The 56,533-nt window shown below is 66.8% G+C and carries 53 protein-coding genes (2 of these 53 only partly in view); 26 read left to right on the forward strand and 27 right to left on the reverse strand.

Annotated features, from left to right (window positions below; translation table 11 throughout):
• Positions 1–1,419, forward strand: the 3' portion of a protein-coding gene (cydD, locus tag EKL94_RS00270) for a thiol reductant ABC exporter subunit CydD (protein WP_126927515.1). Its footprint begins 327 nt before the window's first position; the window shows 1,419 of its 1,746 coding nt (coding positions 328–1,746); its start codon lies beyond the left edge, outside the window; its stop codon occupies positions 1,417–1,419.
• Positions 1,416–3,089 (forward strand): thiol reductant ABC exporter subunit CydC, encoded by a 1,674-nt coding sequence (cydC, locus tag EKL94_RS00275; protein WP_126927516.1) that lies wholly within the window; start codon positions 1,416–1,418, stop codon positions 3,087–3,089. The genes cydD and cydC overlap by 4 nt, the downstream gene beginning before the upstream one ends.
• Positions 3,090–3,180: 91 nt before the next feature.
• On the opposite strand, the gene EKL94_RS00280 is transcribed toward cydC, so the two are convergent.
• The 11 genes from EKL94_RS00280 to ccmA form a co-directional block, all read right to left on the reverse strand.
• Positions 3,181–3,525, reverse strand: coding sequence for a DUF1294 domain-containing protein (locus EKL94_RS00280; protein WP_126927517.1), 345 nt, complete (start codon positions 3,523–3,525; stop codon positions 3,181–3,183).
• Positions 3,526–4,638 (reverse strand): homoserine O-acetyltransferase MetX, encoded by a 1,113-nt coding sequence (metX, locus tag EKL94_RS00285; RefSeq protein ID WP_126927518.1) that lies wholly within the window; start codon positions 4,636–4,638, stop codon positions 3,526–3,528.
• Positions 4,639–4,788: 150 nt separating this feature from the next.
• Entirely contained in the window at positions 4,789–5,778 is a 990-nt protein-coding gene (locus EKL94_RS00290) for a tetratricopeptide repeat protein (protein ID WP_126927519.1), read from the reverse strand.
• A complete protein-coding gene (locus EKL94_RS00295; protein WP_126927520.1) occupies positions 5,772–6,221 on the reverse strand; it encodes a cytochrome c-type biogenesis protein in 450 nt (149 codons plus the stop codon). The genes EKL94_RS00290 and EKL94_RS00295 overlap by 7 nt, the downstream gene beginning before the upstream one ends.
• A 4-nt stretch (positions 6,222–6,225) precedes the next feature.
• Positions 6,226–6,843, reverse strand: a complete 618-nt coding sequence (locus EKL94_RS00300; RefSeq protein ID WP_126927521.1) for a DsbE family thiol:disulfide interchange protein — start codon at positions 6,841–6,843, stop codon at positions 6,226–6,228.
• A gap of 8 nt (positions 6,844–6,851) precedes the next feature.
• A complete protein-coding gene (locus tag EKL94_RS00305; protein WP_126927522.1) occupies positions 6,852–8,771 on the reverse strand; it encodes a heme lyase CcmF/NrfE family subunit in 1,920 nt (639 codons plus the stop codon).
• Positions 8,772–9,233 carry a cytochrome c maturation protein CcmE gene (ccmE, locus tag EKL94_RS00310; protein WP_126927523.1) on the reverse strand — a complete coding sequence of 154 codons (462 nt, stop codon included), beginning with the start codon at positions 9,231–9,233 and terminating at the stop codon, positions 8,772–8,774.
• Positions 9,230–9,418 (reverse strand): heme exporter protein CcmD, encoded by a 189-nt coding sequence (locus EKL94_RS00315; RefSeq protein ID WP_032129786.1) that lies wholly within the window; start codon positions 9,416–9,418, stop codon positions 9,230–9,232. The genes ccmE and EKL94_RS00315 overlap by 4 nt, the downstream gene beginning before the upstream one ends.
• On the reverse strand, positions 9,415–10,185 hold the full coding sequence (gene ccmC, locus EKL94_RS00320; RefSeq protein WP_126927524.1) for a heme ABC transporter permease CcmC: 771 nt from the start codon (positions 10,183–10,185) through the stop codon (positions 9,415–9,417). The genes EKL94_RS00315 and ccmC overlap by 4 nt, the downstream gene beginning before the upstream one ends.
• Before the next feature lie 43 nt (positions 10,186–10,228).
• Positions 10,229–10,924, reverse strand: a complete 696-nt coding sequence (ccmB, locus tag EKL94_RS00325; RefSeq protein WP_006456616.1) for a heme exporter protein CcmB — start codon at positions 10,922–10,924, stop codon at positions 10,229–10,231.
• Positions 10,921–11,550, reverse strand: coding sequence for a heme ABC exporter ATP-binding protein CcmA (gene ccmA, locus EKL94_RS00330; RefSeq protein WP_019336398.1), 630 nt, complete (start codon positions 11,548–11,550; stop codon positions 10,921–10,923). The genes ccmB and ccmA overlap by 4 nt, the downstream gene beginning before the upstream one ends.
• A 188-nt stretch (positions 11,551–11,738) precedes the next feature.
• On the opposite strand from ccmA, the gene EKL94_RS00335 reads away from it, so the two are divergent.
• The 3 genes from EKL94_RS00335 (at position 11,739) to EKL94_RS00345 (ending at position 14,246) form a co-directional block, all read left to right on the forward strand.
• Positions 11,739–12,887 carry a pyridoxal phosphate-dependent aminotransferase gene (locus EKL94_RS00335; protein ID WP_126927525.1) on the forward strand — a complete coding sequence of 383 codons (1,149 nt, stop codon included), beginning with the start codon at positions 11,739–11,741 and terminating at the stop codon, positions 12,885–12,887.
• A 14-nt stretch (positions 12,888–12,901) separates the two neighbouring features.
• Positions 12,902–13,708, forward strand: a complete 807-nt coding sequence (locus EKL94_RS00340; RefSeq protein WP_126927526.1) for an amidohydrolase — start codon at positions 12,902–12,904, stop codon at positions 13,706–13,708.
• A 103-nt stretch (positions 13,709–13,811) separates the two neighbouring features.
• Complete coding sequence (locus EKL94_RS00345; protein WP_071229733.1) at positions 13,812–14,246, forward strand: hypothetical protein; 435 nt, start codon at positions 13,812–13,814, stop codon at positions 14,244–14,246.
• Here EKL94_RS00345 and EKL94_RS00350 read toward each other — a convergent pair.
• Together EKL94_RS00350 and EKL94_RS00355 are read right to left on the reverse strand one after the other, a co-directional pair.
• Positions 14,233–14,526, reverse strand: coding sequence for a hypothetical protein (locus tag EKL94_RS00350; protein WP_126927527.1), 294 nt, complete (start codon positions 14,524–14,526; stop codon positions 14,233–14,235). The genes EKL94_RS00345 and EKL94_RS00350 overlap by 14 nt on opposite strands.
• 95 nt (positions 14,527–14,621) lie before the next feature.
• Positions 14,622–15,749, reverse strand: a complete 1,128-nt coding sequence (locus EKL94_RS00355; RefSeq protein ID WP_126927528.1) for an MFS transporter — start codon at positions 15,747–15,749, stop codon at positions 14,622–14,624.
• A gap of 90 nt (positions 15,750–15,839) precedes the next feature.
• Between EKL94_RS00355 and EKL94_RS00360 the strand changes: the two genes are divergently transcribed.
• Complete coding sequence (locus EKL94_RS00360) at positions 15,840–16,628, forward strand: AraC family transcriptional regulator (RefSeq protein ID WP_126927529.1); 789 nt, start codon at positions 15,840–15,842, stop codon at positions 16,626–16,628.
• Between the two features lie 115 nt (positions 16,629–16,743).
• Here EKL94_RS00360 and EKL94_RS00365 read toward each other — a convergent pair whose 3' ends face one another.
• Genes EKL94_RS00365 through EKL94_RS00375 form a run of 3 tightly spaced genes read right to left on the reverse strand, consistent with a single transcriptional unit; the run spans position 16,744 to position 20,177 of the window.
• Positions 16,744–18,390 carry a pseudouridine synthase gene (locus EKL94_RS00365; RefSeq protein WP_110712888.1) on the reverse strand — a complete coding sequence of 549 codons (1,647 nt, stop codon included), beginning with the start codon at positions 18,388–18,390 and terminating at the stop codon, positions 16,744–16,746.
• The gene (scpB, locus tag EKL94_RS00370) at positions 18,383–19,258 is read right to left on the reverse strand and encodes an SMC-Scp complex subunit ScpB (protein ID WP_126927530.1); all 876 of its coding nucleotides are present in this window, start codon (positions 19,256–19,258) and stop codon (positions 18,383–18,385) included. Before scpB ends, EKL94_RS00365 begins: the two co-directional genes overlap by 8 nt.
• A 13-nt stretch (positions 19,259–19,271) precedes the next feature.
• Entirely contained in the window at positions 19,272–20,177 is a 906-nt protein-coding gene (locus EKL94_RS00375) for a segregation and condensation protein A (RefSeq protein ID WP_006456456.1), read from the reverse strand.
• A gap of 375 nt (positions 20,178–20,552) precedes the next feature.
• Here EKL94_RS00375 and EKL94_RS00380 point away from each other — a divergent pair, with 375 nt between their 5' ends.
• The 10 genes from EKL94_RS00380 to EKL94_RS00425 all read left to right on the forward strand — a co-directional run bounded on the left by EKL94_RS00380 (position 20,553) and on the right by EKL94_RS00425 (position 34,407).
• Complete coding sequence (locus tag EKL94_RS00380; protein WP_014037825.1) at positions 20,553–20,852, forward strand: YciI family protein; 300 nt, start codon at positions 20,553–20,555, stop codon at positions 20,850–20,852.
• Positions 20,849–21,124 (forward strand): BolA family protein, encoded by a 276-nt coding sequence (locus EKL94_RS00385; RefSeq protein WP_440086316.1) that lies wholly within the window; start codon positions 20,849–20,851, stop codon positions 21,122–21,124. The genes EKL94_RS00380 and EKL94_RS00385 overlap by 4 nt, the downstream gene beginning before the upstream one ends.
• A gap of 149 nt (positions 21,125–21,273) precedes the next feature.
• A complete protein-coding gene (locus EKL94_RS00390; RefSeq protein ID WP_032129774.1) occupies positions 21,274–22,311 on the forward strand; it encodes a LacI family DNA-binding transcriptional regulator in 1,038 nt (345 codons plus the stop codon).
• Between the two features lie 76 nt (positions 22,312–22,387).
• On the forward strand, positions 22,388–25,444 hold the full coding sequence (locus tag EKL94_RS00395; protein WP_126927532.1) for a TonB-dependent receptor: 3,057 nt from the start codon (positions 22,388–22,390) through the stop codon (positions 25,442–25,444).
• Between the two features lie 248 nt (positions 25,445–25,692).
• Positions 25,693–27,297: a glucoamylase family protein gene (locus tag EKL94_RS00400; protein WP_010486724.1), complete on the forward strand. Its 1,605-nt coding sequence runs from the start codon at positions 25,693–25,695 to the stop codon at positions 27,295–27,297.
• A gap of 4 nt (positions 27,298–27,301) precedes the next feature.
• Entirely contained in the window at positions 27,302–28,642 is a 1,341-nt protein-coding gene (locus EKL94_RS00405) for a sugar ABC transporter substrate-binding protein (RefSeq protein ID WP_126927533.1), read from the forward strand.
• Positions 28,639–29,520: a carbohydrate ABC transporter permease gene (locus EKL94_RS00410; protein WP_006378065.1), complete on the forward strand. Its 882-nt coding sequence runs from the start codon at positions 28,639–28,641 to the stop codon at positions 29,518–29,520. Before EKL94_RS00405 ends, EKL94_RS00410 begins: the two co-directional genes overlap by 4 nt.
• Positions 29,517–30,353 (forward strand): carbohydrate ABC transporter permease, encoded by an 837-nt coding sequence (locus tag EKL94_RS00415; protein ID WP_006378064.1) that lies wholly within the window; start codon positions 29,517–29,519, stop codon positions 30,351–30,353. Before EKL94_RS00410 ends, EKL94_RS00415 begins: the two co-directional genes overlap by 4 nt.
• A complete protein-coding gene (locus EKL94_RS00420) occupies positions 30,350–33,517 on the forward strand; it encodes a discoidin domain-containing protein (RefSeq protein ID WP_126927534.1) in 3,168 nt (1,055 codons plus the stop codon). Before EKL94_RS00415 ends, EKL94_RS00420 begins: the two co-directional genes overlap by 4 nt.
• Before the next feature lie 2 nt (positions 33,518–33,519).
• A complete protein-coding gene (locus EKL94_RS00425; protein ID WP_126927535.1) occupies positions 33,520–34,407 on the forward strand; it encodes an endonuclease/exonuclease/phosphatase family protein in 888 nt (295 codons plus the stop codon).
• A gap of 286 nt (positions 34,408–34,693) precedes the next feature.
• Here EKL94_RS00425 and EKL94_RS00430 read toward each other — a convergent pair whose 3' ends face one another.
• Complete coding sequence (locus tag EKL94_RS00430; RefSeq protein ID WP_126927536.1) at positions 34,694–37,981, reverse strand: Rne/Rng family ribonuclease; 3,288 nt, start codon at positions 37,979–37,981, stop codon at positions 34,694–34,696.
• Between the two features lie 407 nt (positions 37,982–38,388).
• Between EKL94_RS00430 and EKL94_RS00435 the strand changes: the two genes are divergently transcribed.
• Positions 38,389–39,363 carry an RluA family pseudouridine synthase gene (locus tag EKL94_RS00435; protein ID WP_126927537.1) on the forward strand — a complete coding sequence of 325 codons (975 nt, stop codon included), beginning with the start codon at positions 38,389–38,391 and terminating at the stop codon, positions 39,361–39,363.
• Between the two features lie 87 nt (positions 39,364–39,450).
• Here EKL94_RS00435 and zupT read toward each other — a convergent pair whose 3' ends face one another.
• The 3 genes from zupT to EKL94_RS00450 all read right to left on the reverse strand — a co-directional run bounded on the left by zupT (position 39,451) and on the right by EKL94_RS00450 (position 41,122).
• Positions 39,451–40,260 carry a zinc transporter ZupT gene (zupT, locus tag EKL94_RS00440; RefSeq protein WP_126927538.1) on the reverse strand — a complete coding sequence of 270 codons (810 nt, stop codon included), beginning with the start codon at positions 40,258–40,260 and terminating at the stop codon, positions 39,451–39,453.
• Positions 40,261–40,358: 98 nt separating this feature from the next.
• A complete protein-coding gene (locus tag EKL94_RS00445) occupies positions 40,359–40,775 on the reverse strand; it encodes an energy transducer TonB (RefSeq protein ID WP_126927539.1) in 417 nt (138 codons plus the stop codon).
• Positions 40,772–41,122: a 4a-hydroxytetrahydrobiopterin dehydratase gene (locus tag EKL94_RS00450; protein ID WP_006377739.1), complete on the reverse strand. Its 351-nt coding sequence runs from the start codon at positions 41,120–41,122 to the stop codon at positions 40,772–40,774. The genes EKL94_RS00445 and EKL94_RS00450 overlap by 4 nt, the downstream gene beginning before the upstream one ends.
• A gap of 90 nt (positions 41,123–41,212) precedes the next feature.
• On the opposite strand from EKL94_RS00450, the gene EKL94_RS00455 reads away from it, so the two are divergent.
• Complete coding sequence (locus tag EKL94_RS00455; protein WP_010486746.1) at positions 41,213–41,812, forward strand: NfuA family Fe-S biogenesis protein; 600 nt, start codon at positions 41,213–41,215, stop codon at positions 41,810–41,812.
• Positions 41,813–41,822: 10 nt separating this feature from the next.
• The gene (locus EKL94_RS00460; RefSeq protein WP_126927540.1) at positions 41,823–43,589 is read left to right on the forward strand and encodes a hypothetical protein; all 1,767 of its coding nucleotides are present in this window, start codon (positions 41,823–41,825) and stop codon (positions 43,587–43,589) included.
• 141 nt (positions 43,590–43,730) lie between these two features.
• Here EKL94_RS00460 and EKL94_RS00465 read toward each other — a convergent pair whose 3' ends face one another.
• Positions 43,731–44,144 carry a barstar family protein gene (locus tag EKL94_RS00465; protein WP_126927541.1) on the reverse strand — a complete coding sequence of 138 codons (414 nt, stop codon included), beginning with the start codon at positions 44,142–44,144 and terminating at the stop codon, positions 43,731–43,733.
• Positions 44,144–44,596 carry a guanyl-specific ribonuclease gene (locus tag EKL94_RS00470; protein WP_126927542.1) on the reverse strand — a complete coding sequence of 151 codons (453 nt, stop codon included), beginning with the start codon at positions 44,594–44,596 and terminating at the stop codon, positions 44,144–44,146. Before EKL94_RS00470 ends, EKL94_RS00465 begins: the two co-directional genes overlap by 1 nt.
• A 220-nt stretch (positions 44,597–44,816) precedes the next feature.
• Here EKL94_RS00470 and EKL94_RS00475 point away from each other — a divergent pair, with 220 nt between their 5' ends.
• A complete protein-coding gene (locus EKL94_RS00475) occupies positions 44,817–45,428 on the forward strand; it encodes a superoxide dismutase (protein WP_005410310.1) in 612 nt (203 codons plus the stop codon).
• Between the two features lie 101 nt (positions 45,429–45,529).
• On the opposite strand, the gene EKL94_RS00480 is transcribed toward EKL94_RS00475, so the two are convergent.
• Entirely contained in the window at positions 45,530–46,375 is an 846-nt protein-coding gene (locus EKL94_RS00480; RefSeq protein ID WP_126927543.1) for an endonuclease/exonuclease/phosphatase family protein, read from the reverse strand.
• Positions 46,376–46,538: 163 nt separating this feature from the next.
• Here EKL94_RS00480 and EKL94_RS00485 point away from each other — a divergent pair, with 163 nt between their 5' ends.
• The gene (locus EKL94_RS00485) at positions 46,539–48,104 is read left to right on the forward strand and encodes a POT-type proton-dependent oligopeptide transporter (RefSeq protein ID WP_005413967.1); all 1,566 of its coding nucleotides are present in this window, start codon (positions 46,539–46,541) and stop codon (positions 48,102–48,104) included.
• Between the two features lie 7 nt (positions 48,105–48,111).
• A complete protein-coding gene (locus EKL94_RS00490; RefSeq protein WP_057500143.1) occupies positions 48,112–48,738 on the forward strand; it encodes a rhomboid family intramembrane serine protease in 627 nt (208 codons plus the stop codon).
• A gap of 43 nt (positions 48,739–48,781) precedes the next feature.
• On the opposite strand, the gene EKL94_RS22310 is transcribed toward EKL94_RS00490, so the two are convergent.
• Entirely contained in the window at positions 48,782–48,967 is a 186-nt protein-coding gene (locus EKL94_RS22310; protein ID WP_049421514.1) for a hypothetical protein, read from the reverse strand.
• Positions 48,968–49,152: 185 nt separating this feature from the next.
• On the opposite strand from EKL94_RS22310, the gene EKL94_RS00495 reads away from it, so the two are divergent.
• The 3 genes from EKL94_RS00495 to cfa are packed head-to-tail and all read left to right on the forward strand — an operon-like array spanning position 49,153 to position 51,509.
• The gene (locus EKL94_RS00495) at positions 49,153–49,455 is read left to right on the forward strand and encodes a GNAT family N-acetyltransferase (RefSeq protein ID WP_126927544.1); all 303 of its coding nucleotides are present in this window, start codon (positions 49,153–49,155) and stop codon (positions 49,453–49,455) included.
• Positions 49,456–49,492: 37 nt separating this feature from the next.
• Positions 49,493–50,374 carry a DUF3298 and DUF4163 domain-containing protein gene (locus EKL94_RS00500; protein ID WP_126927545.1) on the forward strand — a complete coding sequence of 294 codons (882 nt, stop codon included), beginning with the start codon at positions 49,493–49,495 and terminating at the stop codon, positions 50,372–50,374.
• Between the two features lie 19 nt (positions 50,375–50,393).
• Complete coding sequence (cfa, locus tag EKL94_RS00505) at positions 50,394–51,509, forward strand: cyclopropane fatty acyl phospholipid synthase (protein ID WP_126927546.1); 1,116 nt, start codon at positions 50,394–50,396, stop codon at positions 51,507–51,509.
• Positions 51,510–51,685: 176 nt separating this feature from the next.
• Here cfa and EKL94_RS00510 read toward each other — a convergent pair whose 3' ends face one another.
• On the reverse strand, positions 51,686–53,854 hold the full coding sequence (locus tag EKL94_RS00510; protein WP_126927547.1) for a M3 family metallopeptidase: 2,169 nt from the start codon (positions 53,852–53,854) through the stop codon (positions 51,686–51,688).
• 130 nt (positions 53,855–53,984) lie between these two features.
• On the opposite strand from EKL94_RS00510, the gene EKL94_RS00515 reads away from it, so the two are divergent.
• The gene (locus EKL94_RS00515) at positions 53,985–54,464 is read left to right on the forward strand and encodes a glutathione peroxidase (RefSeq protein WP_126927548.1); all 480 of its coding nucleotides are present in this window, start codon (positions 53,985–53,987) and stop codon (positions 54,462–54,464) included.
• Between the two features lie 79 nt (positions 54,465–54,543).
• Here the strand turns inward: EKL94_RS00515 and EKL94_RS00520 are convergent, their stop codons facing one another.
• Together EKL94_RS00520 and EKL94_RS00525 are read right to left on the reverse strand one after the other, a co-directional pair.
• Positions 54,544–55,323, reverse strand: coding sequence for a ferredoxin--NADP reductase (locus tag EKL94_RS00520; RefSeq protein WP_046984352.1), 780 nt, complete (start codon positions 55,321–55,323; stop codon positions 54,544–54,546).
• A gap of 80 nt (positions 55,324–55,403) precedes the next feature.
• A protein-coding gene (locus EKL94_RS00525; protein WP_126927549.1) for an ABC transporter ATP-binding protein crosses the window boundary here: on the reverse strand, positions 55,404–56,533 show its 3' portion. It continues 742 nt past the right edge of the window; only the last 1,130 of its 1,872 coding nucleotides appear in the window; the start codon falls outside the window, past its right edge; the stop codon is at positions 55,404–55,406.

Here is a 56,533-nt window from a genome sequence, read left to right on the forward strand (position 1 = left end):
CGGTTGGCCCTGCGTGAACGCGTGTTCGCGTGCCTGCTTGGGCATGGGCCGCTGTGGCTGCGCCAGCGCCGCACCGGAGAGCTGGGCGAACTGATGCTGCATCACGGCGATGCGATCGAGAGCTATTACAGCGGCTTCCTGCCGGTGCGCACTGAAGTGGTGGTGGTGCCGCTGCTGATCCTGGCCGCGGTGGCCTGGGTGGACTGGGTGGTGGCGCTGATCCTGTTGTTCACCGCACCGCTGGTGCCGTTCTTCATGATGCTGGTGGGCTGGGGCGCCGAAGCCGCCGGCCGTGCGCAGCTGGGCGAACTGGCGCGGATGAGCGGCCACTTCGCCGATCGCATCAAGGGCCTGGGCCTGCTGCGCCTGTATGGCCGCGGCGAGGCCGAACTGGAAGGCATCGAGGCGGCCGCTGAAGGCGTGCGCGTGCGTACGATGAAGGTGCTGCGCATCGCCTTCCTGTCGTCCACGGTGCTGGAATTCTTCGCCTCGGTGAGCGTGGCGATGGTCGCGCTGTACCTGGGCCTGAGTTATCTGGGCCTGATGACGCTGCATGCAGCAGTGCCGACGCTGGGCGCTGGCCTGTTCTGCCTGCTGCTGGCGCCGGAGTTCTACGCGCCGCTGCGGCGGTTGGCTGCGCACTACCACGACCGCGCCAATGCACTGGCAGCGGCGGCCGAGGTTGAGCGTCTGTTGCAGTCGTTGCCGGAAGAGCAGGGCCTGATCGAAAACGAGAGTGCGCCACTGGCGGTGGAGCCGGCTGAGGCCGCGTTGCCGCCGCTGCAGGCGCAGGGCCTGGTGCTGCGTCCGTTGGGCGCGCCGCACGATGTGCTGCAGGATCTGGATGTGCTGCTGGAACCGGGCCAGCGTCTGGCCCTGGTCGGCCCCAGCGGGTCCGGCAAGAGTACGCTGCTGGAAGCACTGGCCGGATGGTTGCCGCCGCGTGCCGGCAAGCTGCAGCTGCGGCCCGGCGTGCAGGTGGCCTATGCCAGCCAGCGGCCGTACCTGTTCCATGGCAGCATCGCCGACAACCTGCGCCTGGCCGATCCCGGTGCCAGCGATGCGCGATTGCGCGCAGTGGCCGAGGCCTCGCAGGTGCTGCAGTTCGCGCAGCGCCTGCCACAGGGACTGGATACCGTGATCGGTGAGCGCGGCTTCGGTCTGTCCGGTGGTGAAGCACGCCGCATCGGCCTGGCCCGCCTGCTGCTGCGCGACCCGCAGGTGCTGCTGCTGGACGAGCCCACTGCGTTCCTCGATGCCGATACCGAAGCCGCGCTGCTGCGCAGCCTGGCCGCCTATGCACGCGGCCGCAGCGTGGTGGTCGCCACCCACAGCCCGGCGGTGATCGCCTGGGCCGACCGTTGCCTGTTGTTGCCGGAAGGCCGCCTGGTGGAACCGGCACAGGCGGTGCGCGCATGAGCCGTTCGCCCGATTCGCTGCGCGCGGTATTCCTGCGCCATCGGCCGCGCCTGCTGCTGACCGTGCTGCTGCTGTGGATCACGATGCTGGCCGGCACCGCCCTGCTCGGCCTGTCCGGCGGCTTCCTGACCGCCGCTGCGCTGGCCGGTGCGGCCGGGCTGGCGCAGGGCTTCAACTTCTTTTCGCCGTCGGCCGGCATCCGTGGCCTGACCATGGCGCGCATCGTGTCGCGCTACTTCGAGAAGCTGGTCGGCCACGATGCCACGCTGCGCATCGCCCGCGATCTGCGCGTGTGGTTCTTCCGCCGCGCGCTGCCACTTGCCCCGGCACGGTTGGGGGCTACGCGCACCGGCGAGCTGCTGGCGCGGCTGCTGGGGGACATCGGCGAAGTGGATGGCCTGCTGGTGCGTGCGATCGGGCCGCTGGTGGCGCTGGGTGCGCTGACGCTGGTGGCGATCGCCTCGGCCGCTGTGATCCTGCCGTCGGCGGCGGTACTGCTGGCGGCGCTGGCGCTGCTGATCGCCTTCGGTGTGCCGTGGCTGGGCGTGCGTGGTCGCGACGATGAGGAGGCCGACCGTGCCGCGCATCGCGCTGCCCTGCGTACCGCGGCCTTCGAAGGACTGGAAGGCGCGGGTGACCTGGCCGCGTTGCACGCCGATGCGGCGTGGCAGTTGAAGGTGCGCGTGGCCGCCAAGCAGCTGGCTTCGCGGGATCGCCGTCGGCGCTGGCGCCTGATCGCGGCCTCGACCCTGCATGGCCTGGTTGCCGGGTTGGGGCTGGTGGCGATGCTGGCACTGGCCCTGCATGCGGCCGAACAGCAGCGCATCCCGCCGGAAATGGCGGCGGGCCTGGTGTTCCTCACCGTGGCACTGATCGAACTGTGGGCCGGCATGGGCCTGGCCTGGCAGTCGCTGCAGTCCGGGCGCATCGCCGCCGATCGCCTGCAGGCCATCGTCGAGCAACCGCCGACGGTGGAGGATCCACAGGCGCCGCAGGCGGTGCCGCCGGCCGCGCGCGTGCATTGGGATGACGTGCATTTCCAGTGGCCGGGTGCAGCGCGGCCGGTGTTGTCCGGCCTGCAGCTGACCCTGGCGCCGGGCGAGCGCATCGCGATTCGCGGCGACAGCGGCAGTGGCAAGACCACGCTGTCGAGCCTGCTGCTGCGGCTATGGGATCCGCAGCAGGGACGGCTGACCTACGGTGACCGCGACCTGCGTGATTTCGCCCAGGCCGACTGGCACCGGCAACTGGCGTGGCTGCCGCAGAACGCGCCGGTGTTTGCCGGCAGTGTGGCCGAGAACCTGCGATTGGGTGATCCCGATGCAAGCGACGCAGCGTTGTGGGCGGTGCTGCGTCGCGTGCGTCTGGGCGAATGGGCCGAGCGCAACGGCGGCCTGCAGACCTGGGTGGGCGAGAACGGCGCGACGATGTCGGCCGGCCAGGCACGACGTCTGGCGCTGGCGCGTGCGCTGCTGCGCAATGCGCCGATCCTGCTGCTGGACGAACCCACCGAAGGCCTGGACGTGGATACCGCACGCGCGCTGTTGCAGGACCTTTCCGGGTTGCTGGACGGGCGCAGCCTGCTGATGATCACCCACGACGACCTGCCCGAAGGCGTGGTCGATGCGCAGTACCGGTTGCGCGATGGGGTTCTGGTGCGCGAAGCGTGAACGGTAGTGCCGGCCGCTGGCCGGCAACCACGCATCCGCGTCGAACATCGCGAGCATGCCGGCCAGCGGCCGGCACTACCCATCCGGCTGGTTACTGCGAAAACTCGCGCAGCATCACCGCGATCGAGGCCACGTTGGCCAGCACGCACAGCCAGAACACCCACTGGAATGCGGCCTTGCGGTGCTTGTGGCGGAACGTCGCCTGGCCCAGCAGCGCGCCGGGCCAACCGCCGGCAAAGGCCAGCAACTGTAATGTGCGCTCGGGAATGCGCCACTGCTTTCGCTGCGCGGCGCGCTTGTCGTGGCCGTACAGGCCGAACGACACCGCGCTGGCGAGCAGGCACCAGCCACCCAGCCACAGCGGCAGCACGCCGCTGATCATCAGTGCGATCAACGCGCCGAACGCGGCCAGCGCGAGATTACGCCGCCATGCCACTTACAGCGCGTCGAGGAAGCCGCGCACGGCCGGGCCGAAACGCTCGAAATCGACGAGGAAGGCGTCATGGCCCTGCGGCGACTCCAGGCCGATGAAGCGCGCATCGGCGCCGCCGGCACGCAGGCCGTCGGCGACCTGTTGCTGCTGCTGCACCGGGAACAGGATGTCGGTGTTGGCGCCGATCGCCAGCGCCTTCTCCACCCGGATCTTCGCCAGCCCGGCCAGCACGTCGCCGTCGGCATACTCAGCCAGGTCGAACCAGTCCATCGAGCGGCTGAGGTACAGATAGCAGTTGGGATCGAAGAAACGCACGAAGCGCCGTGCGTGGCCTTCCAGATAGCTTTCCACCTGGAATTCCAGGCCGAACGGATCGTCATCGGCCTGGTCCGAATCCAGCCGCACACGGCCGAAGCGGCCATCCCATTCCAGTGCCGAACGGTAGGTGATCACGCCCAGCTTGCGCGCCATGCGCATGCCGGACTCGGGGTATTCGGCATCGTCGTAGTGGCCACCATTCCAGCGCGGATCAAGACGGATCGCCTCGCGCTGCAGCGAACGGATCGCGATCGAGAAGGGGAGCGCCTGCGCACTGCCGGAAATGTTGACGTGGCTGCGCGCGATGCCCGGCTGCAGCATCAGCACGGCCAACGCGGTCATGCCGCCCATCGAATTGCCGACCACGCAGGCCAGCTGTTCGATGCCCAGGGAACGCACGACGTCGATCGCGGCGCGCGCGCCGTCTTCGATCGACAGCTCGGGGAAATCGAGACGATACGGTTGGCCCGTGGCCGGGTTGAGCGAGGCCGGACCGGTCGAGCCTTTGCAGCTGCCCAGCGAGTTCACGCAGACCACGAACCAGCGGTCGGTATCGATCGCCTTGCCGGGGCCGACCATGCCTTCCCACCAGCCCGGGGCCGGGTTGGCGTCGTTGGCTGCCGCATGTGCATCCGGCGAGAGGCCGGTCACGATCAGGATCGCGTTGCTGGCGTCGGCCGCCAGTGTTCCCCAGGTTTCATAGGCCACGCGCGCGCCGTGCAGGGCGCCGCCGCGCTTGAACGGGAAGGGCGAGGGCAGGGCGTGGAAGCGGGTGCCAGGCGGGATGAATTCGGTCATGCAGGCATTCTAGCGGGGCCGCATGTGGAGCTGGCGACACGCTGGTTTCCATCGGCGATGCAGGTAGTGCCGACCGCTGGCCGGCAACCACGCAGGCGCATCACGATTCATGAGGTTGCCGGCCAGCGGCCGGCACTACCGGGCGGCGCGTTACGGAAAGCGCAGCTCCACAACACCGTCGTGGGGCAGGCTCACCTTCACCGGTACGCTCTGCAGGTCGTCCTCACTGCGGTTGGCGCTGCCGGTGCGCGAGATGCGTGCCAGCACTTCCACTTCGCGATGTGCGGACAATGGCGCGGTCGGCATCGGGCTGTCAGCGTCGCCCAGACCGACCGTGGCCGGGAAACCGGCCAGGGGCAGCTTGCGTGCGGCCACCGGCATCGGCGGTCCACCCACGGCGCGGGCCAGCACGAATACCTGGGTGCTGGCCGGCCACGCGGCGTTCTTCAGCGCAGGCAGCTGCACGCGCACCTGCAGCAACGCCTCTGGTGCCGCAGGTGCGGCATCGGGCGCCAGGCCGGCCGCTTCGCGGGCGATGGCGATCTGCGCCTGCAGCGCCTGCGCGGCGCCGGGCTCAAGCCGTGGCAGCAGGCCGCTCCACACATCCGCGGCCTCGGCATTCTTTCCGCGCTGGCGCAGGGCGATACCCAGCAGCCAGCTGGCACGCTCGGCATCGGGTGCCTGTGCACGCGCCTGCTGCAACCAGGCCATTGCGGTGTCATCGAACTGCTTGCCGGCATCGGCCTGCGCACGTGCCTGCGCCGCTTCCACCAGCACGCCGGGGTCTTCCGGGGCGAGAGCGGCGGCACGTGCGAAGGCGTCCGCCGCGGCTGCGGCGTTGCCCAGTTCGGCCTGCGACCGGCCCAGCAGCGCCCAGCCATCGGCCCGCTGTGGGTCACGCTTCAGTGCATCCTGCAGGGCCTGCACGCCATCGCGCAGGGTGGCTACCGAAGGCGTCGGTTGTACCTGTGCTGCACGCGGATCACCGACCAGCAGGTACAGGCAGGCACCGGCCACGCCCAGTGCGAACACGCCGACCACGAAACCGCGGCGGCCAGAGTGGCGCAGCGGCCACAGCACCAGCGCTGCCATCAACGCAGCAACCAGACCGGCCAGCATCGGCAGCCAATGGCTCACCATCCGTCTCCTTCTTCGGCCTTGCCGGCCGGTGCTGCGCCAACGGTACGGCCACGGCGGCGGACAATGCCCAGTACCACCAGTGCACCAGCGCCGAGCATCAGCAGGGGACCGCCCCACAGCAGCCAGGTGCCCGGCTGCAACGGTGGCTGATAGAGCACAAATTCACCGTAGCGCGCGACCAGGAACTGCTTGATCTGCGCGTCGTCGTGGCCCTGCTGCATCAGCTGCAGCACCTCGCGGCGCAGGTCCTGCGCGATCTGCGCGTTGGAATCAGCCAGTGACTGGTTCTGGCACTGCACGCAGCGCAGCTGCGCGGCCAGGTCGTGGAAGCGGCGTTCTTCGGCGCCATCGCGGAACTGCAGCGGCTGCGGATCATGCAGCGGCTGCTGTGCCAGCACGGCCAGCGGCAGCATCAGAAGCAGCAGCGCCAGCAGCCAGCGCATGGGCTCAGGGCGCCGTGTGCAGCGTGCTGCCAGCATTGCCCTGGGCCTTCTCGATCTTCTCCAGCGCCGGGATCAGCTTCTCGTCGACCACGCGCTGGGTCATCGCACCGCTGTACTTCCAACGCACGATGCCGCTGCCGTCGACCAGGAAGGTCTCCGGTGCGGCGGTCACACCCCAGTCGATGGCGGTGCGGCCTTCCATGTCGCTGAGCACGACCATGAACGGGTTGCCCAGCTGTTCCAGCCAATGCAGGGCATCGGTCGGTTCGTCCTTCCAGTTGTAGCCGATCACGCGCACGCGCTTGCTCTCGGCGAAACGGGTCAGCACCGGGTGTTCCTCGCGGCAGGCCGCGCACCAGCTGCCCCACACGTTCAACAGGTAGGGCGCGCCACGCAGTTCGTCGCTGTGCACGATCATTTCCGGGTCGTGCAGCACCGGCAGCGCGAACGCTGGCGCCGGCTTGTCGATCAGCGCCGATGGCAGCACGTCGCGCTGCGGATCACCCGATTTCATCACCCCGTAGATCATCAGCCCGAGCAGGCCGAAGAAGAACAGCACGCCGATCACGATGGCTACCGGCGGCAGCGGGCGGGAGGGGCGCGGGGCGGGGGACTCGGACATGGAAACTCCTACGGACGACGGAAACGGCGGTCGGCGGCGGCGATGAATCCGCCCAGGGCCATCAACAGCGCGCCCAGCCAGATCCAGCGCACGAACGGCTTGATGTGCACCCGGACCGCCCATGCATTGTTGCCCAGCGGCTCGCCCAATGCCACGTAGACATCGCCGTCGAAGCGTGCATCGATGCCGGCCTCGGTCATCACCTGGCCGCCGCTGGCGTACTGGCGCTTCTCCGGGTGCAGCAGCGCCAGTTCGCGGCCGTTGCGGAACACCCGCAGGTGACCGCGGTCGGCGATGAAATTGGGACCTTCGCGATGGTCCACGCCCTCGAAGCGCACCTCGTGACGGCCGACCACCACCTGCTGGCCCGGTGCCAGCGCCACTTCACGCTGTACGTTCAGGGCTTCCACCAGCAGCGCACCGGCCAGGAATACGGCGATGCCGGCGTGGGCAACGATCATGCCGAGCATTTCGGCGGTGAAGCGGCCGTTGCCGCGCAGTCGCTGCCAGACGAAGCGTGCGGTACCGAACCCGACCCAGACCGCGGCGGCGACACCGAGACCAGCCTTCCAGCCGTTCTGCGGCGCCTTCCACCAGGCCAGCGCGCCCAGCAGCACCGCCAGCCCCAGCCAGGGTGCCAGCAGCGCGAACGAGCGCGAGGGCTGGTCGCGCTGCCACTTCACCAGCGGGCCGAACGGCAGCAGCAGGATCATCGGCGCCATCAACAGCAGGAACAGGCTGCCGAAGTAGGGCGGGCCGACCGAGATCTTGCCCAGCGACAGTGCATCGGCCAGCAACGGATACAGCGTGCCGAGCAGCACCATCGCGCAGGCGGTGGCCAGCAGCAGGTTGTTGGCCAGCAGCAGGGTCTCGCGCGAGGTGGCGGTGAAGCCGCGGCGCGGATCGTCGGCGTCCACGCTCAGCTGGCTGGCGCGCAGCGCGTACAGCAGCAGGCTGCCGCCGACCAGCACCGATAGGAACACCAGGATGAACAGGCCGCGCGACGGATCTGCAGCGAACGAATGCACGCTGGTCAGCACACCGGAGCGCACCAGGAAGGTGCCGAGCAGCGACAGCGCGAAGGCCGCGATCGCCAGCAGCAGGGTCCAGCTGCCGAAGGTGCCGCGTTTTTCAGTGACGGCCTGCGAATGGATCAATGCCGCACCGACCAGCCACGGCATGAAGCTGGCATTCTCGACCGGGTCCCAGAACCACCAGCCGCCCCAGCCCAGCTCGTAATAGGCCCACCAGCTGCCCAGCGCGATGCCCAGGGTCAGGAAGCCCCAGGCGACGTTGGTCCACGGCCGCGTCCAGCGCAGCCAGCGCGCATCGATACGGCCCTCCAGCAGGGCCGCCACCGCGAATGCGAACGGAACGGCGAAGCCCACGTATCCGATGTACAGCATCGGCGGATGGATGATCAGCCCCGGGTCCTGCAGCAGCGGGTTGAGGTCGCGGCCTTCCAGCGGCGCCGGGTTCAGGCGCAGGAACGGATTGGAGGTGAAGATCAGGAAGGCGAGGAAGCCGACGCTGATCACGCCCATCACCGCCAGCACGCGCGCCTGCACCGGTACCGGCAGGTGTCGCGAGAACAGCGCCACCGCGCCGGTCCACAGTGCCAGCACCAGCGCCCACATCAGCAGCGAGCCTTCGTGCGCGCCCCAGACCGCGGAGTAGCGGTAGATCATCGGCAGCAGCGAATTGGAGTTCTCGGCCACGTAGCGCACCGAGAAGTCCTGCTGCACGAACGCGGCGGTGAGCACCGCGAAGGCGCCGGCGAGCAGCAGCAGCTGTGCGAAGGCGGCTGGCCGTGCCACCGCCATCCAAGCCGTGTTGCTGCGATGCGCGCCGACCAGCGGCAGGCCGGCCTGCAGCAGCGAGGCCAGCAACGCGCACAACAACAGGATCTGACCCAGTTCGGGCAGCACTCAGCGCACCTCGGGTGCCGTAACCGGCACGTCATGCTTGCGATGGGCGTCGCCCATCTTGTCGGCCACTTCCTTCGGCACGTACCTCTCATCGTGCTTGGCCAGCACCTCGTCGGCGACGAACACGTCGTCCTGCAGGCGGCCACTGGCGACCACTGCGGTGCCTTCTGCGAACATGTCCGGCAGGATCCGCGACGTGGTCACCGCCAGCTGGGCATCGCCGTCGGTCACTTCGAAACGTGCTTCCAGCGAACCGACCGGGCGGTTGAAGGAGCCTTTCACCACCATGCCGCCCAGGCGGAACCGCGACTGCGCATCGACATCCCCGCGCAGCACTTCCGAGGGCGTGTAGAGGTAGGCGATGTTGCGCTCCAGCGCCATCGCCACCAGTGCGGTGGCCAGCCCGGAGGCGAGCAGGGCCAGCAGTACCCAGGCCAGGCGGCGGCGTTGTACCGGCGTCATCGTTCCAGCTCCGTCGAAAGCGGCGCCGCAGCATCCTGTTTGACGGCGCGGGTCTGCTGCCGCTGCTGGCGCGCCAGTGCCAGCCGGCGTGCCACGCGCAGGCGCAGCCACGAACCGATGGCATCGGCGCCGAGCACCAGCACGAACACGGCGTAGGCGCCGATCACATAGGGCAGGTGGGTCATGATCGGGCCTCCCCGGCCGCGCGTGTGGCATCGACCCGGCCACCGACCCAGGCCTTGCCGGCCTCGCGGTCGAGATTGTCGGCGCGGGCCTTGGCCAGCACCGAGCCGGCGAACCAGAACTTGGTGCCGATCACCATCCACCACAGTGGCGCGATCATCGCGCTGCTGATCGCCGATTCACCAAACACGTTGATCGACTGGCGCTGGTGCAGGCCGCCCCACCAGTCCACCGAATAGCGGATCACCGGCAGCAGGCTGACACCGACGATGGCCAGCAGGCCGGCCGCGCGTGCAGCGCTGCGGCGGTCCTCGATGGCGTGGTACAGGCCGATCACGCCCAGGTACAGGAACAGCAGCACCAGTTCACTGGTCATGCGCGGGTCCCAGTCCCACCAGGTGCCCCAGGTGCCCTTGCCCCAGATGCTGCCGGTCAGCAGGGTGATCAGGGTGAAGCCGGCGCCCATCGGCGCGCAGGCCATGGCCAGGATCTCGCAGACCTTGATCCGCCAGATCAGGGCGATGGCGGCATACAGCGCCATCAGCGCGAACACGAACAGGCTCATCCAGGCACTGGGCACGTGGATGTAGAGGATGCGGAAGCTGTCCAGCTGCTTGGCTTCCGGCGGCACCACCAGCAGCGCCTGCCACATGCCGACCAGCAGCACCGGCACCGCCGCAAGGTAGAACACCCGCGACCAGCGGGCAGCGAATCGGTCGAACGTGGGAGGCGAACCGAGTTGGTGGAACCAGCGGACAATCGGATTCATGCGTGGCGGCTATCCAGCAGGGGTGGATTGGCTCTCAGCTCGGTCAACTCAGAGAAATACGTATTGCAGCGGCGGTGGCCAACGGCGCCAGCACCAGCGCGACCAGCAGGCCGGCGCCCAGCATCAGCAGCGCACCGACCGGATCCTGTCCGCGTCCGGCTGCCGCCAGACTACCTGCGCCGAACACCAGCACCGGCACGTACAGCGGCAGCGACAGCAACGCCACGAGAATACCAGAGCGTCGGATGCCTACGGTCAGCGCGGCGACCACGCCACCGATCAGGCTCAGCAGCGGCGTTCCCAGCAGCAACGATGCCAGCAACATCGGCAGCTGGTCATGCGGCAGATGCAGCATTTCGGCCAGCAGCGGGCTGACCACGATCAACGGCAGGGCAGTGGTGGCCCAGTGCAGCAGCACGCGCACCAGCACCAGCCAGGCCAGCGGCACCGGCGCCAGCAGCCATTGTTCCAGCGAGCCGTCTTCGGCATCGGAGCGGAACAGCGAATCCAGCGACAGCTGGCCTGCCAGCAGCACCGCAAGCCACAGCACCGCGCCTGCGGTGGCGGCCAGAAGTTGCGGCTCGCGGCCCTGGGCCAGCGCGAACAGCACCACCACCAGCACCGCGAACAGCAGCGGCTGCAGCGCATCGCCGCGGCGGCGCCAGAGCAGGCGCAGGTCACGCTTGAGCAGGGCGCCAGCGGTCTGCCACAGGCCCGGTTCGGTGCCTGGCGCGATCATGCGGCACCGCCGAGGTCGAGCTGGCGGGTGCGCACCGGCGGCGCGGCATAGGCGCCATGGGTGGTGACCAGCGCCGCGCCACCGGCGCGCAGGTGCGCGGAAATCATCCGGTTGACCAGGGTGATGCCCTCCAGGTCGAGGTTGGCGTAGGGTTCGTCGAGCAGCCACAGCGGCGCCGGCGACAGCCAGATGCGTGCCAGTGCCAGCCGCCGCTTCTGCCCGGCGGACAGATGCCGAACGAGGGTGTCCTCATAACCGGCCAGGCCCACGATGGCCAGCGCGTTGCCGGGCATCTGCCGCGCACGCCGCCCATGCAGGCCGCACAGGAAGTGCAGGTTCTCCAGCGTGTCCAGATCGGGCTTCAATGCGGGCAGATGGCTGAGATAGGCGACGTAGCGCGCGCGCTCGGCATTGCCGGCCGGCCGGCCATCGATCTGCACCTGCCCGGCACCAGGCCGGGCCAGGCCCGCCAGCACACGCAGCAGGGTGGTTTTGCCGGCGCCGTTGCCGCCCTGCACTAGCAGGGCTTCGCCGGCGTCCACATGGAAGTCCAGCGGGCCGAACACCGGCTCGTCATTGCGGGAGAAACTCAGGCCGCTGGCGGCCAGCAATGCAGGGGTGTTCAAGGGGCAGGGGTCTTCATGCCGGAGTGCGATGGCAATTGTAGCGGTGAATGCCGATGGTAGTGCCGGCCGCTGGCCGGCAGATGCGACCCGGCGTCGCAGATCGTTCCAGGGTTGCCGGCCAGCGGCCGGCACTACCGCAGCAGGGATTGCGTAAACTCAGGGGCCTGTCTCCCCATATCCCCAGGCCGATGCAACCGAACACCAAGCTGCCCAAGGTCGGTACCACGATCTTCACCGTGATGTCCCAGCTCGCTGCCGAACACGGCGCAGTCAACCTGGGCCAGGGTTTCCCGGACTTTTCGGCGCCGCAGCGCCTGATCGACGAGACCGCCAGGGCGATGGCCGCCGGGCTGAACCAGTACCCGCCGATGACCGGTGTGGCGCCGCTGCGCCAGGCCATCGCGCAGAAGGCACTGGACTGCTACGGCGCGCAGGTCGATGCGGACAGCGAGATCACCGTCACAAGTGGCGGTACCGAGGCCATCTTCAACGCCATCCACGCCGTGGTGCGTGCCGGCGAAGAAGTGATCGTGCTCGACCCGGCGTATGACTGCTATGAACCGGCGATCGACCTGGCCGGCGCCAAGGCCGTGCATGTGTCGCTGGATCCGCAGACCTTCGCCGTCGACTGGGACCGCGTGCGTGCTGCGATCACCCCGCGCACCCGCATGCTGATCGTCAACACCCCGCACAACCCGTCCGGCGCGATGCTGTCGGCGCAGGACATGCAGGCACTGGCCGAGCTGCTGCGTGGCACGCAGATCTACCTGATTTCCGATGAGGTGTACGAACACATCATCTACGACGGCCGTCGCCACGAATCGGCGCTGCGCTACCCGGAACTGCGCGAACGCGCGTTCGTGATCTCCAGCTTCGGCAAGACCTACCACTGCACCGGCTGGAAGATCGGCTATGCGATCGCACCGCCTGCGCTGACCGCCGAGTTCCGCAAGGTGCACCAGTACAACACCTTCACCAGTTTCGGCCCGGCGCAATACGGCTTCGCTGCGATGATCCGCGATGAGCCCGAGCATCACCTGGAGCTGGGTGCGTTCTACCAGGCCAAGCGTGATCGCTTCCGCGAGCAGCTGGCCAGCACGCGCCTGAAGGCGCTGCCGGTCCCGGGTGGCTACTTCCAGCTGGTCGACTACTCGGCCATCAGCGACCTGCCGGACCACGAATTCGTGAAGTGGCTGACCATCGAGAAGGGCGTCACCGCCATTCCGCTGTCGCCGTTCTACGAGAACCCGCCGGCCGGCCAGCGCCTGGTGCGCCTGTGCTTCGCCAAGAATGAAGCAACGATGGACGCGGCGATCGAACGCCTGCGCCTGCTCTGAGCGGAGGCGTGGACATGCAGGACCTGCGCATTTCCCTCGTCCAGGGCGACACCCGCTGGCATGACCCGGCGGGCAACCGTGAGTACTACGGCGCGCTGCTGGCGCCGCTGGCTGGCACCACCGATCTGGTGATCCTGCCGGAGACCTTCACCAGTGGCTTCTCCAACGAAGCCATTGCCCAGGCCGAAGGCATGGACGGCCCAACCGTGGCCTGGGTGCGCGAGCAGGCCAGGGCCTTGAACGCGGCGGTGATCGGCAGCGTGCAGTTGCGTGATGGCGAAGGCGTCTACAACCGCCTGCTGTTCGCCAAGCCCGATGGCAACCTGGAGTACTACGACAAGCGCCACCTGTTCCGTTACGGCGGCGAGCACGAGCGCTATGCTGCCGGTCGCGACCGCCTGAGCGTGGAATGGAAGGGCTGGCGGATCAATCCGCAGGTCTGCTACGACCTGCGTTTCCCGGTGTTCTGCCGCAACCGCTACAACGTGGAGCGTCCGCAGCAGCTGGATTTCGACCTGCAGATCTTCGTTGCCAACTGGCCGTCGGCACGCGCCTATGCGTGGAAGACACTGCTGCGTGCGCGTGCGATCGAGAATCTGTGCTTCGTGGCCGCAGTGAATCGCGTGGGCGTCGATGGCAACCAGCTGCACTATGCCGGCGACAGCGCGGTGCTGGATTTCCTCGGCCAGCCGCAGGTGGAGATCCGCGAACGTGAACAGGTGGTCACCACCACCATTTCGGCCGAGGCGCTGGCCGCGCACCGCGCGCGTTTCCCGGCCATGCTTGATGCCGATGCCTTCCACCTGGACGAGCAGGCCTGAGCGACGGCCTGAACGCCGCCGCACCAGCACGCGCGCCTGCATTCAACGTGCACGCGCGCGCTGCTAGATTCGCCGCCAGTCCGACCGAGCTGGAAGTCCCGCCATGAACACGTCCTTCGCCCTGCTGCTGGCCCTGTCCGCCGCATCGTTGGCCCCGGCCGCGCACGCCGCTGGCAACCTCGATTGCCAGCTGCGCTACAACCTCTCCGGCTGGTCGCTGATCTACAAGACCGCATCCGGCAATGGCACGGTCACCTGCAGCAACGGCGCCAGCATGCCGGTGCGCATCCAGATGAAGGGCGGCGGCCTGACCGTCGGCAAGTCGAAGATCACCAACGGGCGTGGCAGTTTCACCGGCGCTGTCAGCGTCAATGAACTGCTGGGTACGTACGCCTCGGTCGGCGCGCATGCCGGTGCGGTGAAGTCCAGCAACGCGCAGGTGATGACCAAGGGCGACATCTCGCTGGCCCTGTCCGGTACCGGCAAGGGCTGGGACCTGGGCGTGGACGGCACCGCGTTCACCCTCAGTCGGCGCTGAGGCGCGACGGCGCGGCAGTTCCCCAGTTGATGCGGATGTAGTGCTGTTCGGAATCGCTCAACAACCGTTCGACACCGAAACCATTCTTCAGCAGCTGTGCGACCACGTCTTCGACGAGCTGCTCGCTGGCCATCACCTGGCTGAAGCCGAACACGATGTAGCGGCGTCCATTTTCCGAGCCGATCTGGATGGCGTTGTCGAGGTCGCGGTAGAACAGTTCGATCGGACGCTTGGCGGCATCGGCGTTGGCGCGGGCCTGTTCGGCGGTGATGGTGATCATGGGCATCTGCCTAGTGTGGGAGAGCGCGCACGATAGCCAGGGAATCAAAGCCGTTCCCGGAAGGCGCGCACAGTGCGCTGCTTTTGCAGCAATTCCTAGTCTGCAGCGGGACGCCGCCGTTGCAGCCACAAGGCCAGCAGACCACACACGATGAGTGTCGGTGCCAGCAGCTGCACTGCACCGACCAACGCCATTGCCGCGCCGATCAACAGGTAGTAAAGCAGGCCGAACAGCGCGCCTGCGCTGCCGAGACAGTGTGGATAGCCGCGCAGGGCCTGGCCGAGCACATTGGGAATGGCAAGGCCGAAGCCCGTCACCACCGGCACCATCGCCGCGACCAGGGCAGGGTGATCATGCAGCAGCGCGGCCAGCAGGCCTCCCGTCAGGACCAGTCCTGCGGCGACGCGGATGCGCGTGGTTGCGGCAATGCCTGCATGCAGCAGGCGGCCATTGCCCCACGCGCCCAGGGCCGAGCCCAGTGCCAGCACCGCGCCGCTGGCGCCGAACCAGGTGGCTGGCCAGTGCAGGCGCGCAAACACGAAGGGGCCGAGTGCATACCAGCTGTACATCGCCACGTTGAAGGCCATCACCAGCAACGCGTGTGACCAGATCCAGCGATCGCGCAGCAGTTCCCGCAGCAGCGGCAGCATGGGCGTATGCGGAATCTGTGCAGGGCGGCTTTCGCGCAGGCCAGCCAGGCATGCGACTGCCAGCAGGGCAGCTATCAGCAGCAGGCCGGACTGTACGCCGGCATAGCCATTGGCAGCGACCAGCAGCGTGCCCAGTGCAAGACCGATGGCCGGGCTCAGGGCCAGGGCCATGCCGATCCAGGAGAATGCCTGGGCCAACGCCGGCCCCTGCAGATGGTCGCGCAGCACGGTCTGGGTCACCACCGAAGCGGCGGCGGCGCCGACTGCGGCCAACGCCTGGGCCAGCAGCACCTGGCCGAAGCTGCCAGCCACCAGCCCGCCCAGTGCAGCCACTGCGAAGACGCCGAGGCCACAGAGAAGGGCGGGGCGGCGACCGATACGATCGGCCAGACGCCCCCACAGCAGCACGCCTGCAGCGAAGCCGAACAGGTACAGGCTCATGGCCTGGCTGGCGGCACTCGGCGGCAGGGCGAAGCGTTCGGCCAGATCGGCCAGGGCCGGGCTGTACAGGGTCTGTGCCAACTGCGGAAACATCAGCAGTGCAATGGTGAGCAACAACAGGCGGCGCGACATGCGGGCGCTCCAGGAACAGGGCCGCGCATTGTGGTCGCGTCCACAATGGCGCACCCTGTCTATCCTGTCATCAGATATATGAAATCAGACATGGCCTGGTTGCAGCCGCACGCGCACTTCGACGCCGATGCCTGGAGCGCTCCGGTGCTGGGGATCGCGGCCTCACTGGCGGATCACGACTCGGGTTGGCACCAGCATGCACGCGCGCAGCTGCTGTACACCCGGCAGGGCTGTACGCGCCTGACCTACGGTGATCGCATCAGCCTGCTGCCGCCCGCGCGCGCAGCGTGGATTCCGGGTGGGCTGCGCCATCGCGCGCAGATGCGCCAGGCGGTCGACTACCGTTCGTTGTACTTCGACGCCACCCTGTCGGCCCAGCTGCCCCGGCAGCCGGCGATCATTGGCGTGGGTCCTCTACTGCAGGCCTTGCTGGAGCCGATCGCGCAGGCACCGTTCGACCATGACTGGCAGTCGCCGCGCGCACACCATCAACTGGCGTTGTGCGTGCTGGAAATTGCCGCTGCACCGGTGGCGCCGATGGACCTGCCTCTGCCGCGTGATCCGCGGATCGCACGTTGCCTGCCGCTGGCCGAACAGCTGCCGCCTGAACTGGGGGAGCTGGCCGCGCGCACGGGCTTGAGCGCGCGCACCGTCGGCCGGTTGATGCAGCGTGATACCGGCATGAGCTATCAGGCCTGGCGCCAGCAATGGCGCCTGATGCGGGCCATGGAGTTGCTGCTGCTGGGCCACCGCGTCGCCCATGTGGCCCAAGACACCGGCTTCTCCGCCGAGAGCCCGTTCATCGCCTTCTTCCGCAGCATGACCGGCACCACACCCGCCGCTTTCCAGCGCCACGCAAAAGGGGACGGAGGGGATTAAGTCGTTTTCGCCGCTTCGACACACGCCGTGGCAAAAGCGACTTAATCCCCTCCGTCCCCTTTTAAAGAAAAACCCCGGCCGGAGCCGGGGTTTTTCATTTCAGTCGGGTCGGTGATCAGCCGCCGCGCGGGCCGCTGCGGCGCGGGCCGCCCGGACCGCGGTTGCCGCCGGGGCCTCCCGGGCCACGGTTGCCACCCGGACCGCCGGGGCCGCGATTACCGCCCGGACCACGGTTGCCGCCGCCCGGACCGCGACCGCCCGGACGGGCGCCCTGCGCCGGCTTCGGGCTGCCATACGGGTTGAAGCCCGGGGTGGCGTGGTCGGACGGGAAGCTCGGGGCGTTGCCCGGATGGCCGTACGGGTGCTTGTTGCCCTGGCCCTGCGAGCGGTTGCCGGCACCGGCCGGACGACCCTGGCCGCCTGCGCCGCCACGGCCTTCACCACCGAAACCGCCACGGCCCTGGCCGCCACCGGCGCCTGCGCCCGGACCCTTCGGCTTGCCGTACGGGCGGCCCTGGCCGCCAGCACCCGGACCACGGGCACCCGGGCCACGTGCGCCCGGACCGGCGTTGCGATGGCCGCTCGGGCCGGTGCTCACGCCATCCGGCACGTACCAGGTGCGGAACGCGGCCGGGTTGCCTTCCGGCAGCGAACGGTCGTTCTTCTGGGCGCGCTGCTTGAACGGCTTCTGCGACTGCTTGGCTGCCGCTTCACCGCTGACCGTCAGGCCACCCTTGAAGCCGCCGCCCTTGCCGCCGCGGCCACGGCCGCGGTCTTCGCGCACGTTGTCGAAGCGACGCAGCTCGCGGCCTTCGTCAGCGGTGTTGTGGCCGTTGACGTAGGCGTTGCCACGGCCACCTTCGCGCACGCGCACGGTGGTCTTGGCGGCGCGACGCTGGCCGATCACCGGCTGCAGGGTCAATGCCGACGGTGCGCCTTCTTCCAGCTTCAGCTGCGCACGCAGGGCTTCCACCTGGGCGGTGCCCAGTTCCACCGAATGGCCACGGGCCAGTTCGCGCGGCAGGCTGACCTTGCCGTAGCGGGTGCGCTTCAGGCGGCTGACCTGGCAGCCCTGCGACTCCCACAGGCGGCGCACTTCGCGGTTGCGGCCTTCCTTCACCACGACGCGGAACCAGTCGTGCGAGTCGGTGCCGCCGATGCGTTCGATCTCGTCGAACTTGGCCGGGCCGTCTTCCAGTGCCACGCCACGGGTGAGGCGGTCGACGATGGCGTCGGAGACCTTTTCCTCGCCTTCCGGCGCACGCACGCGGACCACGTACTCGCGTTCGACTTCGAACGACGGGTGCATCATGGCGTTGGCCAGTTCACCGTCGGTGGTGGCCAGCAGCAGGCCGGTGGTATTGATGTCCAGGCGGCCGATCGCGATCCAGCGCGCGCCCTTCAGCGGCGGCAGCGATTCGAACACGGTCGGGCGGCCTTCCGGATCATCGCGGGTGGTTACTTCGCCTTCCGGCTTGTTGTAGACCAGCACGCGCGACGGCTCGGCCAGGGCGGTGGCGACGAAGCCGCGGCCGTCCAGCTCGATCTTGTCGCCGCTCTTGACCGACATGCCGGTCTGCGCGACTTCACCGTTGACCTTGACCAGGCCTTCGGCGATGCGCTGTTCCAGCGCGCGGCGCGAGCCAAGGCCGGCCTGTGCCAGCACCTTGTGCAGGCGTTCTTCCAACTTGAACTGTTCGGAGGTGGCTTCACGCTTGAGCGAGAGCTTGTTCAACGACAGCTTGCGAGGGGTGTCACTCATCAGTTTTGCTCCGGCCGACGGTTTCGAGGTCGGCCTCTGGTTCGGAATCGGCTTGGTCAACAGCCACGGTCGTCATCGCGACGGCGTTGTCTTCGCGTTCGTTCAGGGGCACCGCGCGCTCGCCCGGCGCGGAATCGGGGTGCCCATCATCGAGGGGCGAAGGTGCTTGCTCATCGGAAGCCGACGCAGACGCAGCGTCGGCGGAATCGGGGGTGTCACTGCCGGCCAGGCCGGCATCATCGTTCGCGGCAGCGCCTTCGTCGCCGGCCGAGATGTCAGGGCCGTCGGCGCTTGCTGCTGCCGGTGCATCGCGGTCCAGGGACAGCTGGGGTTCCAGCTCGCCCAGGTCCTTCAGTTCCGACAGCGGCGGCAGCTCATCCAATCGCTTCAGGCCGAAATAATCCAGAAAGCCCTTGGTGGTGCCGAACAGCGCCGGCTTGCCGGGCACATCGCGGTGGCCGACCACGCGGATCCACTCGCGTTCTTCCAGCGCCTGGATGATGTTGCTGCTGACCGCCACGCCGCGCACCTGCTCGATCTCGCCGCGGGTGATCGGTTGCCGGTAGGCGATCAGCGCCAGGGTTTCCAGGGTGGCGCGGGTGTAACGGGTCTTGCGTTCGGTCCACAGCCGGCTGATCCAGCCATGCACTTCGCCGGTGACCTGGTAGCGGAAGCCAGAGGCGACCTCGACCAGTTCCACGCCGCGGCCTTCGCAGGTGTCGCGCAGGCGTTCCAGCGCGCGTTCGATGCTGCCCGGCGGTGCCGGTTCCTCTTCCGGGAACAGGTCTTTCAGCTGGGCCAGGGTGAGCGGCTGGCTGGAGGCCAGCAGGGCACCCTCGACAATGCGGTTGATCAGCAATTGATCCATCGGCAGTCAGCGCTCACTCGTCTGCATTGGCGGCGTCGTTGTCGTCGAACTCGCTGCTGAACTGCAGCGGGGCATTGGTGTTGCCGGCGGCCAGCGATTTCACGTAGATCGGCGCCAGCGGTTCTTCCTGCACGATGTCCAGCAGCTGTTCCTTGGCCAGTTCCAGCACTGCCAGGAACGTGACCAGCACGCCCAGCTTGCCTTCTTCTGCAGTGAACAACCCTTCAAAACGATAGAACTTGCCATCTTCCAGGCGTCCCAGCACTTCGCCCATGCGTTGCCGAACGCTCAGTGCCTCACGCTTGATGGCGTGGCCGCTGAACAGCTCGGCGCGCTTGAGCACGTCGTGCAGGGCCAGCAGCATCTCCTTCAGGTCCACCGGCGGCGGCAGTTTCACCGTGGCGCGTTCGGGCATGAAGGCATGGGCCAGGCTGGTGTCGCGGTCCTGGCGGGGCAGGGCGTCGATGTCCTCGGCGGCCTGCTTGAAACGTTCGTATTCCTGCAGCCGGCGCACCAGCTCGGCACGCGGGTCGGCTTCATCGCCTTCCTCGCTGACCGGGCGCGGCAGCAGCATGCGCGACTTCACCTCGGCCAGGATCGCGGCCATCACCAGGTACTCGGCGGCCAGCTCGAAGCGCAGCTCGCGCATCACGGTGATGTATTCCACGTACTGCCGGGTGATCTCGGCAACGGGAATGTCCAGGACATCCAGGTTCTGGCGGCGGATCAGGTACAGCAGCAGGTCCAGCGGGCCTTCGAAGGCATCCAGGATGACTTCCAGCGCGTCCGGCGGAATGTACAGGTCCTGCGGGATCTGCAGGACCGGTTGCCCATGCACCACGGCCAGCGGCATTTCCTGCTGCTGGGGGGCGGGCGGCCGGGTTGGCGGGTTCGCGTCGAGCGCGAGTTCGGAAGTCATCTAATGGACATCAGGATTGCAACGGACCAGTCGCGGCACCGGGTTCGCCGGGCCAACGCCACGGAGCCCCAGGGCACCAGACACGCCGGGATCGGCGCGATTCCACACATATCAAACAGCAGGACGCGCCGTAGGAAACGGCAGCGACGGAACTACGGGGAGGTCGTCTACGTGGCCCGGCCAGGTGGACCGGTTTGAAGCAGCGGGACGGTCGTCGGGGGCTGCGTTGGCCGCAAAAACCGACGGGCTGCTGCATCCAGCCACGTGCAATGGAGGCTAGGGTAAGCCTTTGTTGCGCCAGTGTCCAGCCGGGCCGGGGAAGGGGCTGCATTGGCTAGAATCTGCGGACCCGACAACGCAAGCGAGGAAATGCCGGTGTGGTATGTGATCGAAGGGTATGACGGCCAGGATGTGCTGGCGCAGCGGCTGCAGGCGCGGCCGGAACACCTGGCGCGGTTGCACGCGCTGCGCGACGAGGGACGCCTGCTGCTGGCCGGCCCGTGCCCGGCGGTGGACAGTGAAGACCCGGGCCCGGCCGGTTTCAGCGGTTCGGTGGTGATCGCGCAGTTCGAGTCGCTGCCGCAGGCCCAGGCCTGGGCCGACGCCGACCCGTATGTGGCCGCTGGCGTCTACACCCGCGTGCAGGTGCGACCGTTCCGCAAGGTGTTGCCGTGAACGCGGAACGGATCTCGCGAATGCGTGATGCGCTGCAGCATGCACTGGCGCCGAGCGTGCTCGAGATCGAAGACGACAGCCATCGCCACGCCGGCCATGCCGGTGCGCGCGATGGCCGCGGCCATTTCAACGTGCATGTGGTCAGTGAACGCTTCGTCGGACTGGGCCCGCTGGCCCGGCATCGCGCGGTTTACGCCGCACTGGGGGCGATGATGGAGACCGATATCCACGCGTTGTCCATCCGCGCGCAGACCCCGTCAGAACAGGGCTGAGCCCTTGTCCCACGCTGTCCTGGCGGGTCCCTGCGGGGGCTCGCTGCAGACAGATTTCCATGTCCATTTCGGGACATTCGCCTAACGGACTGTTTACAAGCCCAGATGGAAACGCTTACATTCCGCGCCAATGCTGGTAGGTCCAAGCCGTGGAGGGCGGCTTCGTGAACAAGGCAGCTATCACAATCAAAGACGTCGCTCGCGAAGCCCGGGTCTCCGTGGCCACGGTTTCCCGCGCGCTCAACGGGCATGAAAATGTCGCCGAACCGGTCCGCCAGCTTGTGCTGGAGGTGGCCGCACGGCTGCGTTACACCCCGCACGCCGCCGCCCGCAGCCTGAGCAGCCGCCGCACCAATACGGTGGGCGTGGTGCTGCCGGACCTGTACGGCGAATTCTTCTCCGAACTGATGCGTGGCATCGACAATGTCGCCCGTAGCCGCCGCCAGCACCTGCTGGTGTCCAGCTACCACGGTGACCAGGAGCAGCAGGGCGCGGCCCTGCGCGCCATGCGCGGCCGCGTCGATGGCCTGCTGGTGCTCTCACCCTATGCCGAGAGCCCCGGTTTCCTGACCGACAACCTGCCGCAGTCGTTGCCAACGGTGTTGATCAACACCTATCTGCCCGGGCAGGACCACCCGGTGCTGAGCATCGACGACCATGCTGGTGCGATGGCGATGACCCGCCATCTGCTCGACGCCGGCCACCGTCGCATCGCTTTCATTTCTGGCCCGGATCTCAACTTCGACGCGCGCGAGCGCCTGCGCGGCTTCCGTGACGCGCTGGCGGCTTTTGGCGGTGGCGCCGAGGGCATCGAGCTGCCCGGTGATTTCGACGAAGCTTCCGGCCATCGCGCCGGTCAGGAGTTGCTGGCAGCCGGAGCGCTGCCTGATGCCGTGTTCGCCGCCAACGACATGATGGCCCTGGGATGCCTGTATGCATTCACGCAGGCCGGTGTCCGTGTTCCGACCGATGTCGCCCTGGCGGGTTTCGATGACATTCCACTGGCGCGTTTCGTGCACCCGTCGCTGACCACCATGCAGGTCAGCATCGCCGAGCTCGGCGACCGGGCCATGACGCGCCTGCTGCAGTTGATGGACGGCACCTCCACGGACGGGACAGGGGACAAGCAGACCCTGGTTCCCCGCTTGATAGTTCGCGATTCCACCACTCCGCCATCGGGCCATTGAAGCCAGAGGCGTTCCTTCTTTTTTGATTGATCGCAGGGACCGCGCAAGCGGTTACCGCCACCCGGAGATTGAGTTGATGATGCACACCACCTTCCGCACGCCGGCGCGCCGGCTGCTGAGCACCGCACTGGTCAGCTGCCTGATGCTGGCCGCCGCTCCGAACGTCATGGCGCAGTCGGCCAATGCCAGCCTGCGCGGCCAGGTATCCGGCGCCCAGGCCGGTTCTGAAGTCACCGCTACCAACGTGGCCACTGGCACCGTCCGTCGCGGCACCGTCCGTGCCGATGGCAGCTACTCGCTGATGGGCCTGGACCCGGGCACCTACGACGTGGTCGCCAATGGCCAGGTCCAGAAGGTCACCGTCACCGTGGCCTCGACCGCCACCTTGAACTTCGCCGGTGCGGCCAGCAGCACCCCGGGTTCGACCGCGGCCACCAATCTGGACACCGTCAACGTCGTTGCGCCGACCCTGCTGCAGGAAGTGCGCACGTCTGAAGTCGGCAAGACCGTCAGCCTGCAGCAGATCCAGACCACGCCGCAGGTCTCGCGCAACTTCCTGGAGTTTGCCGACGCGGTGCCGGGCCTGATCTTCACCCGTGATGCCAAGGGCAACACCTCGCTGCGCGGTGGTGCCACCAATGCCGATGGCACCAATGTGTACATCGACGGTGTTGGCCAGAAGAGCTATGTGAAGGGCGGCGGCGTGGCCGGCCAGTCCGGCAGCGCGGGCAATCCGTTCCCGCAGCTGGCCATTGGCGAGTACAAGGTCATCAGCGGCAACTACAAGGCCGAGTACGGCCAGGTTTCCAGTGCTGCCGTCACCGCCGCGACCAAGTCCGGTACCAACGAGTTCAAGGGTGAAGCCTTCTACCGTTACACCAACGACAGCATGCGCGCGATGACCCCGGCCGAACGCCAGCCGAACAAGGGCAAGGAGGATTCGGCCGAGAAGGAATACGGCTTCGCGCTGGGTGGCCCGATCATCCAGGACAAGGCCCACTTCTTCGTGACCTACGAAGCCAAGCGCTTCGACCTGCCGGTGACCATCGCGCCGGATGGCGCGGTCACAGGTGCTGCCGGCCTGCTGCCGGCCATCGGCGCCGCCGGCCTTGGTCCGGCCAGCCAGCCGTTCCAGCAGGACCTGATCTTCGCCAAGATCGACTTCGAGCCGACCGACAATGATCGCATCGAGCTGACCTTCCAGGACCGCGACGAAACCCAGTCGCAGTTCAGTGGCCAGACCTCGCCGGAAGCCGGTCGTGAAGTGGTCAACACCGACCGTCGTTATGCGCTGCGCTGGAACCACAGTGGTGAGCGCTACTACAACGAATTGATGGTTACTCACGAAGATTCGTTCAACAATCCGAACCCGCTGACCCTGGCCAACGGCATCACCTACACCGCGCCGGACGGTCCCGAAGACCGCACCGTGGTGAAGATCGGTGGCGCATCGGCGCTGGATTCGCAGGTGAAGGGCCAGAAGGGCTGGTCGATCGAAGACAACCTGACCCTGGATGGCATCCAGTGGGCCGGCGATCACACCATCAAGATGGGCGTGAAGTACAAGCAGATCGACCTGTACGCCTCCGATGCGGCACAGATCAACCCGACCTTCACCTACTCCCTGGGCGATCCGGACTTCCCGGATTCGATTCCGTACAAGGCACAGTTCGTCAAGCCGGTGACCGGCGTGTCGGGGGTGTCCGGCGAAGTCCGTTCGAAGTCCAAGCAGTACGGCGTGTTCATCCAGGACGACTGGCAGGTCAACGACCACCTGCAGCTGAACATCGGCCTGCGCTGGGACTACGAAAAGACCCCGACCTACCTGAACTTCGTAACCCCGCAGCAGGTGGTCGACGCCATCTATTCGCAGGATCCGCGTGCGCCTGCCGGCCAGACCTACGCCGACTCGCTGGCGCTGGGCGGTCTGGACATCAGCGACTACATCAGCAACGGTCATAACCGCAAAGCGTTCAAGGATGCCTGGCAGCCGCGCCTGGGCTTCTCGTATGACATCAATGCCGACGAGCAGCATGTGATCCACGGTGGTGCCGGCCGTTCCTACGACCGTGACCTGTTCGACAACCTGCAGCTGGAAACCACCAAGCTGGCCCTGCCGCAGCCGACCATCTACTTCCGCAACCCGGCCACCGGCACCTGCATCAACGGCCAGGCCGCCTGCTATGACTGGAACCCGAACCTGCTCAACGGCATCGGCAACCTGCAGTCACTGGTCGGCGCGACCAGCAATGCCGGCCTGGAAGTCGACCTGCTGAACAACAAGCTGAAGGCGCCGTATTCGGACCAGTTCAGCCTGGGCATGAGCAACCGGATCGGCGAGTGGCTGACCGATGCAACCATCGCCCGTACCCTGAGCTACGACGGCTTCGCCTTCACTCTGGGCAACCGTTACCCGACCGGCCAGTTCTTCGATGATCCGCGCCTGTGTGGCGGCACCGACCCGGGCCTGAGCCAGGCGTGGAGCTGCAACGTGCCGGGCTTCGGCAGCTTGATCATTGGCCAGCAGGGCATCAAGACCCGCGCCACCCAGGTCCTGCTGTCGGCGCAGAAGCCGTTCACCAAGGAAAGCGGCTGGGGCACCTCGATCGCCTACACCTGGACCACCGCCCGTCACAACCGCGACATCAACGAGAAGTACGCGTTTGACCGCGGCCTGATCGGTGACTACCCGACCATCCGTTCCAACGGCGCGCCGCGTCACCGCCTGGTGGTGACCGGTTCGTACGCGGGCTTCTGGGGCATCACCTTCGGCGGCAAGATCACCCTGGCAACCCCGACCGCCGTCAACGACTGGTACCCGGTGATGCAGGCCAGCGGCTACACCCTGCCGACTCCGCAGGCGGCCGTGCCCAACGCCACCGGCAAGTTCCTGGTGGGTGGCAAGATCTTCGGCTACCGTTCGGTTGACCTGCAGGCGACGAAGACGTTCAAGATGCCGGGCGATACCGAGCTGTACGCGCGTATCGACATCATCAACGTGTTCAACTTCGACAACTTCTCCACCTACAACTACGTCAAGACCAACGGCAAGCTGCAGGCCAGCTACAACGAGACCGGCGAAATCATCGGTACTCCGCGCCAGATCAAGGCCGAAGTGGGCTTCCGCTTCTAAGCCCGGATGTAGATGCACGACCCGATGCCGCCGCTCCACCGGCGGCATCGACTGCGTGAAAACGGCAATGGCCGGCCCCGCGCCGGTCCATTGCCCATGCCGCTACCGGCCAGGGGGCAGCGGCATGGGCAATGATCGCGGTGTCAAACCACGTTTTTCGTGGTTTTTTCAGAACGCATCTTGTAAACGATTTCAGATCATTGGACGGTATGCTTTCCCATCGATCAGACCACCGGAGAAATCGCGCCATGCAGGCACGCCATCTGTTGTCCGCCGCAGCGTTGAGCCTGGCCGTGGCCGCCTGCCAGCCGGCCCAGCAGGAACCTGCCAAGCCGCGGCCGCCGGTGATCCTGATCGAGGCCGACGCACCGCCGCGGCCGATGAAGCCGGTGTTGCCGCCGCTGTTCGATGACATCGAGCGGCGTACCTTCCAGTTCTTCTGGGATACCACCAACGAGATCAATGGCCTGACCCCGGACCGCTATCCGTCGCGGCCGTTCGCCAGCATCGCCTCGGTCGGCTTCGCACTGACCGCGTACCCGATCGGCATCGAGAACGGCTGGGTCAGCCGCAACCAGGCGATCGACCGCACCCTGACCACGCTGAAGTTCTTCCGCGACGTGCCGATGGGCCCGCAGCGCACCGGCAAGGCCGGCTACAAGGGCTTCTACTACCACTTCCTGGACATGCAGGAAGGGCGTCGCTACGACAGCTGGGTCGAACTGTCCTCGGTCGATACCGCGCTGCTGATGATGGGCGTACTGTTCGCGCAGTCGTACTACGACGGCGACGATCCGCGCGAGAAGGAGATCCGGCAGATCGCCGACACCCTGTACAAGAAGGTCGACTGGCCGTGGCTGCAGCAGCGTGCGCCGCTGATCTCGATGGGCTGGTTCCCCGAGAGCGGCTTCATCGACCACGACTGGATGGGCTACAACGAGGCGATGATGGTCTACATCCTTGCCCTGGGTTCGCCGACGCACCCGGTCAGCCCGGATGCATGGACCGTGTGGACGCGCACCTATGACAACGACTGGGGCGTCTACCAGGGCCAGGAATACCTGTCCTTCGGCCCGCTGTTCGGTCACCAGTACAGCCACGTCTGGATCGACTTCCGCGACATCCAGGACGCGTACATGCGCGAGCGCGGCAGCACCTACTTCCTCAACAGCCGCTCGGCTGCCCTGGCCCAGCGCGAGTACGCCATCGCCAACCCGATGCAATGGAAGGAGTACGGCGAAAATGTGTGGGGCCTGACCGCCAGTGATGGGCCGCAGAACACCACCCAGGACTATCGTGGCGAGCAGCGCCAGTTCCGCCACTACTCTTCGCGCGGCGCTGGCCTGCGCGAGAACTTCGATGACGGCACCATCGCCCCGACCGCCGCGATTGCCTCGGTGGTGTTCGCGCCGGAGCAGGTGATCCCGGCCACGCTGGAGATGCACAAGCGCTTTGGCGATTACATCTACTCCAGCTACGGCTTCCTGGATTCATTCAATCCCAGCTTCAACTACGACATCCCGATCAAGACCGGCCGCCTGGTGCCGGATCGCGGCTGGGTCGCCAGCGATTACATCGCCATCGACCAGGGCCCGATCCTGACCATGATCGCCAACTACCGCGATGACTTCGTCTGGGAAGTGATGAAGAAGAACCCGTACATCCGCAAGGGCCTGGAACGGGCCGGGTTCAGTGGTGGCTGGCTGGCACCGGAAGGTTCGTTCCAGCCGCTGGAACTGCAGAAAGACGAAAAGGCCGCGGCGGCACGCGCGGTGGGTATCGCCGAATCACGCGCGGCTGCCGCGCAGGAACAGAAGAACAATGCCAACCGCACCACAGGCCAGGGCAAGTAGCCCGATGCCGAACTGGATCGACCGCCTGCGCCGCTGGGCGCTGCCTGCCTTGGCCGCGTTGGCCGTGGCGGGCTGCGCCCGTACCGAACCGGGCACCACCACCGTACGTTTCTGGGCGATGGGCCGCGAGGCGGAGGTGGTCAGCGAACTGATCCACGAATTCGAAGCCGAGAATCCGGGCATCAAGGTGGATGTGCAGAACATCCCGTGGACGGCCGCGCACGAGAAGCTGCTGACCGCGTTCGCTGCCGACGGCCTGCCGGACGTGTGCCAGCTGGGCAACACCTGGGTGCCGGAGTTCGCCGAACTTGATGCGCTGACGCCGTTGCAGCCGTTCGTGCAGCGTTCCGCCGTGGTCGACCCGAAGGATTACTTCCAGGGTATCTGGGATACCAACGTGATCCACGGGGAGCTGGTCGGTGTGCCGTGGTACGTCGATACCCGCCTGATCTACTACCGCAAGGATCTGCTGGCCAAGGCCGGCTACGACCACCCGCCGCGCACCTGGCAGGAGTGGGATGAACAGATGGCGGCGATCAAGCGCATGCAGGGCCCGAACCGCTATGCGGTGCTGATGCCGATCAACGAATTCGAGCAGCAGCTGTCGCTGGCGCTGCAGCAGCCGGATCCGCTGCTGCGCGACGATGACACCCGCGGCAATTTCGCCAGCCCGGGGTTCCGCCGCACGCTGGCTTTCTACGCCAACATGTTCGAGCAGGGCTGGGCGCCGAAGATGTCCGAGACGCAGATCTCCAACGTCTGGGACGAGTTCTTCCGTGGCTTCAACGTGTTCTACATCTCCGGTCCCTGGAACATCCGCGAGTTCAAGAAGCTGCAGCCGAAGGAACTGGAAGGGCAGTGGGGCACGGCCGCGCTGCCGGGTCCGGACGGCCCGGGTGCCGGCATTGCCGGAGGCACCAGCCTGGTGATCTTCCGCAAGTCGCAGCAGAAGGAAGCGTCGTGGAAGCTGATCGAGTTCCTGTCGCGACCGGAAATCCAGGCGCGCTTCCATTCGATCATCGGCGACCTGCCGCCGCGCCGCAGTACCTGGAACGCGCCGTCGCTGGCCAACGATCCGCTGGCCGCCGCGTTCCGTGACCAGCTGGAGCGGGTCAAGCCGACCCCGAAGGTGCTTGAGTGGGAGCGCATCGTGCAGGAAATGCGCATCGTCACCGAGAAGGTGGTGCGCGGTGGCCTGGCGCAGGACAAGGCCGTGGAAGAGCTGGACCAGCGCGTGGACAAGGTGCTGGCCAAGCGCCGCTGGATGCATGAACAACAACGCCTGCAGCAGCGCGTGCCGTCGCCGCAATCAAGCAGTGCCGTGGCCGCCGGGAGCGCGCAATGAAACGTACTTCGCTTGCCGGCTGGATCTTCGCCGGGCCCTCGCTGATCGTGCTGGGCATGTTCTTCGGCCTGCCGGTGGCTTCGGCGCTGGCGCTGAGCGTGACCGACTTCGACCTGTATGCCCTGGCCGACAGCAGCAACCTGCGCTTCGTCGGCCTCGGCAACTACATCGATCTGCTGCAGACACCGATGTTCTGGAAGTCGCTGTGGAACACCACCTACTTCGTGTTGATCGGCGTGCCGTTGTCGATCGGCGTGTCGCTGGGCGCGGCGATGCTGCTGAATGCACCGGCCGCACGCTTCAAGGCGCTGTTCCGCACCGCGCTGTTCGCGCCGGTGGTGACCACGCTGGTGGCGGTGGCGGTGATCTGGCGCTACCTGTTCCATACCAGCTACGGCCTGGTGAACTATGGCCTGGGCCATCTGGGTATCAGTCCGATCGACTGGCTGGGTGATCCCAACTGGGCGATGCCGACCATCATGCTGTTCGCGGTGTGGAAGAACTTCGGCTACAACATGGTGATCTTCCTGGCCGGCCTGCAGGCGATCCCGCATGACCTGTACGAGGCCGCGCGCATCGATGGCGCCTCGCGCTGGAAGCAGTTCCTGCACATCACCCTGCCGATGCTCGGCCCGGTGCTGCTGGTGGTCGGCGTGATCACCGTGTCCGGCTACTTCCAGCTGTTCGCCGAACCGTACGTGATGACCCGCGGTGACCCACTGCAGAGCACCGTCAGCGTGCTGTATTTCATGTTCGAGGAAGGCTTCAAGTGGTGGAACCTGGGACGCGCCTCCGCGGTGGCGTTCCTGCTGTTCCTGATCATCCTGGCGGTGACCACCGTGATGCTGCGTTTCGGCCGCAAGAGGCAGTTGGTATGAGTCGTGAAATCGGCCAGTCGCGCTGGTACCCGTGGTTGATCAATGGTGCGTTGCTGGTGCTGGCCCTGGTCAGCCTGGCACCGCTGCTGTGGATGCTCTCGGTCTCGTTCATGCCGCAGGGCGAGGCGACCCACTTCCCGCCGCCGCTGCTGCCATCGAGCATCACCACGCGCAACTACCATGAGTTGTTCGCGCGTACCGGCATGGGCGGCAACTTCGCCAACAGCCTGCTGGTGTCGGTCGGCATCACCCTGGGTTCGCTGCTGCTCAACACCATGGCCGGCTATGCCTTCGCCAAGCTGAACTTCGTTGGCCGCGAGCGCCTGTTCCAGGTGCTGATGGCGGCGCTGGTGATTCCGGCGCAGGTGGCGATGCTGCCACTGTTCCTGCTGATGAAGCAGCTGGGCCTGGTCAACAGCTTCGGCGGTGTGATCGTGCCGGCGCTGGCCAGCGTGTTCGGCATCTTCCTGGTGCGCCAGTACGCGCGTTCGATTCCGGATGAACTGCTGGAAGCGGCGCGCATCGACGGGGCAGGGGAGCTGCGCATCTTCTTCCAGATCGTGCTGCCGATGCTCAAGCCGGTGCTGGTGACCCTGGCGATCTTCACCTTCATGGGCGCATGGAACGATTTCATGTGGCCGTTGATCGTGTTGACCGATCAGGAGCACTACACTTTGCCGGTGGCGCTGGCCACCCTCTCGCGCGAGCACATCATGGACGTGGAAATGATGATGGCCGGCGCGGTGGTCACCGTGGTTCCGGTGCTGGCGCTGTTCCTGGTGCTGCAGCGGTACTACATCCAAGGTCTGTTGCTGGGGAGCGTCAAGGGATGAAGCGAGCGATCGCCGTTGGACTGGGCCTGTTGTGGACCTCCCTGGCGATCGCCGCACCACCGGCGCTGCCGGCACCGAAGGTGCTGGACGACTTCGACGACATCGCGGCCTGGAAGCTGGTGCTGTCCGACCAGGTCAGCGGTTCGCTGCGGCCGGTCAGCGGTGCCGGTGGTGGCCGCGCGCTGTGCCTGGACTATGACTTCCACGATGTCTCCGGCTACGTCGGCATCCGCCGCGCGCTGAACATCGAGTACCCGGTCAATTACCGCTTTGGTTTCCAGCTGCGCGGTGACTCACCGGGCAACGACCTGCAGTTCAAGCTGATCGATGCCAACGGCGACAACGTCTGGTGGGTCAATCGTCCCGGCTACAGCTTCCCCAAGGCGTGGACGCCGGCCGAGTACCGCCGCCGCCAGATCGACAAGGCGTGGGGTCCCTCGCCCGAGAAGGAGATGGCGCGCAGCGCTGCGGTCGAGTTCACGATCTACAGCAAGGTCGGCGGCCGCGGCACGGTGTGCTTCGACAAGCTGACCCTGCAGGGCCTGCCAGCCCAGGATGACTCGGCGCTGGTGCCGTCGGTGATTGCCGACACCGCCACCGCGCTGCAGGACCGCATGATCGACGGCAAGAGCGATACGTTCTGGATCAGCGGTGGCGTCAAGCAGCAGACCATCAGCCTGGACCTGCACAAGAGCCGCGAGATCGGTGGTGCGGTGATCGACTGGCTGCCGAACCTGGAGGCGCGCCGTTACACCGTGCGCACTTCCGAGGACGGCCGTGACTGGCGCACCGTGCGCGAAGTGACCAGCGGTGCCGGTGGCCGCGACTGGCTTGCCCTGCCGGATACCGATGCGCGCTACGTGCGCTTCGATCTGCAGGATGGCCCGAACTGGCGCTACGGCATCCGTGACATCGCGCTCAAGCCGCTGGCCTTTGCTTCCACCCCGAACGCCTTCCTGTCCTCGGTCGCCGCCGACCTGCCACGCGGCTCGCTGCCACGTGCCTACGTGGGCGAGCAGCCGTACTGGACCCTGCTCGGCCTCGATGGCGGCCAGGAACAGGCGTTGATCAGCGAGGACGGCGCACTGGAGCCGGCCAAGGGCAGCTTCAGCATCGAACCGTTCATCCGCCTCGACGGCAAGCTGCTGGACTGGTCGAAGGTGGCCATCACCCAGTCGCTGCAGGATCACTACCTGCCGATCGCCAACGTCGACTGGGTGCATGAGAAGGCCGGCCTGGCGGTGACCAGTTTCGTGCAGGGCACGCCGGAGCGCGCGCAGCTGATCGGTCGCTACCGGCTGAGCAATCCGGACAAGGTCGCGCACGAGTACACCCTGGCGCTGGCGATCCGTCCGTGGCAGGTCAATCCGCCCACCCAGTTCCTCAACACCGTCGGTGGTTTCAGCCGCATCGATGCACTGGATGTGGGCGAGCAACTGGTGCGGGTCAACGGTGAGCCGCGCATCTACCCGCTGCAGGTACCGGACGCGCGCTTTGCCAGTACGTTCGACGGCAAGCTGGATGCGATGCACCTGGAAAGCGGGAAGTACCCGGCCACGACAGCAGTGAAGGACGGCACCGGCATGGCGTCGGGTGCGCTGATGTACACGATCAAGCTGGAGCCCGGCCAGAGCCGTGAAGTGGCGGTGGTGCTGCCACAGACCGGTGGCTGGGCACCGCAGGCGCTGGACGTGGCCAAGGCGCAGGCGCAGGTGGCCGAGCAATGGCGGAAGAAGCTGGGCGTGGTCTCGCTGCAGGTGCCGGCCGCTGGTCAGGCGCTGGTCGATACCCTGCGTACCGCGGTCGCGCACATGCTGATCTCGCGCGTCGGCCCACGCCTGCAGCCGGGCACGCGGTCGTATGCGCGCAGCTGGATCCGCGATGGCGCGATGATCTCCGAGGGCCTGTTGCGCATGGGCCGCAGCGATGCGGTGCGCGACTACATCAACTGGTATGCGCCGTATCAGTTCGAGAACGGCAAGGTGCCGTGCTGCGTCGACGCACGCGGCAGCGATCCGGTGCCGGAGAATGACAGCCATGGCGAGCTGATCTACAGCATTGCCGAATATGGACGCTACACCGGCGACAGCACTTTCACCGAGCTGATGTGGCCGCATGTGCAGGGCGCCTACAGTTATATGGAGCAGTTGCGCGCCAGCGAGCGCACCGAAGAGAACCGCGCACGCAACCCGGCCTTCTACGGCATGATGCCGGCCTCGATCAGCCACGAAGGTTATTCGGCCAAGCCGATGCACTCGTACTGGGACAACTTCTGGGCGTTGCGCGGCTACAAGGACGCGGCGCTGCTGGCGACCCAGCTGGGCAAGGTCGAGGCGATGCAGATCGCCGAATCGCGCGACCAGTTCCGGGATGACCTGCAGGCCTCGCTGTTGTCGGCGATGCAGCAGCACAACATCGACTACCTGCCGGGCTCGGCCGAGCTGGGTGACTTCGATGCGACGTCGACCACCATTGCACTGGCCCCGGGCGGGGAGCAGGGCAGGCTGCCGCAGCAGGCGCTGGAGGCGACCTTCGAACGCTACTGGAACGAGTTCGTCGCCCGTCGCGATGGCAAGCGCGAGTGGAAGGACTACACCCCGTACGAGTGGCGCAACGTGGCCGCGTTCGTGCGCCTGGGCTGGCGCGACCGCGCCTGGCAGGCCACCGAGTTCTTCTTCAGGGACCGCGCACCGCAGGCCTGGAACCAGTGGGCCGAGGTGGTCTCGCGCACGCCGCGCAAGCCGTTCTTCGTCGGTGACCTGCCGCATGCCTGGGTGGCCTCGGACTTCGTGCGCTCGGCGCTGGACATGTTCGCCTACAACCGTGACATGGATGACGCGCTGGTGCTGGCCGCCGGCGTCCCGAGCGCGTGGTTGCAGGGCGAGGGTGTCGCGGTGCAGGGCCTGCGTACCCCGCAGGGCCAGCTGAACTACCGCCTGCAGCGCAGCGACAAGCAACTGGTGCTGGAGGTGCAGCCGGGCCTGGTGCCACCGGTGGGAGGCGTGGTGCTGCCGTGGCCATACGCCGGTGAACCGGGTGAGGCGAGCATCAACGGTGAAGCGGCCGAGTGGGTCAACAAGGAACTGCACGTGCACCAGCTGCCGGCGCGGATCGAGATCGAAGTACCGAGTGCGGTGCGCCGCGCCGAGCGCAAGGGACAGTAACGATGAAGCAGCAGGGGGCGAGGGTGCGCACGTTGGTGCGTGCCCTGGGGCTGGCCATTGCAATGGCATTGCCGGACGTGATGATGGCCGCCGAACCGGCTGCCACGACCGCGGCGCCCGACGTTGCCAGCGCGCCGGGCATGAGCATGGTCACCTTCAACCTGCATCATGACCGCGAAGACTGGCCGAGCCGGCGCCGCACCATCCTGGCCGAGCTCAAGCGCCTGCAGCCGGATGCGGTTGCCCTGCAGGAGGTGATCCAGCGCCGCAACGTGCGCAACCAGGCGCAGTGGCTGGCCAGCCAACTCGGCTACAGGTACGTGTTCGTGTCCACCGATCCGGTGGGCGCACCGAAGCGCTACGGCAATGCGCTGCTGACCCGGCGGCCGATCCTCGCCCAGGGGGATCATCTGCTGCAGCCGTTGGACGACTACCGCACCGTTGCTCACCTGCGCATCGACGTCGACGGCGCGGCGGTGAACGTCTACGCCACGCATCTGAACGAGCGCAACGACGACAGTGGGCAGCGCATCCGTCGAACCCAGGTCGAGGACCTGCTGCGCTTCATCGCTGCAACGTCGGCCGGCGCACCGGTGGTGATCGCTGGCGACTTCAATGCACTCGTGGATGCTGGCGACCTGAGCGAGCTGCGCAGCCGCTACGGCGACAGCTACGGCAGCGTGCACGTCAACACCGATCTGTCCGGGGTCAGCACGCTCAACCGCCACTATTACCAGGCGCCGTCGCGGATCGACCACATCTTCTTCCAGCAGGACGAGATGGTCGCGCGCGAGGCGAAGCTTCTGTTCGACCAGCCCGATGACAGCGGTCGCTGGGCTTCGGACCACTACGGTGTGTGGACCCGCCTGCAGTTCGCGCCGAAACCCTGACGCAGACGCGCTCCGGTAGGTGCCAACCTTGGTTGGCACGGACGTGTCCGCGTGCACTCAATCAACGGCGCCAACCAAGGTTGGCCTCTACCAAAGCAGTGACCCTGCGCGGGTTGTGCCCTGGTGGGTGCGAACCTTGGTTGGCACGGGCGTGTCCGCGTGCACTCAATCAACGGCGCCAACCAAGGTTGGCCTCTACCAAAGCGAAGCCAGCGCCAAACGCACAAACGAAAACGGCGGGGATCAATGATCCCCGCCGTTTCGTTTTCACGCGATCAAAGAGCGATCAGCTCGCCGGCGGCGTGCGCTTGGCGGCCTCTTCGTCTTCTTCATCGGCCTTGGCTTCTGCAGCCTGGGCTGCAGCGTCGGCATGGCCATCGGCAACCGGGTCGATCGACGGCGTCACCACCGCTTCGGCGACTGGGGCAGCGGCTTCGATCGGCGCGGCTTCCACCGCCACCGGAGCGACCGGCTGTTCGGCGACCACGACGGGCTCGACGACCGGCTTGGCTTCAACCACCGGCGCAGCCTCAACGGCCACCGGCTTGGCTTCGACCACCGGAGCGACTTCAACAATCTCCGGCTTGGCTTCAACAATCGGCGCAGCCTCGACCGCCACCGGCTTCGATTCGATCACCGGAGTGGCTTCAACCACCGGAGCGGCTTCAACCGCCACCGGCTGTGCTTCGGTCACCGGCGCAATGGCTTCGACCACCGGCGCGGCAGCGGCTACCGGCTGGGCCGGGGTCGCAGCGTCAATGGCATCGAGCATGCTGGTCTGCACCGGCGAGGACACCGCTTCAGTCTTCGCCGCAGCTTCGACCGGGGCCTGCACTTCAGCCACGACCGGGGCGGCGGCTTCGACCACAGCGCTGCTCACCACTGCCACCGGTGCGGCGGCAACGGCGGCGGCAGCACGGACCGGCTTCGCGGCGTCGGCAGCGGCCGGTTCGGCTTCGTCATCGAAGTCGAACTCCGGCTGCGAACGGGCCGGCTGCGCAGCAGCGACCGGCGCAGTGCCGACAGTGCTGTCGACGCTCGGCTCGGCGCCGTCGGCGTCATCACCGTCATCACCATCGTCCTGGTCATCACCCAGGGCGTCGCTGCCGGCGGCGTTCTCGGCGCCACCGCGACGACGACGACGGCCACCACGACGGCCACGACGACGGCGGGTCGCGCCTTCGCCTGCCTGCTCGCCGTTGGCGTCGGTTGCAGCCTCTTCACCGGCAACCGCAACCCCCTCGGCCTCGCTGGCAGTGTTGGCAGCGGCCTCGATCGGTGCTGCGGTGTCCACCGGAGCGGCGGCCACCGGGGCAACCGGGGCGACCGGGGCAACCGGCGCGGTGGCTTCATGCGCGGTCACCACGTTGGTGGCGACGGCCGTGGCGGCCACGGCTGCTGCCGCGGTCACGGCGTCGACCGGTGCTTCGGCGGCACTGCGCTGCGGCTTCTCGGCCGGCTTGTCACCGTCCTGCTGCTGGCGCGGCTGCTTCGGCTGCTTCAGCTTCGGCTGCTGCTGGTTCTGGTTCTGGTTCTGGCCCTGCTGCTCGTTGCGCGGCTTGTTCTGCTGCTGCGGCTGCTGCTGGCCATCCTTCTGCTGCGGCTCCTTCTGCCTGCCCTGCTGCGGCTGCTGCTGGGCATTGCCGTTGTTGCCGTTGCGGCCGTCCTTGTTGCGCTGCTCACCACGGTCCTTGCGGTTGCCGCCGTCCTTCTGCTGCTGCGCGTTGCCATTGCCACGATTGTCGTCGCGACGGTCCTTGCGGTCCTTGTTGCGATCCTTGTTGCGGTCCTTGCGGCCACCGTCCTGCGACTGACGCCCCGCCGGCGCAGCTGGCGCCGGCGCCGGGGCCGGTTCGCCACCGAACACGCGCTTGAGCCAACCGATCACGCCGCCGCTCGGGGCCGGCGCCACTGGTGCTGCCACGACCGGGGCCGGAGCGGCTGCGGCCGGCTCCGCTTCCTCGCGCACCGGGGCGGGGGAGGTGTGCTTGACCTGGGTCACCGCCGGCGGCGGGATGTTCAGCTGGCCCTTGGTCAGCGCGTGCACCGGCAATTTGCGCGGGGTGCCGCGCTGGTAGCTGGGCTTGTTGCTCTCTTCACCCAGCTCGTTCTCGCGCAGGCGGGTCACGGTGTAGTGCGGGGTGTGCATCAGCTCGTCGGCGACGATCACGATCGGCGCCTCGTGGCGCTGCTCGATCTCGCGCAGGGCGCTGCGCTTTTCGTTCAGCAGGTAATTGGCGATCTCCACCGGGGCCTGGACCAGCACCTGCCCGGTGTTCTCCTTCATCGCATGCTCTTCGGCGACGCGGATGATCGACAGCGACAGCGACTCGACGCTGCGCATGCGGCCGTGGCCGTCGCAACGCGGGCAGACGATCTGGCTGGACTCGCCCAGGCTCGGGCGCAGGCGCTGGCGGCTCATTTCCAGCAGGCCGAAGCGCGAGATGCGGCCGACCTGGACGCGGGCACGGTCGTACTTCAGCGCGTTGGCCAGGCGGTTCTCGACCTCGCGCTGGTGCTTGTTGGAGGCCATGTCGATGAAATCGATGACCACCAGGCCACCCAGGTCACGCAGACGCAGCTGGCGGGCCACTTCCTCGGCCGCTTCCAGGTTGGTCTGGAACGCGGTGTCCTCGATGTCGCTGCCCTTGGTGGCGCGCGAGGAGTTGACGTCGACCGCGGTCAGCGCTTCGGTCTGGTCGACCACGATCGAGCCGCCCGACGGCAGGCGCACGTTGCGCTCGTAGGCGCCTTCGATCTGCGACTCGATCTGGAAGCGGTTGAACAGCGGGATGTCGTCCTTGTAGTGCTTGAGCTTGCGCAGGGTCTGCGGCATCACCTGCTGCATGAACTCGCGGGCGTGCTCGTACATCTCCTCGGTGTCCACCAGGATCTCGCCGATGTCGGCGCGCAGGTAGTCACGCAGGGCGCGCACGATCAGGCGCGATTCCTGGTAGATCAGGAACGGGGCCGGCTTGCTCAGTGCGGCTTCGGCGATGGCACGCCAGACGTTGAGCAGGTAGTCCAGATCCCACTGCAGCTCTTCCGCATCGCGGCCGACGCCGGCGGTACGGATGATCACGCCCATTTCGTCGGGGATGTTCAGCTTGTCCAGGGCATCCTTCAGGGCGGCACGGTCTTCGCCCTCGATGCGACGGGACACGCCGCCGGCGCTGGGCGAATTCGGCATCAGCACCATGTAGCGGCCGGCCAGCGAGATGAACGTGGTCAGGGCGGCGCCCTTGTTGCCACGCTCTTCCTTGTCGACCTGGACAACGATCTCCTGGCCTTCCTTCAGCAGTTCGCGGATGCCGGCCTTGTTGTGGTCGACACCGGCCTGGAAGTAATCGCGGGAGATTTCCTTCAGCGGCAGGAAGCCATGGCGGCCACCGCCGTATTCGACGAAGGCGGCTTCCAGCGAGGGCTCGATGCGGAAGATCCGGCCCTTGTAGATGTTGGACTTCTTCTGTTCCTTCGACGGCTGCTCGATGTCGATGTCATACAACGACTGGCCATCCACGATGGCAACACGCAGCTCTTCAGCCTGCGTGGCGTTGATCAGCATTCGCTTCATTGTTGCGTTCCTCGCAAGCGGCTACCGCGCGGAACGCCATGGGGTTTCGCCTCTGGACACGGTTCGCCGCCCATTCGCGCAAGCGCGGGGAGGGCGGCTTGGGTTTCCAGCGCTACGACACCACGGCAGGCCGCGGGAGCGCTTCACTCTTATGGGTTTTGGGGTGTTACAGGCCGCAGGCAGCTGTCAGCCAGGCTGGAGCGCCACGCGGGACATGTTCAGCACGGTTGCGTGTCAGGCATCCGGCGATGGCCGGGAAGGCCGGTGAGCCGCTAACATGGCCGCCCCGCGGGCGGTGGTCGCGCACTGTGCCGGATTCGTCGGAAGCTGGGCTTCTGGCCCTGAGTAACTTCCAACGAAATCAATCCCTTATCTCGCCCCCCGAGTGTAACAGAATAAACAGCCTGATGACTGCCCAAGACCCCACCAAGCCCGCTGGCGACAAGCCTTCCGTGCGCATGATCACCGTTCCCGCCGACCGCGCTGGCCAGCGCCTGGACAACTTCCTGCTCGGCCAGCTGAAGGGTGCCCCGCGCAGCCTGGTCTACAAGCTGGTGCGCAGTGGCCAGGTGCGGGTGAACGGCGGCCGTGCCAAGGCAGAGCGCAAGCTGGAGGAGGGCGACGAGGTGCGCGTACCGCCGGTCCGTCTCAGTGAAGAAGGAGACAGGGCCGGTCCGCCGGAGGCGTTCATGCGCCGCCTGGAGCAGGCCATCGTGTTCGAGGATGCCCGCCTGCTGGCCCTGAACAAGCCCACTGGTGTGGCCAGCCATGGCGGCAGCGGCATCAGTTTCGGCGCCATCGAGACCCTGCGTGCGCTGCGCCCGGGACAGACCCTCGAGCTGGTCCACCGGTTGGATCGCGACACCTCGGGCCTGTTGATCGTGGCCAAGAAGCGCTCTGCGCTGAGCGAACTGCAGGCGCTGCTGCGTGAAGACCACGGTGCCGGCATCCGCAAGCGCTACCTGACCCTGTTGGCCGGACGCATGCCGGACGGCGTGATGACGGTCGACGCGCCGCTGCACGTAGGCCTGCGCCAGGGCGGCGAGCGCCATGTGCAGGTCAATGCGATTGGCAAGGAATCGATCAGCCACTTCCGGGTGCTGGAGCGCCGCGGCGGCCATTCGTACTGTGAGGTGCGCATCGAAACCGGCCGCACCCACCAGATCCGCGTGCATGCCCAGCATCTGGGGCATCCGGTGGCCGGTGACGACAAATACGGTGATCCTGCGGTCAACAAGCGGCTTCGTGAGCAGATCGGGCTGAAGCGCCTGTTCCTGCACGCGGCGTCGCTGGAGTTCGCGCTGGACGCGGGCAAGAGTCCGTACGTGTTGAATGCGCCGCTGGCCGACGAGTTGGTCGAGGCGCTGGACCGGCTCCGCTGACAATGACCGGGTAGCGCCGGGGCAGGCCCGGCCGCTACCTTGTTTGGGTAGATCCACGCCATGCGTGGATGCGCCCTTCTGGGTCGTTCACCACTTGAACAGCACCAGGCTGATCGCCAGCGTGCCCATGCCGGCCACCAGGCCATATACCGTCTCGTGGCCCTTGGCATAGCGTTTGGCTGCCGGCAGCAGTTCATCCAGCGCCAGGAACACCATCACGCCGGCGATCAGTCCGAACACCCAGCCGAAGGTGGCGTGCGACAGCGATCCGGACAGCAGCACGTAGCCGATCGCCGCGCCCACTGGCTCTGCCAGCCCGGACAGCAGGCTGGCGGTGAACGCGTAGAGCTTGTTCTGGGTGGCGAAGTACACCGGCACCGCGATCGCGATGCCCTCGGGAATGTTGTGGATGGCGATGGCGAAGGCCAGCGGCATGCCTACCGAGGGGCTTTCCAGCGTCGCGAAGAACGTCGCCAGGCCTTCCGGGAAATTGTGCGCGGTGATGGCGATCGAGGTCAGCAGCGCGACCCGTTTCAGGTACTCGCGGCTGTTCTCGCGGAACGCAGGGTCCTGCTTGTCCAGGCTGTCATGTGGGTTGGGAATGAAGTGGTCGATCAGCACGATCACGATCACGCCCAGCAGGAAAGCCAGGGTGCCGTAGGTGAAGCCGGTGCGCTCGCCATAGGCCAGGGCGAACGAGGCAATGGACTTGTTGAGGATCTCCGACAGCGACACATAGACCATCGCACCGCCGGCGAAAGCCAGGCCGAAGGCCAGCAGGCGCGGGTTGGGCCGGCGCGAGAACAGCACCAGCAGGCTGCCGATGGCGGTGGCCAGGCCGGCCGCGAGGGTGACCGCCAGTGCGATCCAGACATTTTCGGGGGGAATCTGCAGCATGTACCGACGCGGTCCTGGTCAACAGACAGCCGCCCCGGATGAACCCGGGGCGGGGAGGGCGAGGCGGGCGTCGGCTGGCCTCGTCGGGGCGCGCGCGATCAGCCGCCGCGGCGCAGGCGTTCTTCGATGGCGAAGCACTGGTCGGGCTTCGGCTGCGGCGGGTTGAAGCTGACCGGCACCTGGATGGTGGCCGGCACTGCAGCGCCGTTGCGGGTGGCGGCCTTGAACTGCCAGCCCTGAACGGCCGTCTTGGCCAGTTCGTCCAGCTGCGCGTTGCCGGCGCCGGTCAACAGGGCGACCTCGCTTGGCTTGCCGTCGGTGCCGATGGTCACCTTGAAGGTGCTGGTGCCGCCTACACCCATGCAGGCCAGCTCGAGCGGGTACTGCGGCGGCGGCGTCTTCACCGCGGCCACTTCGGTCGGCGGCGGCGGTGGTGGTGCCGGCGGTTCCGACGTGCCGCAGCCGGCCAGGCCGGTCGCAGCGATCAGGGACAGGCTCAGCAAACGTACGTTCATGGCAGTTGCTCCGTCAGGGCCGAAGTCTTTGCCGCGCAGATGAAGTCGTTCTCGCTCAGGCCGCCCACGTCGTGGGTGGAGAAGCGCACGACCGCGCGGTCGTAGTGCACGCCCAGGTCCGGATGGTGGTCCTCGTGATGGGCGATCCAGGCCAGCGCGTTCACGAAGGCCATCGTGGCGTAGTAATTCTTGAAGCGGAAGGTGCGCAGCAGGGCCTGGCCACCCTCGCTCAGCTCCCAGCCGGGAACTTGCGGCAGCAGTTCGGCCAGGCGGGCTTCGCCGAGCTTGTGGTCGCTGCCTTTGCGCGGCACGCAACGGGCCTGGGCCAGTGGAATCAGGTCGGCCATGGGAATCTCCACCTCGTGTTGACTGAACAATGCGCCGGACGGTGTATAAACCGAATGAGCGGCTGACGCTTACTTGGCTAGAATAGCCTGATGATCCAGATCTCCGACACTGCCCAGACCCATTTCCGCAAGCTGATCGAACGCGAGGGCGTGCCCGGCATGGGCGTGCGCCTGAGCGCGGTCGACCCCGGTACCCCGCGCGCCGATGCCCGGCTGGAATTCGCCGAACCGACCGACCTGCTCGGTGACGAGTGGGCGGTGGACTGCGATGGCTTCACCCTCTACGTCGATGCGAGCAGCGTCGGCTGGCTCGACGGCGCCGAGATCGACATCGTCGCCGGCACCGCCGGTACCCAGCAGCTGACCATCAAGGCACCGCGCATCAAGGGCGAGGCCCCCGGCGATGCCGCGTCGCTGGTCGAGCGCGTGCACTGGGTGGTGGAGAACGAAGTCAATCCGCAGCTGGCCTCGCATGGCGGCAAGGTGGCCGTGCAGGAAGTTTCGGCCGACGGCGTGGTGCTGCTGCGCTTCGGTGGTGGCTGCCAGGGCTGTGGCATGGCCGACGTGACGCTCAAGCAAGGTATCGAGAAGACCCTGATGGGCCGCGTGCCGGGCGTGACCGCCGTGCGCGACGCGACCGACCACGACAGCGGCCACGCGCCGTACATCCCGCGCGGCAACGTCGCCTGACCGCTGACGCGTGCCTCTGACCCGGGCCGAGCAACTCATTGATCTGCTGCTGGCCCGCCAGCAGCCACGCGCCGTCCTCGAGAAGTCCACGCGCCTGCCCTATGGCTGGGCGCTGTGGCTGCGCTCGCTGGGCCCGCTGCCGCGGCCGTTCCACGCCCGCGAAGTGATTGCGGTATTGCTGCCGCGCCCGCTGCCTGGGCGGCCGGGCCAATCGCCCCGGCTGTCACCGTGGCAGGCGCTGCGCCGGTTGTTCTGGCAGGACTGGAACGCTGCGCCGCGCGATCAGCGCTGGATGCGCTGGACCTCGGCGTTGGCCAGCGCGCTGCTGCACCTGCTGTTCTTCATGCTGCTGCTGTGGGTTGCGGTGATCCGCACCACGGCGCCGGAAGCAGAGGGCGCCGAAGGCGAGCGTGTGCAGGTGGAATTCGTCGGTCGCGCCAGCCAGGAAGGCGGGGGCGATCAGCCCGGTGCCGAAGCGGCTGCGGCTGCACCGGCCGGGCAGGTTGCCGCCGGCCAGGAAGCAGGGGCAGCGACGGCACCTGAGCCGCGTCCTGCGGCCGCATCGGCGCCTGCGCCCGCACCGGCTCCAGCGCCGACAGCCAGCGTGCCGTCGCCGCCGGCCGAAGCCGAGCCGGCTCCGCTTGCGGCCCCGCCACCGTCGCCGGTGCAGGCCACCGAAGTGGCGCAGGCCAGTACGGATTTCGTGGTGCCGCCGGTCAGCGTGCCGCGTACCGAGGTCAGCATCGTGCCGCGTGACACCACGCCCACGGTGCGCGAGCGCAGCGTGCAGCCGGTGCAGGCGCCGCCAACCCCAACCGCACCGCGTGCGCCGGAGATCGCGGTGCGGACGCAGCAGCTGCGTGACATCCCGGTGCAGGAGCGCGAAGTCAGTACGGTCGATGTACCGACGGTGTCGCAGCCGCTGCGCACGGCCGATGTGCAGGTGCGCGTGCCGCAGCGCGACGTGCAGGTGCGCGAGCGTGAAGTGCAGGCGGTGGTCGATCCGCAGGTGCGGATGGCAACCGTCGCCGGTCGTGAACCGGCGGTGCGTGCGCCAGCGGGTCGTGACGTACAGGTGCGCGAGCGCGAAGTGGCCTCGGCACCGGCGGCGGCCCCTTCGTCTTCCAGTGGGAATTCATCCACGGCAACGCCCGTGCCGGTAGCCAATGGCAGTGCGGCGCAGGCGAGCAGCAGCACTGCGCGGCCTGCTGCATCCAGCACGACCCCGGCCCAGGCCGGAGCGCGCCCGGCCCCCAATCCGGGAAACTGGGCCACGCCCGCCAAGGGCGACGACTGGGGTGCATCGAGCCGCAACCATGACGGCGCCGACAACGGCGCCCGCCAGGCCAGCACCACCGGCAAGGGCAGTGGCCTGTTCAATGCCGATGGCAGCGTCCGCGTGCCGGGCCAGGAAGGCGAGGGTCGTGCCGGGCGCGGTGCGCCCGGTGGCGCCAACGATGGCTGGAGCAAGGAACGCATCGCGCAATCGGGCACCTGGTTGAAGCGACCGCCTTACGACTACACGCCCACTTCGTTCGACAAGTACTGGGTCCCGCAGGAATCGCTGCTGGCCGAGTGGGTGCGCAAGGGGGTCAAGGCAATGGAGATTCCGTTGCCGGGTACCAGTACGAAGATCTCCTGCGTGATCTCGATCCTGCAGGCCGGTGGTGGCTGCGGCCTGACCAATCCGAACATGCAGGACCAGCCGGCGGTGGCGCGGCCGCCGCCGGACATTCCGTTCAAGAAAGACCTGCAGGAAGATAACGGCAGCCGCTAGGCAGGGCGCGCGCCACACGCTGGCCGGCTCGCGCTTGGGCAGGTGCCAACCTTGGTTGGCACAGAAGCGCCGACCAAGGTCGGCATCTACCAAGGCATCAATGCATGCCGACCTAGGTCGGCATCCACCAGGGCGTTGCCCTTACGCGCTCTGCGACAGGAACACCCAGAACGGGACGTCGCGGCCGACCCAGTCGCGGCTGGTTTCGTCCATCACGTCCAGCAGGGTGTCGAAGTCCTTCTGCGCGCCGGCGCGCAGCGCATCCACGTCGGCCAGGAACAGCGCGTAGCCGTTGGCCGGCAGCCATTGCAGGTCGCGCAGGTTGTCCGACAGTGCATCCCAGTTGCCGCCGAAACCGGCCGGGAAATCCAGCTGTGTGGCCAGCCGGGCGAGCAGGGTGCGCTTGTCGGCCACGCCTTCCAGATCGATGCGGATCACCTTCAGCCCGGCATCGCGCATCGCTGCGGCCAGTGCGTCGATGTCGTCGCTGTCGATGGCGTAGACGCCGGCATTGTTGATGTCATGCAGGCCGAGGCCGAAATCATCGTGGCTCATCACTGCGCTCCCTGGGCCGGTACGGTGAAGCTGCGGAACGATTCGTAGTGATCGTCGGTGTAGTACCACGCCTCCGGCGGATCGCCGCCGGTGACGATGCGGCGAGCGCCACGGGTGCGCGCGCCGGGGGTATCGACGGTGTATTCGCGGTAGTAGCCGCGCGGGCGCTGCGGCAGCTGCTGTTCGCGGTTGCCGAAGGTGCTGCCGTCCTGACGGTGCGGGAACGGCCCGCCGCGCTGGATCAGGGCGATGGTCTGCCGGGCTTCGGCGGGCAGGAACGCGGGCAGACCGTTGTCCTTGCCGGGCGTGGCCGTGGCCGGTGCGCGCGCGGCAGGCGCACCCTGCAGGTCCGGTGCGAACTGCGGCGCCGGCGGGCGCTGCATGAAATGGTTGACGACCAGGCCGAGCAGCAGCAGGGCGATGGCGGTGATCAGCAGCCGGGGGTTGCGCATGGGCAAGGAGCGGGCGAGGGCGGTGCAGGCACTGTAGCGCCTGTGCGCTGCACGGTGCATGAGGATGGCATCGCGTCACTGCTGCGTAACAATTGCCGTCGTGCTCACTGGCAGGACGCAATTTCCTTTACATCCCCCTTGGTAATCTGACGGTCTGTCCCCATCATTCACCGCGCAACGCCCGACACCGTCGGGTGCCCTCGCAATCAGGAGATGCATCATGGCCTATACCCTGCCCAAGCTGTCCTACGCCTACGACGCGCTGGAACCGCATATCGATGCGGCGACGATGGAAATCCATCACACCAAGCATCACCAGACCTACATCAACAACGTCAACGCGGCGCTGGAAGGCACCGAGTACGCTGACCTGCCGGTCGAAGAACTGGTGAAGAAGCTCAAGTCGCTGCCGGAGAACCTGCAGGGTCCGGTGCGCAACAACGGTGGCGGCCATGCCAACCACTCGCTGTTCTGGACCGTGATGGCTCCGAATGCTGGCGGCAACCCGGTGGGCGACGTGGCCAAGGCCATCGACAAGGACCTGGGTGGCTTCGACAAGTTCAAGGACGCCTTCACCAAGGCTGCGCTGACCCGTTTCGGCAGCGGCTGGGCGTGGCTGAGCGTGACCCCGGACAAGAAGGTCGTGGTTGAGAGCACCGGCAACCAGGACAGCCCGCTGATGGAAGGCAACACCCCCATCCTCGGCCTGGACGTGTGGGAACACGCGTACTACCTGAAGTACCAGAACCGTCGTCCGGAATACATCGGCGCGTTCTTCAACGTCATCGACTGGAACGAAGTCGAGCGCCGTTACCAGGAAGCGATCGCCTGATCGTGGTAATGGGATGAACTGAAAAGGCCGGGGGAGACCCCGGCCTTTTTGTTTGCCAGCTTCTGGACGTCGGGCAGGACCTGGTGGGTGCCGAAGGCGGGCTATTCGGCGGTGGCCGTATCGCCCTGCAGGCGCAGGGTGGCCATCACGCCCAGGCGCAGGCCGGGCAGGTCGCCGTCGGCCGGCAGCACGATCGGCTGCTGGCGGATGCCGCCGAAGTGCTTGACCTGGAACAGCACATCCAGGCCATGGCCGCTGCTGCCGCCACTGGCCGCAGGCGCATCGACGCGACCGCCGGGATTGCGCCGGGCCGGCTGGAACCCCGGGGTGCTGCGCACGAGCTCGACGGTGGTTGCCGAGAAATCGCCGGCGATCAGGCTGGGCATCCCCTCTGCGGTGGCGCCGATCCAGGTCATCAGGTCGCTGGTCTGATGCTGGCGGGCGGTGGCCTCGTCCGGGTCCGGGCGCAGCCGTGCCACATAGATGTTGACCAGTGCCTCGCCCAGCTTCAGCCGCATCATGCCGGCGGCGCTGAAGGTGCCGGGTGGGTGCAGCAGGGTCACGCCATCCTCGCTGACCGGCAACCGGGTCAGCATCGCGTTGCCATGCCGCAACGGCTGGCTGGGCGGATCGGCGGTAACGAAGTCGCAGCTGTAGCGCAGCCGGCTGGCCAGCCAGCAGGCCGGGTTGCGGCCCTGCTGCTGCAGCACCTGCTGCACTGAGATCACGTCCGGCTGCAGGTCGGTCAGCAACTGTGCGACCTGCTCGCGGCGCAACTTCCACTGCGCATCATCGCGGCTGGGCAGCTCCAGCGCGGCCACGGTCAGTTGGCGGGGTTCGCTTTCGCTGGCCGTCGTGGTTGGTGCCTGCGGCCGTGCCTGTGCCTGCAGCGCCATCAGCAGCACCAGGCAACTGAGCAGGAGGCGGGCGGGGGCGAGGGGGCGCATAACGATAAGTTTACGCTTTTGTCGTGCAGGTGCCGTGACTTCCGGCACGGAGTGCCGCTGCCTGCCATGGATTGGCACCGTTGTCATGCAGCCCTGCAGCGTGCTTCGCAAGCCCTGCTTCCGGTAATCTTGCGCCTTTCGCTTTGCAGGATTGCCTTACAGGATGAGCCACGACGCAGTTGCCCCCATCGCCGGCCAGGGAAAGATGCCGCGCCAGATCCCGTACATCATCGGCAATGAGGCCTGCGAGCGGTTCAGTTTCTACGGGATGCGCAACATCCTGGTGCAGTTCCTGATCACCTCGCTGCTGCTGCAGGAAATTACTGCGGAAGGCCGTGCCGGTGAAGCCAAGGACATCATGCACAGCTTCATGATCGGCGTGTATTTCTTCCCGCTGCTCGGAGGCTGGCTGGCCGACAGGTTCTTCGGCAAGTACCACACCATTCTCTGGTTCAGCCTGGTCTACTGTGCCGGCCATCTGTGCCTGGCGCTGTTCGAGAACAGCCGCGAGGGCTTCTTCCTCGGCCTGGGCCTGATCGCGCTGGGTGCCGGTGGCATCAAGCCGCTGGTGGCCTCGTTCATGGGCGACCAGTTCGACCAGAGCAACAAGCACCTGGCCAAGATCGTCTTCGACGCCTTCTACTGGATCATCAACTTCGGCTCGCTGTTCGCCTCGCTGCTGATCCCGTTGGTGCTGAAGAACTGGGGCCCGCAGTGGGCGTTCGGCATCCCGGGCATCCTGATGTTCATCGCCACCTTCGTGTTCTGGCTGGGCCGCAAGCGCTACGTGCTGGTGCCGCTGCCGCCGAAGGATCCGCATTCGTTCGCCAACGTGGTGCGTACCGCACTGACCACGCGCGTGGCCGGCCAGGGCCGTCCGGGCCTGGTGATCGCCGTGCTCGGCCTGGTGCTGGCAGCGGCCTCGTTCGGCCTGGTAGGCTCGCTGGGCATCGTCATCTGCCTGTGCCTGGCGCTGGTGTCGATCCTGGCGGGCATCGGCGGTGGCACCTGGCTGCAGCTCGATCGCGCCCGTGGCCAGCATCCGGCCGAAGCCGTGGAGGGTGTGCGCTCGGTGCTGCGGGTACTGGTGATCTTCGCGCTGACCACGCCGTTCTTCTCGCTGTTCGACCAGAAGGCCTCGACCTGGGTCCTGCAGGGCCAGCAGATGCAGATGCCGAGCTGGTTCACCGCCTCGCAGATGCAGGCATTGAACCCGCTGCTGGTGATGATCCTGATTCCGTTCAACAACCTGGTGCTGTACCCGGCCCTGCGCCGCTTCGGCTTCGAGCCGACCGCGCTGCGCCGGATGACCGCCGGCATCGCCTTCAGCGGCCTGGCCTGGATCGTGGTGGGCGGCATCCAGGTGGTGATGGACGGTGGCAACGCCATGTCGATCTTCTGGCAGATGCTGCCGTACGCGCTGCTGACCTTCGGTGAGGTACTGGTCTCGGCCACCGGCCTGGAGTTCGCCTACAGCCAGGCGCCGCAGGCGATGAAGGGCGTGGTGATGAGCTTCTGGAACCTGACCACCACCATCGGCAACCTGTGGGTGCTGCTGTCCAACGCTGCCGTGCGCAACGATGCGGTGACCCACAAGATCGCCAGTACGGGCCTGAGCGAAGCGGCATTCCTGATGTTCTTCTTCGCCGGTTTCGCCTTCGTCGCGGCGTTGGCCTTCGGTTGGTATGCGAAACGCTATCGTATGGTCGACAACTACCGTAGCGCCTGAGCCTGACATGACCCCCGTCAATCTGCTGTTGATCGCCATCACCGCCATCCTGTCGTGGATGGCGTTCAACAACCGCAAGCTGGCCGACCGCCTGATCCTGTGGCCGCCGGCCATCGACCGTCACCGCCAGTACGACCGGCTGGTGACCTATGGCTTCATCCATGCCGACTGGTCGCACCTGATCTTCAACATGATCACCCTGTTCTTCTTCGGGGGATTCATCGAGAGCGTGATGGTGCAGCTGACCGGCAGCTACCTGACCTACCCTGCGTTCTACATCGGTGCGCTGCTGGTCTCGATCCTGCCCAGCTACCTGAAGAACCAGAAGAACCCGAACTACCTCAGCCTGGGTGCGTCCGGGGCGGTGTCGGCGGTGCTGTTCGCCTTCATCCTGATCAAGCCGTGGTCGATCATCCTGGTGTTCTTCATCCCGGCGCCGGCCATCGTCTACGCCGCGTTCTACGTCGGCTACAGCATCTGGATGGACAAGCGCGGCGGTGACCGGATCAACCATAGCGCCCACCTGGCGGGCGCGGCGTTCGGCGTGATCTTCATGCTGGCCATGCAGCCGAGCATCTTCAACCACTTCCTGCGCGAGCTTTCCAACCCGACCTTCCGCCTCGGCGGCGGTTGAAGCAGGCGACGGGGCGGATCGGTGCCGATCCGCCCCGACTGTTTCAGAGCGTGGGCTGCTGGCCGTAGGTATCCAGCAGGCGGGCGAACACTTCTTCGCCGATGCGCTGGAAATCCTGGTCCTGGGTCTGCCCTTCCACCGCCAGTTGCAGCAGGCCCTCCAGCAGGGCGCGGTCGGTATCTGAATGGGAATCGCTGGGGTGCATCGGAGCCTCCGCGGTGGTGCGCATGATCAACGGTCGCAAGGGTCGTGCCAGCCTGGCTGTACCCCTCCACAGGCGATAGCGGCCGCCAGCGCTCCAGCTTGAGGGTCGCAATCTGACGTGAATGGATCGGACTTGCCCCTGTTCAGGCTTCACGCGATCATGGCGCCCGGCTGCGCACCATCCACGCAGTCGCCGCAGGAGACAGTTCCATGGCTTCGGTCACGCCCCCCGGTCTGGCCTACGAGGTCGAACACGACCTGGCCAACCATCGCTTCACCGCCCGTGTGCGCGGACAGCTGGCGGTGCTGGATTACCAGATCAAGCGCAGGCGCATGGTCATCACGCATACCGAGGTGCCCGAGCCGATCGCCGGCCGAGGCATCGCCGGTGAACTGACCCGTGTGGCGCTGCGTTTTGCCCGTGAGCAGAAGTACAAGGTGGTGCCGGCATGTTCCTACGCCGAGGCCTTCCTGCAGCGGCATGAGGAGTTCCACGACCTGCTCGTTGGCTGAATGCCAGCGGGCCACGCTTCAGCCATGGCAGGCGATGATGTACAAACATGAACAGGGGATCCCGATGAAGATTGGAAACAACCGGCCATTGCACGGCAGCGTGCTGGCCGGCGTGGTGGGCGTGCTGTTGCTGGCCGGTTGCCAGCGTGAAAGCGAGCCGGCACCGGCGACCGACGCGGCACCCGCCGCCGAGGCCACCGCCGCAGGCGAAACGCCGGCCACGGAAGCGCCGCTGGACCTGCGCGATGTGATCGAAAACAACGAGCGCGAAGTGGTGGGCATCAGCTACCCGGCCGGCATCGACCGCTACCCGGGCCTGGCCCGCGCGCTGCAAAGCTATGCAACGAGTGCGCGCAGTGACTTGCAACAGGCGCTGGACGGACTCGGCAACGACAAGCCGACCATGCCCTACGAGCTGTCGCTGAGTTTCGAGAAGCTGCTGGAAACCCCGCAGCTGGTGGTGGTCAGTGCCGATGGCAGCCGCTACACCGGTGGCGCCCACGGTGAACCGCTGGTTGCGCGCTTCGTGTGGCTGCCGGCGCAGCAGCAGATGCTTAGTGCCGACAAGCTGGTGGCCGATGCCAAGGGCTGGAAGGCGATCAGTGATTTCGTCGCCGACCAGCTGCGCGAACGCGTGGCCACCCGCCTCAGCGGCGAGGACATGGACCCGGCCCAGCTGCAGGAATCGCTGCGCAACGCATCGCGCATGATCGCCGACGGTACCGGCCCGCAGGCCGACAATTTCAGCCAGTTCCAGCCGCTGACCGACGACAAGGGGCAGATCACCGCGCTGCGCTTTGTTTTCCCGCCGTACCAGGTGGGTCCATACTCGGACGGCACCCAGACCGCCGATGTCCCGGCGGCGGTGCTGTTGCCGCACGTGGCCAAGGACTACGTGGAGCTGTTCGCACGCGGTTGACCGCAGTGGAGGAGGTGGCGTGGATACAGGGTTGCAGGAGCGGGTCGCCGGCCTGCTGCAGGAAGCCGGGGTCCGCATCGGTGGTACCCAGCCACAGGATATCCAGGTACATGACCCGCGCTTCTTCGCGCGGGTCATGGCGCACGGCTCGCTTGGCCTCGGCGAAAGCTACATGGACGGTTGGTGGGATGCCAACGTCCTGGATGAATTCCTCGTCCACCTGATGCGGGCGCACCTGGACGAACGGGTGCACGGTTGGCGCGAAGTGGCCGATGCGCTGAAGGCGCGCCTGTTCAACCTGCAGGTGGGGCAGGGCAGCTACGAAGTCGGCCGCCGTCACTACGACCTCGGCAATGATCTCTACCAGGCCATGCTGGGCCGGCGCCTGGTCTACAGCTGTGGCTACTGGCGCAATGCCGACGATCTCGATGCCGCGCAGGAAGCCAAGCTCGAACTGGTCTGCCGCAAGCTGAGGCTGCGCCCGGGGCAGCGTGTGCTGGACATCGGCTGTGGCTGGGGCGAAGCCCTGAAGTTCGCTGCCGAGCGTTACGGCGTCAGCGGCGTCGGCGTGACCATTTCGCAGGAACAGGCCGAGTTCGCACAAGACTTGTGTGCTGGCCTGCCGATCGAGATCCGCCTGCAGGACTACCGCGAACTGGACGAACCGTTCGATGCGATCTTTTCGATCGGGATGTTCGAGCACGTCGGCGACAAGAACTACGCCAGTTTCTTCGAGGTGGCCAGGCGCTGCCTGTCGCCGCGCGGCCTGCTGCTGTTGCACAGCATCGGCACCAACATCTCGCGGCATCGCACTGATCCGTGGATCGCGCGCTACATCTTCCCCAATTCGATGCTGCCGTCGGCGGTGCAGATCAGCAAGGCATTCGAAGGACGTTTCGTGCTGGAGGATTGGCACAACTTCGGCACCGACTACGACCTGACCCTGCAAGCCTGGCGGCGCAACGTGGAAGCGGCGTGGCCACGGCTGGACGCGGGTTACGACGAGCATTTCCGGCGCATGTGGCGTTTCTACCTGGCCGGGTCGATGGCGACCTTCCGTTGCCGGCACGCGCAGTTGTGGCAGCTGGTGCTGTCGCCGGAAGGCGTGCCGAGTGGGTATGTGGCGCCGCGTTGATCTGGAGGATCATCCACGCATGGCATGGATCTACTGCGATCACGCAATCGTATGGTGGATCCACGCGATGCATGGATGGTTCCCAGTAGTAGATCCACGCCATGCGTGGATGGCCCAACGAAAAAAAACCGCCCGGTCTCCCGGGCGGTTTTCGTTTCACGCTACCGCGCGGGCGATCAGTTGCCGGCGCCGGTCAGGCCACGCTTTTCCAGCAGCGGTTCGATCTGCGGCTCGTGGCCGGCGAAATCGCGGAACAGCTGCATGGCATCCACGCTGCCGCCCTTGGACAGCAGGGTGGCGCGGAAGTGGTCGCCGTTCTTGCGGCTCAGGCCGCCGTTGTCCTTGAACCACTTCTGGGTGTTGGCGTCGAGCACTTCCGACCAGATGTAGGCGTAGTAGCCGGCCGAGTAGCCGCCCATGATGTGGCTGAAGTACGGGGTCTTGTAGCGCGGCGGAACCGGCGCGTAGTAGATGCCGTCCTTCTCCAGCGCAGCGCGCTCGAAGGCCATCACGTCCTTGGCAGCCGGCACCTGGTCGGCGCCGATCTGGTGCCAGCGCTGATCAAGCATGGCCGCACCCAGGTACTCGGTGGTGGCGAAGCCCTGGTTGAACTTGGCCGCCGCCAGCACCTTGTCCAGCAGCGCCTGCGGCATCGCCGAGCCGTTCTGGTAGTGCTTGGCGTAGTTCTTCAGGATGACCGGGTTGTCCGACCACATCTCGTTGACCTGCGAGGGGAACTCGACGAAGTCACGCGGCACCGAGGTGCCCGAGAAGTACGGGTACTTCACGTTGGAGAACATGCCGTGCAGGGCGTGGCCGAACTCGTGGAAGGTGGTGTTCACCTCATCCCAGGTCAGCAGGGTCGGCTGGCCGGCCGGCGGCTTCGGGATGTTCAGGTGGTTGGCGACCACCGGCTTGAAGCCGGTCAGCTTGGACTGCGAGACGTAGGAGTTCATCCACGCACCACCGCGCTTGGAGGCGCGTGCATACGGGTCGAAGATGAAGATCGCCAGCTGGCTGCCGTCGGCGTCGAACACGTCGTAGACGGTGACGTCATCGTGGTAGACCGGCAGGTCGGTGCGCTGCTTGAAGGTCAGGCCGAATTCCTGGCCCGCGGCGTAGAACACGCCGTTCTCCAGCACGTTCTTCATTTCGAAGTACGGCTTCAGCTGCGACTCGTCGAAGTTGTACTTGGCCTGGCGCACCTTCTCGCTGTAGAAGGCCCAGTCCCACGGCTCCAGCTGGAAGGTCGGCTTGCGCGCGGCCTTCTGTTCCTTGTCGATCATCGCCTGCAGGTCGGCGGCTTCGCGCTTGGCGTTGGCCACGGCGGCCGGAGCCAGCTTGCCCAGCATCGCGTTGACCGCTTCCGGGGTCTTGGCGGTCTGGTTGGTCAAGTTGTAGGCGGCGAAGTTCGGGAAGCCCATCAGCTTGGCCTTGTCGGCACGCAGCTGCATGATGCGCGAGACCAGTGCGGTGTTGTCGAACTCACCGCCGCGGCTGCCACGGGTGGTCGAAGCTTCGTAGATCTTCTGGCGCAGGGCGCGGTTGGCCAGGTTGGTCAGCGGCGGCTGGCCGGTGGTGTTGAGCAGGGTGATCACGTACTTGCCTTCCAGGCCACGGGCCTTGGCGGCTTCGGCGGCGGCAGCAATCTGCTCCTTGGACAGGCCGTCCAGCTCCTTGACGTCGTCGACGGTGATCGCAGAGGCGTTCACTTCCGACTGCACGTTCTGGCTGAACTTGGTGCCCAGGTTGGCCAGCTCGGCATTCATGTTCTTCAGCGTGGCCTTGTCGGCCTCGGACAGCTTGGCGCCGGCGCGCACGTAGTTGTCGTAGTACTTCTCGACCAGGCGCACGCCTTCTGCATCCAGGCCCAGGGTGGTGCGGCTGTCATACAGTGCCTGGATGCGCGCGAACAGCTTGCCGTTCAGCGCGATCGCATCGCTGTGCGCAGCGAACTTGGCCGAGTAGTCGGCCTGCAGCTTCTTGCGGGTGTCGTTGGTGTCGGCGCCGACCAGGCTGAAGAACACGGTGGTCGCGCGGTCGAGGACGTCACCGCTCTTTTCCAGGGCGATGATGGTGTTGTCGAAGGTCGGCTTGGCCTTGTTGTTGGCGATCGCTTCCACTTCCTTCAGCTGCTGCGCCATGCCGGCGTCGAAGGCCGGGGCGAAGTCGCTGTCCTTGATCTTGTCGAACTGCGGGAAGTGCAGCGGCAGCGGGCTTTCGGCGAAGAACGGATTGGCCTGCTGGGCATTGGTGCTGGCAGCCGGGGTGGCGGCGCCGGCCGAGAAGGCGGGCAGGGCAAGGCCGAGGGACATGGCCACGGCAAGGGCAAGGCGAGTGGTCAAGGTAGGAACTCCGGTAAGGCAAACAAGGGCCCGAGGGTAACCCGGTCGGCGGCGCTTGCACTTGTGTCAAAAGGCATGTTGCCGGGGCCGGGCGCGGGTACCATGCGTTCACCGCCCAGGGCCCGCTGCCATGACCACTGCCTACGATTTCAGCTTCCGTGACCTCGACGGCCAGCCGCAGGCGCTGGCCCGTTATCAGGGCCACCCGTTGCTGCTGGTGAACGTCGCCAGCCGCTGTGGCTTCACCCCGCAGTACACCGGGCTGGAACAGCTGTGGCAGGACTACCGCGAGCGCGGCCTGGTGGTGATCGGCTTCCCGTGCAACCAGTTCGGCGCGCAGGAACCCGGCGATGCCGCGCAGATCCGCCAGTTCTGTTCGCTGGACTATCCGGTCAGCTTCCCGCTGTCGGAGAAGATCGAGGTCAACGGCGAGGGGGCTGATCCGTTGTGGGCATGGCTGTCACGCGAGAAGCGCGGCCTGCTGGGTAGCGCCCGCATCAAGTGGAATTTCAGCAAGTTCCTGGTCGATCGCCAGGGGCGGGTGGTGTCGCGGCATGCGCCCACCACCAGGCCGGAGCAGCTGCGCGACGAGATCGAAGCGCTGCTGTGAAGGGTGGCAGTGCCGGCCGCTGGCCGGCAATCCCGGAGCGCACGGAGAGCCGGCCAGCGGCCGGCACTACCGTTGCAGATCATTTCTCGACGAACGCGCGCTCGAACACGTAGTGGCCCGGCTGGCCGATGCGCGGCGAGACCTGGAAGCCGCGGGCATCGAGCACGCTGCGCAGATCGGCCAGCATCTGCGGGCTGCCGCAGATCATCGCGCGGTCGTTTTCCGGGCTCAGCTCCGGCAGGCCGAGGGTGCGCTGCATCTCGCCGCTTTCCATCAGCTGGGTCAGGCGGCCCTGGTTGGCGAACGGCTCACGGGTGACCGCCGGGTAGTACAGCAGCTTGTCGCCGATCATTTCGCCCAGGAACTCATGCTCGCGCAGTTCCTTCTCGAAGTAATCGCGGTAGGCCAGGTCCTTTTCGTAGCGCACGCCGTGGCACAGGATCACCTTCTCGAAGCGCTCGTAGGTTTCCGGGTCCTTGATCACCGACAGCCACGGTGCCATGCCGGTGCCGGTGCCCAGCAGGTACAGGTTCTTGCCCGGGTGCAGGTCGCTGATCAGCAGGGTGCCGGTGGGCTTCTTGCCGACCAGCACCTTGTCGCCCGGCTTGATGTGCTGCAGGCGCGAGGTCAGCGGGCCGTCCTGCACCTTGATGCTGAAGAACTCCAGGTGCTCTTCCCAGTTGGCGCTGGCGATGGAATACGCACGCAGCAGCGGCCGCGCCTCGGTTTCCAGGCCGATCATCACGAACTGGCCGTTCTCGAAGCGGAAACCGCTGTCGCGGGTGAGGGTGAAGCTGAAGTAGGCATCGGTCCAGTGACGGACCTCAAGCACCGTTTCGGCGCCAAAAGCGGAGGACATGGGCGTATCTATCGAAAGTCGTCGGGGGTGATTCTATCTCAAATGAGATAGGTTCTCATTAGGCGGAACGAGAGGCGTTCTCAGCGGTAGCCGGCCGCCTGCAGCTCGAACAGCTCGGCATAACGGCCGCCTTCGGCCATCAGTTGCTCATGGGTGCCACTGGCCTCGATCCGGCCATCGGCCAGCACCAGGATGCGATCGGCCATGCGTACCGAGGAAAAACGGTGGGAAATCAATACTGCGGTGCGATTATCCGCCAGTTCCCTGAACCGCTGGAACACCTCGAACTCACTGCGCGCATCCAGCGCTGCTGTTGGCTCATCCAGGATCATTACCTGCGCATTGCGCATCCAGGCGCGGGCGATGGCGATCTTCTGCCATTGGCCGCCGGACAGGTCCACGCCCTGCTTGAAGCGGCGGCCGATCAGCTGGTCGTAGCCGCCGGGCAGATCGTCGATCACTTCCTCGGCCATGCCGCGCCGCGCGGCGTCGGCGATGCGTGCCTGGTCATCCATCGCCTCGACCTGGCCGACGCCGATGTTCTCGCCGGCGCTGAGGTTGTAGCGCACGAAGTCCTGGAAGATCACCCCGAGGTTGGCGCGCAGGTCGTCCAGATCGTAGTCGCGCAGGTCGCGGCCATCGAGCAGGATGCGGCCTTCGTCCGGTTCGTACAGCCGCGCCAGCAGTTTCACCAGGGTGGTCTTGCCGGCGCCGTTCTCACCGACCAGGGCCAGTACTTCGCCGGCGTGCAGCTGGAAATCCAGATGGCGCACCGCCCACTGCTCGGCGTCGGGATAGCGGAAGCCGACGTTCTCGAACACGAAGCCCTGGCGGATCGGCTGCGGTACGCGCACCGCACCTTCACGCGAGTGGATTTCCGGCTCGATCTGGAAGAACGAGAACAGGTCATCCAGGTACAGCGCCTGGCTGGCCACCTGCGAGAAGCCGATCAGCAGGCCCTCCAACAGCTGGCGCAGGCGCAGGAAGCTGCCGGCAAGGAAGGTCAGGTCGCCAATCGAGAAATCGCCGCGTACCGTGCGCCACGCGATGTAGGCGTAGGCGGTGTAGTAGCCCAGCGTACCCAGCGCAGCCAGCAGCGTGCCCCAGAACGCGCGGCGCCGTGCCAGGGCACGGTTGGCCTGGAACAGCGCCACCGACAGGCGCCGGTAGCGTTCCACCAGGAAGCGGTGCAGGTTGTAGATCTTCACTT

This window comes from Stenotrophomonas maltophilia (genome assembly GCF_003970865.1).
In the GTDB taxonomy this organism is placed as follows: Bacteria; Pseudomonadota; Gammaproteobacteria; order Xanthomonadales; family Xanthomonadaceae; genus Stenotrophomonas; species Stenotrophomonas maltophilia_AR.

Bases quoted from the DNA above. Each gene is read 5' to 3' on its own strand.
- EKL94_RS00400 (WP_010486724.1), top strand. From the start codon at position 25,693: ATGCAGGCACGCCATCTGTTGTCCGCCGCAGCGTTGAGCCTGGCCGTG.
- EKL94_RS00420 (WP_126927534.1), top strand. From the start codon at position 30,350: ATGAAGCGAGCGATCGCCGTTGGACTGGGCCTGTTGTGGACCTCCCTG.
- EKL94_RS00515 (WP_126927548.1), top strand. From the start codon at position 53,985: ATGACCACTGCCTACGATTTCAGCTTCCGTGACCTCGACGGCCAGCCG.
- EKL94_RS00495 (WP_126927544.1), top strand. From the start codon at position 49,153: ATGGCTTCGGTCACGCCCCCCGGTCTGGCCTACGAGGTCGAACACGAC.
- EKL94_RS00375 (WP_006456456.1), bottom strand. From the start codon at position 20,177: ATGACTTCCGAACTCGCGCTCGACGCGAACCCGCCAACCCGGCCGCCC.
- EKL94_RS00335 (WP_126927525.1), top strand. From the start codon at position 11,739: ATGCAACCGAACACCAAGCTGCCCAAGGTCGGTACCACGATCTTCACC.
- ccmE (WP_126927523.1), bottom strand. From the start codon at position 9,233: ATGACGCCGGTACAACGCCGCCGCCTGGCCTGGGTACTGCTGGCCCTG.
- zupT (WP_126927538.1), bottom strand. From the start codon at position 40,260: ATGCTGCAGATTCCCCCCGAAAATGTCTGGATCGCACTGGCGGTCACC.
- EKL94_RS22310 (WP_049421514.1), bottom strand. From the start codon at position 48,967: ATGCGCACCACCGCGGAGGCTCCGATGCACCCCAGCGATTCCCATTCA.
- EKL94_RS00470 (WP_126927542.1), bottom strand. From the start codon at position 44,596: ATGCGCAACCCCCGGCTGCTGATCACCGCCATCGCCCTGCTGCTGCTC.
- EKL94_RS00360 (WP_126927529.1), top strand. From the start codon at position 15,840: ATGGCCTGGTTGCAGCCGCACGCGCACTTCGACGCCGATGCCTGGAGC.
- scpB (WP_126927530.1), bottom strand. From the start codon at position 19,258: ATGGATCAATTGCTGATCAACCGCATTGTCGAGGGTGCCCTGCTGGCC.
- EKL94_RS00465 (WP_126927541.1), bottom strand. From the start codon at position 44,144: ATGAGCCACGATGATTTCGGCCTCGGCCTGCATGACATCAACAATGCC.
- EKL94_RS00430 (WP_126927536.1), bottom strand. From the start codon at position 37,981: ATGAAGCGAATGCTGATCAACGCCACGCAGGCTGAAGAGCTGCGTGTT.
- EKL94_RS00295 (WP_126927520.1), bottom strand. From the start codon at position 6,221: ATGCGCTGGCTGCTGGCGCTGCTGCTTCTGATGCTGCCGCTGGCCGTG.
- EKL94_RS00410 (WP_006378065.1), top strand. From the start codon at position 28,639: ATGAAACGTACTTCGCTTGCCGGCTGGATCTTCGCCGGGCCCTCGCTG.
- EKL94_RS00435 (WP_126927537.1), top strand. From the start codon at position 38,389: ATGACTGCCCAAGACCCCACCAAGCCCGCTGGCGACAAGCCTTCCGTG.
- EKL94_RS00290 (WP_126927519.1), bottom strand. From the start codon at position 5,778: ATGGTGAGCCATTGGCTGCCGATGCTGGCCGGTCTGGTTGCTGCGTTG.
- EKL94_RS00415 (WP_006378064.1), top strand. From the start codon at position 29,517: ATGAGTCGTGAAATCGGCCAGTCGCGCTGGTACCCGTGGTTGATCAAT.
- EKL94_RS00445 (WP_126927539.1), bottom strand. From the start codon at position 40,775: ATGAACGTACGTTTGCTGAGCCTGTCCCTGATCGCTGCGACCGGCCTG.
- cydC (WP_126927516.1), top strand. From the start codon at position 1,416: ATGAGCCGTTCGCCCGATTCGCTGCGCGCGGTATTCCTGCGCCATCGG.
- EKL94_RS00350 (WP_126927527.1), bottom strand. From the start codon at position 14,526: ATGATCACCATCACCGCCGAACAGGCCCGCGCCAACGCCGATGCCGCC.
- EKL94_RS00520 (WP_046984352.1), bottom strand. From the start codon at position 55,323: ATGTCCTCCGCTTTTGGCGCCGAAACGGTGCTTGAGGTCCGTCACTGG.
- EKL94_RS00450 (WP_006377739.1), bottom strand. From the start codon at position 41,122: ATGGCCGACCTGATTCCACTGGCCCAGGCCCGTTGCGTGCCGCGCAAA.
- EKL94_RS00405 (WP_126927533.1), top strand. From the start codon at position 27,302: ATGCCGAACTGGATCGACCGCCTGCGCCGCTGGGCGCTGCCTGCCTTG.
- EKL94_RS00490 (WP_057500143.1), top strand. From the start codon at position 48,112: ATGACCCCCGTCAATCTGCTGTTGATCGCCATCACCGCCATCCTGTCG.
- EKL94_RS00425 (WP_126927535.1), top strand. From the start codon at position 33,520: ATGAAGCAGCAGGGGGCGAGGGTGCGCACGTTGGTGCGTGCCCTGGGG.
- ccmB (WP_006456616.1), bottom strand. From the start codon at position 10,924: ATGATCGCGCCAGGCACCGAACCGGGCCTGTGGCAGACCGCTGGCGCC.
- EKL94_RS00480 (WP_126927543.1), bottom strand. From the start codon at position 46,375: ATGCGCCCCCTCGCCCCCGCCCGCCTCCTGCTCAGTTGCCTGGTGCTG.
- EKL94_RS00340 (WP_126927526.1), top strand. From the start codon at position 12,902: ATGCAGGACCTGCGCATTTCCCTCGTCCAGGGCGACACCCGCTGGCAT.
- EKL94_RS00485 (WP_005413967.1), top strand. From the start codon at position 46,539: ATGAGCCACGACGCAGTTGCCCCCATCGCCGGCCAGGGAAAGATGCCG.
- EKL94_RS00345 (WP_071229733.1), top strand. From the start codon at position 13,812: ATGAACACGTCCTTCGCCCTGCTGCTGGCCCTGTCCGCCGCATCGTTG.
- EKL94_RS00355 (WP_126927528.1), bottom strand. From the start codon at position 15,749: ATGTCGCGCCGCCTGTTGTTGCTCACCATTGCACTGCTGATGTTTCCG.
- EKL94_RS00395 (WP_126927532.1), top strand. From the start codon at position 22,388: ATGATGCACACCACCTTCCGCACGCCGGCGCGCCGGCTGCTGAGCACC.
- EKL94_RS00315 (WP_032129786.1), bottom strand. From the start codon at position 9,418: ATGACCCACCTGCCCTATGTGATCGGCGCCTACGCCGTGTTCGTGCTG.
- ccmC (WP_126927524.1), bottom strand. From the start codon at position 10,185: ATGAATCCGATTGTCCGCTGGTTCCACCAACTCGGTTCGCCTCCCACG.
- EKL94_RS00365 (WP_110712888.1), bottom strand. From the start codon at position 18,390: ATGAGTGACACCCCTCGCAAGCTGTCGTTGAACAAGCTCTCGCTCAAG.
- EKL94_RS00455 (WP_010486746.1), top strand. From the start codon at position 41,213: ATGATCCAGATCTCCGACACTGCCCAGACCCATTTCCGCAAGCTGATC.
- EKL94_RS00300 (WP_126927521.1), bottom strand. From the start codon at position 6,843: ATGTCCGAGTCCCCCGCCCCGCGCCCCTCCCGCCCGCTGCCGCCGGTA.
- EKL94_RS00475 (WP_005410310.1), top strand. From the start codon at position 44,817: ATGGCCTATACCCTGCCCAAGCTGTCCTACGCCTACGACGCGCTGGAA.
- EKL94_RS00500 (WP_126927545.1), top strand. From the start codon at position 49,493: ATGTACAAACATGAACAGGGGATCCCGATGAAGATTGGAAACAACCGG.
- metX (WP_126927518.1), bottom strand. From the start codon at position 4,638: ATGACCGAATTCATCCCGCCTGGCACCCGCTTCCACGCCCTGCCCTCG.